General features: G+C 57.2%; 40 protein-coding genes and 1 pseudogene. 30 read left to right on the plus strand and 11 right to left on the minus strand.

The features are described from left to right. The 4 genes from DOU50_RS23865 to DOU50_RS12510 all read left to right on the plus strand — a co-directional run. A partial coding sequence (locus DOU50_RS23865; protein ID WP_228117531.1) for a hypothetical protein occupies positions 1–97 on the plus strand: 97 nt, incomplete at its 5' end. Further along, on the plus strand, positions 97–1,437 hold the full coding sequence (locus DOU50_RS12500) for an enolase C-terminal domain-like protein (protein ID WP_148769495.1): 1,341 nt from the start codon (positions 97–99) through the stop codon (positions 1,435–1,437). The genes DOU50_RS23865 and DOU50_RS12500, both read left to right, overlap by 1 nt. Positions 1,438–1,452: 15 nt before the next feature. After that, positions 1,453–2,790 (plus strand): glucarate dehydratase, encoded by a 1,338-nt coding sequence (gene gudD / locus DOU50_RS12505; protein WP_032648104.1) that lies wholly within the window; start codon positions 1,453–1,455, stop codon positions 2,788–2,790. Positions 2,791–2,867: 77 nt separating this feature from the next. Beyond that, positions 2,868–4,007 carry a glycerate kinase gene (locus tag DOU50_RS12510; protein ID WP_148769496.1) on the plus strand — a complete coding sequence of 380 codons (1,140 nt, stop codon included), beginning with the start codon at positions 2,868–2,870 and terminating at the stop codon, positions 4,005–4,007. Between the two features lie 97 nt (positions 4,008–4,104). On the opposite strand, the gene barA is transcribed toward DOU50_RS12510, so the two are convergent. Continuing rightward, entirely contained in the window at positions 4,105–6,864 is a 2,760-nt protein-coding gene (barA, locus tag DOU50_RS12515) for a two-component sensor histidine kinase BarA (RefSeq protein WP_024909270.1), read from the minus strand. A 57-nt stretch (positions 6,865–6,921) separates the two neighbouring features. On the opposite strand from barA, the gene rlmD reads away from it, so the two are divergent. From rlmD to eno, 5 genes are all read left to right on the plus strand, one after another. Beyond that, positions 6,922–8,220, plus strand: coding sequence for a 23S rRNA (uracil(1939)-C(5))-methyltransferase RlmD (rlmD, locus tag DOU50_RS12520; protein WP_148769497.1), 1,299 nt, complete (start codon positions 6,922–6,924; stop codon positions 8,218–8,220). 51 nt (positions 8,221–8,271) lie between these two features. Further along, on the plus strand, positions 8,272–10,503 hold the full coding sequence (relA, locus tag DOU50_RS12525) for a GTP diphosphokinase (protein WP_148769498.1): 2,232 nt from the start codon (positions 8,272–8,274) through the stop codon (positions 10,501–10,503). Between the two features lie 66 nt (positions 10,504–10,569). Then, positions 10,570–11,361, plus strand: a complete 792-nt coding sequence (mazG, locus tag DOU50_RS12530; protein ID WP_148769499.1) for a nucleoside triphosphate pyrophosphohydrolase — start codon at positions 10,570–10,572, stop codon at positions 11,359–11,361. Between the two features lie 223 nt (positions 11,362–11,584). Further along, entirely contained in the window at positions 11,585–13,222 is a 1,638-nt protein-coding gene (gene pyrG / locus DOU50_RS12535) for a glutamine hydrolyzing CTP synthase (protein WP_023309013.1), read from the plus strand. An 82-nt stretch (positions 13,223–13,304) separates the two neighbouring features. Continuing rightward, positions 13,305–14,603, plus strand: coding sequence for a phosphopyruvate hydratase (gene eno / locus DOU50_RS12540; protein WP_024909267.1), 1,299 nt, complete (start codon positions 13,305–13,307; stop codon positions 14,601–14,603). 53 nt (positions 14,604–14,656) lie between these two features. On the opposite strand, the gene DOU50_RS12545 is transcribed toward eno, so the two are convergent. Both DOU50_RS12545 and DOU50_RS12550 read right to left on the minus strand, forming a co-directional pair. Then, complete coding sequence (locus tag DOU50_RS12545) at positions 14,657–15,766, minus strand: SDR family oxidoreductase (protein ID WP_024909266.1); 1,110 nt, start codon at positions 15,764–15,766, stop codon at positions 14,657–14,659. 358 nt (positions 15,767–16,124) lie between these two features. Further along, positions 16,125–16,949 carry a MurR/RpiR family transcriptional regulator gene (locus DOU50_RS12550; protein ID WP_024909265.1) on the minus strand — a complete coding sequence of 275 codons (825 nt, stop codon included), beginning with the start codon at positions 16,947–16,949 and terminating at the stop codon, positions 16,125–16,127. 165 nt (positions 16,950–17,114) lie between these two features. Here DOU50_RS12550 and DOU50_RS12555 point away from each other — a divergent pair, with 165 nt between their 5' ends. From DOU50_RS12555 to queE, 3 genes are all read left to right on the plus strand, one after another. After that, on the plus strand, positions 17,115–18,674 hold the full coding sequence (locus tag DOU50_RS12555; protein ID WP_148769500.1) for a PTS transporter subunit EIIC: 1,560 nt from the start codon (positions 17,115–17,117) through the stop codon (positions 18,672–18,674). Further along, positions 18,674–19,363 (plus strand): N-acetylmannosamine-6-phosphate 2-epimerase, encoded by a 690-nt coding sequence (locus tag DOU50_RS12560; RefSeq protein ID WP_148769501.1) that lies wholly within the window; start codon positions 18,674–18,676, stop codon positions 19,361–19,363. The genes DOU50_RS12555 and DOU50_RS12560 overlap by 1 nt, the downstream gene beginning before the upstream one ends. A 72-nt stretch (positions 19,364–19,435) precedes the next feature. After that, entirely contained in the window at positions 19,436–20,107 is a 672-nt protein-coding gene (queE, locus tag DOU50_RS12565) for a 7-carboxy-7-deazaguanine synthase QueE (RefSeq protein WP_023333236.1), read from the plus strand. An 86-nt stretch (positions 20,108–20,193) separates the two neighbouring features. Here the strand turns inward: queE and queD are convergent, their stop codons facing one another. Beyond that, entirely contained in the window at positions 20,194–20,556 is a 363-nt protein-coding gene (queD, locus tag DOU50_RS12570) for a 6-carboxytetrahydropterin synthase QueD (protein WP_014885039.1), read from the minus strand. Positions 20,557–20,862: 306 nt separating this feature from the next. On the opposite strand from queD, the gene cysJ reads away from it, so the two are divergent. The 3 genes from cysJ to cysH are packed head-to-tail and all read left to right on the plus strand — an operon-like array spanning position 20,863 to position 25,130. Continuing rightward, entirely contained in the window at positions 20,863–22,668 is a 1,806-nt protein-coding gene (cysJ, locus tag DOU50_RS12575) for an NADPH-dependent assimilatory sulfite reductase flavoprotein subunit (protein ID WP_148769502.1), read from the plus strand. Beyond that, entirely contained in the window at positions 22,668–24,380 is a 1,713-nt protein-coding gene (cysI, locus tag DOU50_RS12580; protein WP_032648087.1) for an assimilatory sulfite reductase (NADPH) hemoprotein subunit, read from the plus strand. Before cysJ ends, cysI begins: the two co-directional genes overlap by 1 nt. Positions 24,381–24,395: 15 nt before the next feature. Further along, positions 24,396–25,130 carry a phosphoadenosine phosphosulfate reductase gene (cysH, locus tag DOU50_RS12585; RefSeq protein WP_024909260.1) on the plus strand — a complete coding sequence of 245 codons (735 nt, stop codon included), beginning with the start codon at positions 24,396–24,398 and terminating at the stop codon, positions 25,128–25,130. Between the two features lie 116 nt (positions 25,131–25,246). Here cysH and DOU50_RS12590 read toward each other — a convergent pair whose 3' ends face one another. Further along, positions 25,247–26,290 carry an aminopeptidase gene (locus DOU50_RS12590; protein WP_148769503.1) on the minus strand — a complete coding sequence of 348 codons (1,044 nt, stop codon included), beginning with the start codon at positions 26,288–26,290 and terminating at the stop codon, positions 25,247–25,249. A gap of 237 nt (positions 26,291–26,527) precedes the next feature. Between DOU50_RS12590 and cysG the strand changes: the two genes are divergently transcribed. From cysG to surE, 10 genes and pseudogenes are all read left to right on the plus strand, one after another. After that, positions 26,528–27,886, plus strand: a complete 1,359-nt coding sequence (cysG, locus tag DOU50_RS12595; protein WP_148769504.1) for a siroheme synthase CysG — start codon at positions 26,528–26,530, stop codon at positions 27,884–27,886. Between the two features lie 9 nt (positions 27,887–27,895). Further along, entirely contained in the window at positions 27,896–28,804 is a 909-nt protein-coding gene (gene cysD / locus DOU50_RS12600; protein ID WP_006811770.1) for a sulfate adenylyltransferase subunit CysD, read from the plus strand. A 9-nt stretch (positions 28,805–28,813) separates the two neighbouring features. After that, a complete protein-coding gene (gene cysN, locus DOU50_RS12605) occupies positions 28,814–30,238 on the plus strand; it encodes a sulfate adenylyltransferase subunit CysN (RefSeq protein WP_061714541.1) in 1,425 nt (474 codons plus the stop codon). Continuing rightward, positions 30,238–30,843, plus strand: coding sequence for an adenylyl-sulfate kinase (gene cysC, locus DOU50_RS12610; RefSeq protein WP_148769505.1), 606 nt, complete (start codon positions 30,238–30,240; stop codon positions 30,841–30,843). The genes cysN and cysC overlap by 1 nt, the downstream gene beginning before the upstream one ends. 58 nt (positions 30,844–30,901) lie before the next feature. Then, the gene (locus DOU50_RS12615) at positions 30,902–31,228 is read left to right on the plus strand and encodes a DUF3561 family protein (protein WP_008499610.1); all 327 of its coding nucleotides are present in this window, start codon (positions 30,902–30,904) and stop codon (positions 31,226–31,228) included. A gap of 166 nt (positions 31,229–31,394) precedes the next feature. Continuing rightward, on the plus strand, positions 31,395–31,706 hold the full coding sequence (gene ftsB / locus DOU50_RS12620) for a cell division protein FtsB (RefSeq protein ID WP_008499609.1): 312 nt from the start codon (positions 31,395–31,397) through the stop codon (positions 31,704–31,706). 19 nt (positions 31,707–31,725) lie between these two features. After that, entirely contained in the window at positions 31,726–32,436 is a 711-nt protein-coding gene (ispD, locus tag DOU50_RS12625) for a 2-C-methyl-D-erythritol 4-phosphate cytidylyltransferase (protein ID WP_024909255.1), read from the plus strand. After that, positions 32,436–32,915: a 2-C-methyl-D-erythritol 2,4-cyclodiphosphate synthase gene (gene ispF, locus DOU50_RS12630; RefSeq protein WP_148769506.1), complete on the plus strand. Its 480-nt coding sequence runs from the start codon at positions 32,436–32,438 to the stop codon at positions 32,913–32,915. The genes ispD and ispF overlap by 1 nt, the downstream gene beginning before the upstream one ends. Then, positions 32,912–33,961: a tRNA pseudouridine(13) synthase TruD gene (gene truD, locus DOU50_RS12635; protein ID WP_148769507.1), complete on the plus strand. Its 1,050-nt coding sequence runs from the start codon at positions 32,912–32,914 to the stop codon at positions 33,959–33,961. Before ispF ends, truD begins: the two co-directional genes overlap by 4 nt. Next, positions 33,942–34,613, plus strand: a pseudogene (surE, locus tag DOU50_RS12640) (5'/3'-nucleotidase SurE); the annotation flags it as partial. The gene truD and the pseudogene surE, both read left to right, overlap by 20 nt. Here the strand turns inward: surE and DOU50_RS12645 are convergent. Both DOU50_RS12645 and DOU50_RS12650 read right to left on the minus strand, forming a co-directional pair. Next, positions 34,606–34,986, minus strand: coding sequence for a DUF4440 domain-containing protein (locus DOU50_RS12645; protein WP_061714544.1), 381 nt, complete (start codon positions 34,984–34,986; stop codon positions 34,606–34,608). The pseudogene surE and the gene DOU50_RS12645 overlap by 8 nt on opposite strands. Continuing rightward, positions 34,983–36,185, minus strand: a complete 1,203-nt coding sequence (locus tag DOU50_RS12650) for an MFS transporter (RefSeq protein ID WP_148769509.1) — start codon at positions 36,183–36,185, stop codon at positions 34,983–34,985. Before DOU50_RS12650 ends, DOU50_RS12645 begins: the two co-directional genes overlap by 4 nt. Positions 36,186–36,293: 108 nt before the next feature. On the opposite strand from DOU50_RS12650, the gene DOU50_RS12655 reads away from it, so the two are divergent. Further along, positions 36,294–37,181, plus strand: a complete 888-nt coding sequence (locus DOU50_RS12655) for a LysR family transcriptional regulator (RefSeq protein WP_061714614.1) — start codon at positions 36,294–36,296, stop codon at positions 37,179–37,181. Here the strand turns inward: DOU50_RS12655 and DOU50_RS12660 are convergent. Continuing rightward, a complete protein-coding gene (locus DOU50_RS12660; protein ID WP_024909249.1) occupies positions 37,178–37,585 on the minus strand; it encodes a MarR family winged helix-turn-helix transcriptional regulator in 408 nt (135 codons plus the stop codon). The two genes, DOU50_RS12655 and DOU50_RS12660, sit on opposite strands and share 4 nt — an antisense overlap. A 171-nt stretch (positions 37,586–37,756) precedes the next feature. Here DOU50_RS12660 and DOU50_RS12665 point away from each other — a divergent pair, with 171 nt between their 5' ends. Genes DOU50_RS12665 through DOU50_RS12675 form a run of 3 tightly spaced genes read left to right on the plus strand, consistent with a single transcriptional unit; the run spans position 37,757 to position 40,008 of the window. Further along, positions 37,757–38,359 (plus strand): non-oxidative hydroxyarylic acid decarboxylases subunit B, encoded by a 603-nt coding sequence (locus DOU50_RS12665; RefSeq protein WP_024909248.1) that lies wholly within the window; start codon positions 37,757–37,759, stop codon positions 38,357–38,359. Then, positions 38,349–39,776 carry a non-oxidative hydroxyarylic acid decarboxylases subunit C gene (locus DOU50_RS12670; RefSeq protein WP_024909247.1) on the plus strand — a complete coding sequence of 476 codons (1,428 nt, stop codon included), beginning with the start codon at positions 38,349–38,351 and terminating at the stop codon, positions 39,774–39,776. The genes DOU50_RS12665 and DOU50_RS12670 overlap by 11 nt, the downstream gene beginning before the upstream one ends. Before the next feature lie 10 nt (positions 39,777–39,786). Further along, a complete protein-coding gene (locus DOU50_RS12675) occupies positions 39,787–40,008 on the plus strand; it encodes a non-oxidative hydroxyarylic acid decarboxylases subunit D (protein WP_003862116.1) in 222 nt (73 codons plus the stop codon). Positions 40,009–40,148: 140 nt separating this feature from the next. On the opposite strand, the gene mutS is transcribed toward DOU50_RS12675, so the two are convergent. Beyond that, a complete protein-coding gene (mutS, locus tag DOU50_RS12685; protein ID WP_061714546.1) occupies positions 40,149–42,710 on the minus strand; it encodes a DNA mismatch repair protein MutS in 2,562 nt (853 codons plus the stop codon). A 113-nt stretch (positions 42,711–42,823) separates the two neighbouring features. Beyond that, entirely contained in the window at positions 42,824–43,054 is a 231-nt protein-coding gene (locus DOU50_RS12690) for a SymE family type I addiction module toxin (RefSeq protein ID WP_024909245.1), read from the minus strand. Between the two features lie 175 nt (positions 43,055–43,229). Here DOU50_RS12690 and DOU50_RS12695 point away from each other — a divergent pair, with 175 nt between their 5' ends. After that, on the plus strand, positions 43,230–43,574 hold the full coding sequence (locus tag DOU50_RS12695; RefSeq protein ID WP_024909244.1) for a nitrous oxide-stimulated promoter family protein: 345 nt from the start codon (positions 43,230–43,232) through the stop codon (positions 43,572–43,574). Positions 43,575–43,579: 5 nt separating this feature from the next. On the opposite strand, the gene DOU50_RS12700 is transcribed toward DOU50_RS12695, so the two are convergent. Continuing rightward, positions 43,580–44,301: MFS transporter (locus tag DOU50_RS12700; RefSeq protein WP_148769510.1), on the minus strand; the 722-nt coding region annotated here is incomplete at its 5' end.

A 44,301-nucleotide genomic window follows, 5' to 3' on the forward strand; every position in this document is an offset into this window, starting at 1 on the left:
CGTGGGTGTGCATGCGCTGGTGGCGGTACTGAGTTACCTGGTACTGGTGGGGGATATCAAACGCGTCGAACTTAAACCTGTTGCGGAGCGTGGCTGATGACAACGCAATCGAGCCCAACCATCACTGAGATGAAGGTCATCCCGGTGGCCGGGCAGGACAGCATGCTGCTCAATATTGGCGGTGCGCATAACGCCTGGTTTACCCGTAATATCGTCGTACTGAAAGACAGCGCAGGAAATACCGGCGTGGGCGAGGCCCCTGGCGGAGAGGTGATTTACCAGACGCTGGTCGATGCCATTCCGCAGGTCGTGGGCCAGGAAGTGGCCCGTCTGAACAAGGTGGTTCAGCGGGTGCATAAGGGTAATCAGTCGGCAGACTTTGAGACGTTCGGTAAAGGTGCCTGGACGTTTGAACTGCGCGTCAACGCGGTCGCCGCCCTGGAGGCCGCCCTGCTCGATTTACTGGGTAAGGCGCTCAATGTCCCGGTCTGCGAGCTGCTGGGGCCCGGTAAACAGCGCGATGCGGTCACCGTGCTGGGCTATCTGTTCTACGTTGGCGATCGCAATAAAACCGATCTCCCCTATCTGGCCCGAACCGCGGGCGACCACGACTGGTATCAGCTGCGCCATCAGGAAGCGCTCTCCAGCGACGCGGTGGTGCAGCTGGCCGAGGCGGCGCAGGATCGCTACGGCTTTAAGGATTTCAAGCTGAAGGGCGGCGTGCTGCCCGGCGAGCAGGAGATTGACACGGCCCGGGCGCTGAAAAAGCGCTTTTCAGATGCACGGATCACCGTCGATCCCAACGGCGCATGGCTGCTGGATGAAGCGATTAGCCTGTGCAAAGGGCTGGGGGATGTCCTGACCTATGCGGAAGATCCCTGCGGCGCGGAGCAGGGTTTTTCGGGCCGTGAAGTCATGGCTGAGTTCCGTCGCGCCACCGGGCTGCCTGTCGCGACCAATATGATTGCTACCAACTGGCGCGAAATGGGTCACGCGGTGATGCTAAACGCCGTCGACATACCGCTGGCGGACCCGCACTTCTGGACGCTTTCAGGCGCAGTGCGCGTGGCGCAGCTGTGCGACGACTGGGGGCTGACCTGGGGCTGTCACTCGAACAATCACTTTGATATTTCGCTGGCGATGTTTACCCACGTTGGCGCGGCGGCGCCGGGTAACCCGACCGCCATCGACACCCACTGGATTTGGCAGGAAGGGGAAGCCCGCCTGACGAAAAATCCGCTGGAAATCATCAATGGCAAGATTACCGTACCGGATGCGCCGGGCCTGGGCGTGGAGATTGACTGGGATCAGATCCATAAAGCCCATGAGGCGTATAAAAAATTGCCGGGCGGCGCGCGTAACGACGCGGGTCCGATGCAGTACCTTATTCCCGGTTGGACATTTGACCGTAAGCGCCCTGTTTTCGGACGTCACTGATAAAAGGATTGAACGATGAGTACTTTTTCTACCCCTGTAGTTACCGCCATGCAGATCGTTCCGGTTGCGGGCCATGACAGCATGTTGATGAACCTGAGCGGCGCGCATGCGCCATTCTTTACCCGCAACATTGTCATTATCAAAGACAATTCCGGCCATACGGGCGTGGGCGAAATTCCGGGCGGGGAGAAGATCCGCCAGACGCTGGAAGATGCCATTCCGCTGGTGGTGGGCAAAACGCTGGGTGAGTACAAAAATGTCCTCAACACCGTGCGCAACACCTTTGCCGATCGCGATGCCGGTGGGCGTGGCCTGCAGACCTTCGATCTGCGCACCACCATTCACGTGGTGACCGGGATTGAATCCGCCCTGTTGGATCTGCTGGGTCAGCATCTGGGCGTCAACGTTGCGTCGCTGCTGGGCGAGGGTCAGCAGCGCAGCGAAGTGGAAATGCTGGGCTATCTGTTCTTTGTTGGCGACCGCAAGCTGACGCCTTTGCCGTACCAGGGCCAGCCGGACGAACAATGCGATTGGTACCGGCTCCGCCACGACGAGGCGATGACTCCGGATGCGGTGGTGCGCCTGGCGGAAGCCGCTTATGAAAAATATGGCTTCAATGATTTCAAACTGAAGGGCGGCGTGCTGGCCGGTGAGGAAGAGGCGGAAGCCGTGACGGCGCTGGCAAAACGCTTCCCGCAGGCGCGCGTGACGCTGGATCCGAACGGCGCATGGTCGCTTAATGAGGCCATTGCGATCGGTAAACAGCTGAAAGGCGTGCTGGCGTATGCGGAAGATCCGTGTGGGGCAGAGCAAGGCTTCTCAGGACGTGAAGTGATGGCGGAATTCCGTCGCGCTACGGGGCTGCCGACCGCGACCAATATGATTGCGACCGACTGGCGTCAGATGGGACACACCCTGTCATTGCAGTCTGTTGATATTCCGCTGGCGGACCCGCACTTCTGGACGATGCAGGGGTCGGTGCGCGTGGCGCAGATGTGCCATGAGTTTGGCCTGACCTGGGGCTCGCACTCTAACAACCACTTCGATATCTCTCTGGCGATGTTCACTCACGTCGCCGCCGCCGCGCCGGGCACGATCACCGCTATCGACACCCACTGGATCTGGCAGGAAGGTAACCAGCGTCTGACTAAGCAGCCGTTTGAGATCAAAGGTGGCATGGTGCAAGTGCCTTCCACCCCGGGGCTGGGGGTTGAGCTGGATATGGATCAGGTCATGAAGGCCCACGAGCTGTATCAAAAACACGGTCTGGGCGCGCGCGACGACGCGATGGCGATGCAGTATTTGATCCCGGACTGGACATTCGACAATAAACGCCCGTGCATGGTACGATAAACGCATTGGGACCGCTCCCATGAGCGGTCTTTTACGTGGTGTATGCTTAACGTAACGACTATGCGTAAGGATGGCTTATGAAAATTGTTATCGCACCGGACTCGTATAAGGAAAGTTTGAGTGCGCTTGAGGTTGCGACAGCGATAGAACGTGGTTTTCGCGAGATCTTTCCCGAGGCGATTTACGTCAAACTGCCGGTCGCGGACGGTGGCGAAGGGACGGTTGAGGCGATGATCGCGGCAACGCAGGGACGCATTGTACATGTTCCGGTGACCGGCCCGCTGGGTGAGTGCGTGGAAGGGTTTTATGGCTTATCCGGTGACGAGCAGAGTGCCTTTATTGAAATGGCGGCGGCAAGCGGCCTGGAGCTGGTTGCGCCTTCGCAGCGTAATCCGCTGAAAACCACCTCCTGGGGCACGGGCGAACTGATTCGTCACGCGCTGGATGCGGGCGTTAAGCATATCATCATTGGCATTGGCGGCAGCGCCACCAATGACGGCGGCGCAGGGATGGTGCAGGCGCTGGGCGCTAAATTGCTCGACGCCAGCGAACAGCCTCTTGGGCAGGGCGGGGGCGAGCTGGGAAAACTCGCGCGTATCGACCTGAGCGGGCTGGACAGACGTCTGGCGGAGTGCCGGATAGAAGTCGCCTGTGATGTGACGAATCCGCTTACCGGAAAGGATGGCGCGTCAGCCGTATTTGGCCCGCAAAAGGGGGCCACTCCCGAGATGATCGTTACCCTGGACAACGCGCTGGCGCACTATGCGAGCGTGATTGCCCGGGATCTGGATATCGACGTGCTTAACCTTGCGGGCGGCGGCGCGGCGGGTGGCATGGGGGCCGCGCTGTACGCTTTTTGCGGCGCGCAGCTGCGCCAGGGCATCGAGATCGTGACCGATGCGCTACACCTGGCCGATCAGGTAGCCGATGCGGATCTGGTGATCACGGGGGAAGGTCGCATCGACAGCCAGACGATCCACGGCAAAGTCCCGGTGGGCGTGGCAAAAGTGGCGAAACGCTTTAACAAACCCGTCATCGGCATTGCAGGCAGCCTGACGGCGGACGTTGGTGTGGTTCACGATCACGGCATTGATGCCGTGTTTAGCGTGATCTACACCATCTGCTCGCTGGAAGACGCGCTGGAAAATGCCGGCGAGAACGTCAGGATGGCCGCAAGGAATATCGCGGCGGTGCTGAAAGTCGGGCAGGGGATGTAGTTCTCCCTCTCCCCGTGGGAGAGGGGCGGGATGAGGGCATCAGGCCGCACCCGCAATCGTAGGCCCGGTAAGGCGAAGCCGCCACCGGGCTTTTACCTCAGCTCCCCAACACCTTCATCGCTTCCCGCGTCACGTTATCCATTTCATCCAGCAGCTCCAGGAACTCCGGTTCAAGCTCCGATTCCGGCGTACCGGCACGCAGCTGCTGTTCCAGCAGCTGGCAGAGGTTTTTCAGCCGCGGTACGCCGCTGTACCCGCAGCTACCGTGCAGCTTGTGGATTGCTTCCAGCAGATCTTCCGGGTTTTCACCCACCAGCTGCTCTTCCACCTTATTGCGAATTTCCGGCAGAAACGCGACCAGCATTTGCAGCATCTCGCGGGCCAGATCGGGTTTACCTGCCGCCTGGCGCAGAGCAAGCTGCCAGTCAAGGGTCGCGTTCTGGTTGACGGTTATTTCAACCGGCTCGCTGGATACCGTGTACGTCCCGCCAATATGACCCGGCTTATAGCGTAACAGCAGGTTATGAAGTTTCTCTTCATCGATTGGCTTCGCCAGATAGTCATTCATTCCGGCGCTCAGCAGCTTCTCTTTTTGACCGGCCATCGCGTGCGCGGTGACTGCAATGACTGGCGTTTGTTGCTGATGCGGCAGCTGGTGGATCAGCTCGCAGGCCCGAATGCCATCCATGCCCGGCATCTGAATATCCATCAGGATTAAATCGAACTGCATCTGCTTAGCCTGTTCAACCGCCTGCGCGCCGCTGGTGCACAGCTCAACGTGCTGAACCTGGTCTTCAAGCAATGCGCCAATGAGCTTCAGGTTGGCCGGATTATCATCCACCGCCATCACGCTCATCGGCAATTTTTGCTCATCGTCAATCATCGGGAGGGCATGTTGGCTGAGACGGCAATACTCCGTGAGCGCGGGCAGCAGGCGGGTCGCGGTGAGCGGTTTCAGCAGACACGCGGCGGCCCCGTCATTTTTCAACTCTTCTGCATTGAGCTGCGCGTGGCAAGGCAGCGCCAGCAGCAGGTAGTCGGTCATCGACGCGGCTTTCGCCAGCCGCTCCTGCTGCATGGTCAGCTCGCCGGTGAAGGTGACCGGGATCCCCATCAGCAGGATGTCGTAATGCTCAACGGCCAGAGCGGAGAAGGTTGGGCTGTAGACCACCTCCAGCGGAGTGGTGCTTAAGATGTCGAGCGCACACTGCGCTGCCGCCGCGTTAGGTTCGACGTAGGCCAGACGCTTGCCTTTCAGGCAGTCCGTCACCGGGCCATCGGTCAATACGTTTGGATTGAGGTCCAGATTAATGTGGAACCAGAAGGTTGAACCGCGGTTCGGCTGGCTGTGGAAAGAGATATCGCCACCCATCTCGTTCACCAGACGCTGGGTGATCACCAGCCCCAGACCGGTGCCGCCATGACGACGGGAGATACTGGCATCCGCCTGACGGAACGCCTGGAACAGACGCGACTGATCCCGCTCCGGAATCCCGATGCCGGTATCGCGGATCTGGACTTCAATCTGCACTTTATTGCTGCTGATCGAGCGTTTTTCTACCAGAATGTCGATGTTACCGCTTTCGGTGAATTTAATGGCATTCCCGACAAGGTTGGTAATGACCTGCTGCAGGCGCAGCGGATCGCCAATGACGTTATCCGGCACGTCGTTTTTAATGTTGAGCGTCAGCTCAAGGCCTTTGTCGTGCGACGAGTGCGCGAGCAGCGTCACCACCTCATCGAGCGTACTGCGAAGCGGGAAGGGAATGCTCTCCAGGATCAGCTTGCCCGCCTCCAGCTTGGAGAAGTCCAGCACGTCGTTGATGATCGCCAGCAGGTTGTTGGCCGAGCGCTCAATGGTGTGCAGGTGATCGCGCTGGGTCGGGTTGAGCTCGCTTTTCAGGGTCAGGCGGGTGAAGCCGATCACGCCATTGAGCGGCGTACGCAGCTCGTGCGACATATTGGCCAGGAATTCCGACTTAATACGTGCCGCTTCCTGAGCGCGCTTTTTCGCCAGATCCAGCTCAACGTTCTGGATCTCCATCTGCTCCAGCGTTTCGCGCAGGTCGGACGTCGCCTGGTCAACGTTGTGCTGCATCTCTTCGTGGTACGCCGCCAGCGACATGGCCATCGAGTTGATGCCGTTTTTCAGCATATCCAGCTCGCCCAGCATAAACCCTTCCACCCGGCTGTCGAGCTGTCCCCGGCGGATGCGGTCAACGGTGTTAACCATGTTGCGGATGGGGCCCGTCACGTCGCGCATCAGGCGCCAGCCGAAGATCAGCGCAATGCCGATGCAGAACAGCATCATCACGCCAGAGATGAAGATTTCTTTGTACTGCTGTAGCCGGACCGACTTGAGATCCAGCTCCAGCGCCACATATCCCAGCATATTATTGCTGGATTTGGCGTCAGATTGCGCAGACTCATCGGGTGAATAGCTTTCCGACACGATCGGCGTGCGCAGGATCATGATATCGCCGCGCCGCAATACGGTGAGGTGGCGCGGGAACGGCGTACCGTCCGGGATCTTCAGGGCCGCCGGATCGAGATGAAAATTCGAGGTGACAAACAGGCGGTTATGTTCGTCGTAAACGGAAATGGCGCGTACGATGTCCGAGTGGCGCCGGTGGAGTACGCTGATTAACTGCCCAATGGATTCGCGGTTTTGCAGGTTCATGCCGTACTCGCTGGAAACGGCAAGCGGTTCGATAATGCTGGCGCCTGCATCCTCCAGCTGTCGCTGCAAATCGTTATAGCGGTGCACCACAAAGAAGATACTCAGCAGCAAACCGATGAGAACGGTGGGGGCGAGGATCAAAATCATCATGCGCGCGCGCAGGCTGTAGTTGGTCATGGCGTTCCGTTATGGGACAATTAAGATAATTATGTTTATGTGAGAAAAATCTCGGCGATGGCGCAATTCTACTCTGCAAAGCGACGCGTGACGACGCGTCAAATCATCACTGTTGAAGCCACGGACCTCGATCCGTTTGGTCAGGGAGTGGCACGTCACAATGGTAAGGCTCTGTTTATAACAGGTTTACTGCCAACAGAACGAGCAGAAATTACGCTGACGGAAGATAAACGCCAGTTCGCGCGCGGGCAGGTTAAGCGTCGCCTCAACGATAGTCCGGAGCGCGTGAATCCCCGCTGTTCACATTTTGGCGTTTGTGGGGGCTGCCAGCAACAGCACGCGAGCACAGAATTACAGCAAAAAAGCAAAAGCCGCGCGCTGGCGCGTCTGCTTAAACATGACGTTAATGAAATTCTCGCCGATGAGCCCTGGGGCTATCGTCGGCGCGCACGCCTGAGCCTCAGCTATCAGCCAAAAACGGATCGGCTGGAGATGGGGTTTCGCAAGGCCGGCTCCAGCGACATCGTTGACGTGAAGCAGTGCCCCATTTTGGTGCCCCATCTTGAGGCATTGCTTCCGGATGTGCGCACCTGCCTCTCCGGGCTGGACGGCATTCGCCATCTCGGGCATGTCGAACTGGTCATGGCCAACAATGGACCGCTGATGGTCCTGCGCCATACCGCGCCGCTGTCGAAAAAAGATCGCGAAAAACTGGAACGCTTTTCGCATTCACACGACCTGGCGCTTTTCCTTGCACCACAAAGCGAGATACTTGAGCAGGTTACCGGTGAGGTGCCCTGGTATGCGTCAAACGGACTACGCTTAACGTTCAGCCCGCGGGATTTCATTCAGGTGAATGACGGTGTTAACCAGCAGATGGTTGAGAAAGCGCTGGCGTGGCTGGATGTTCAGAAAAGCGATCGGGTGCTCGATCTGTTCTGCGGAATGGGCAACTTCACGCTGCCGCTGGCGCGAAAAGCGGCCAGCGTCGTCGGCGTGGAAGGCGTTGAGGCGCTGGTGGCGAAAGGGCAGGAGAACGCACAGCAGAACGGCTTGCAAAATGTGACATTCTTTCATCAAAATCTTGAGGAAGATGTCACCCAACAGCCGTGGGCAAAACAGGGCTTTGATAAAATCCTGCTCGACCCGGCGCGTGCCGGTGCCCCGGGCGTGATGGCACATATTATTAAACTCGCGCCAAAGCGTGTGGTCTATGTTTCCTGTAACCCGGCAACGCTTGCCCGGGACAGTGAGGCATTAATTAGCGCGGGTTACCAGATTCAGCGTCTGGCAATGCTGGACATGTTCCCGCACACTGGTCATCTGGAATCGATGGTGTTGTTCGAGCACATCTAATTTGTTTGGCTTGTCGACTTCGACAGGCCCTGGTCCCTAAAGGAGAGGACAATGGTTGCGGTAAGAAGTGCACATCTCAATAAAGCTGGGGAGTTTGACCCACAAAAATGGATCGCAAGTCTGGGAATTTCCAGCCAGCAGTCGTGTGAACGCTTAACCGAAACCTGGGCCTATTGTCTGCGCACCACGCAGGGGCATCCCGACGCCGATCTTCTCCTGTGGCGCGGCGTGGAGATGGTTGAAATCCTGTCCATGCTGAACATGGACATCGAAACGCTGCAGGCCGCGCTGCTGTTCCCTCTCGCGGATGCGGACGTGGTCAGCGAAGACGTGCTGCGCGACAGCGTCGGGAAATCCGTCGTCGCGCTGATCCACGGCGTGCGCGATATGGCGGCCATCCGCCAGCTCAAAGCCGCGCACACCGATTCCGTCTCCTCAGAACAGGTTGATAACGTTCGCCGGATGCTGCTGGCCATGGTGGATGATTTCCGCTGCGTGGTCATCAAGCTGGCCGAGCGTATTGCCCACCTGCGCGAGGTGAAGGATGCGCCGGAAGACGAGCGCGTGCTCGCCGCCAAAGAGTGTACAAACATCTATGCGCCGCTGGCGAACCGCTTAGGGATTGGTCAGCTGAAATGGGAGCTGGAAGATTACTGCTTCCGCTATCTGCACCCGGCGGAATATAAACGTATTGCCAAACTCCTGCACGAGCGCCGCATCGACCGCGAGCACTATATCGAGGAATTTGTCGGTGGCTTGCGCCAGGCGATGAAAGAAGAGAGCGTGCGCGCCGAAGTCTACGGTCGACCAAAACACATCTACAGCATCTGGCGCAAAATGCAGAAGAAACACCTCGCCTTTGACGAGCTGTTTGACGTGCGCGCCGTGCGTATCGTGGCGGAGCGTCTGCAGGACTGCTACGCCGCGCTGGGGATAGTGCACACTCACTTCCGTCATCTGCCCGATGAGTTCGATGACTATGTCGCCAACCCCAAACCGAACGGCTATCAGTCTATCCATACCGTGGTGCTTGGCCCAGGCGGCAAAACGGTCGAGATTCAGATCCGCACCAAACAGATGCACGAGGACGCCGAGCTGGGCGTCGCCGCGCACTGGAAATACAAAGAAGGCACGTCCGGCGGGGCGCGTTCAGGCCACGAAGACCGCATTGCCTGGCTGCGCAAGCTGATTGCGTGGCAGGAAGAGATGGCCGACTCCGGCGAGATGCTCGACGAAGTGCGCAGCCAGGTCTTTGATGACCGGGTCTATGTCTTTACCCCGAAAGGGGACGTTGTCGACCTGCCTGCGGGCTCTACGCCGCTCGATTTTGCCTACCACATCCACAGCGATGTGGGGCACCGCTGCATCGGGGCGAAAATCGGCGGACGAATCGTACCGTTCACCTATCAGCTGCAGATGGGTGACCAGATTGAAATCATTACCCAGAAGCAGCCCAACCCGAGCCGGGACTGGCTTAACCCGAACCTGGGATATGTCACCACCAGCCGCGGACGCTCGAAAATTCACGCCTGGTTCCGTAAACAGGATCGTGACAAGAACATCCTTGCTGGTCGTCAGATCCTCGACGACGAGCTGGAGCATATCGGGATAAGCCTGAAAGAGGCGGAGAAATTCCTGCTGCCGCGCTACAACTTCAACGAGCTTGACGAGCTGTTAGCGGCGATTGGCGGCGGTGATATCCGTCTGAATCAGATGGTGAACTTCCTGCAGGCGCAGTTCAATAAGCCAAGCGCGGCAGAGCAGGACGCGGCGGCGCTGAAGCAGCTGCAGCAGAAAACCTACGCACCGCAGCAGCGCAGCAAAGACAATGGCCGCGTGGTGGTCGAGGGCGTGGGCAATCTGATGCACCACATTGCCCGCTGCTGCCAGCCTATTCCGGGCGACGATATCGTCGGCTTTATCACCCAGGGGAGAGGGATTTCGATTCACCGTTCCGACTGCGACCAGCTTGCCGAGCTTCAGTCGCATGCGCCGGAGCGCATCGTGGAAGCAGTCTGGGGTGAGAGCTATTCCGCCGGCTATTCGCTGGTGGTGCGCGTTACCGCCAACGACCGCAGCGGCCTGCTGCGCGACATCACGACTATTCTCGCCAACGAGAAGGTCAACGTGCTGGGTGTCGCCAGCCGCAGCGATACCCGCGAGCAGCTTGCCACCATCGATATGACCATCGAAATCTACAACCTGCAGGTGCTGGGCCGCGTGCTCGGCAAGCTGAACCAGGTGCCGGATGTGATTGACGCGCGTCGTCTGCACGGCGGCTAAACATCCTCTTACGTAGGCCGGGTAAGGCAACGCCGCCACCCGGCATTTTTTCATCAGGACAGTACTATGACTCAAATCGACCGCCTGCTCGGCATCATGAAACGCCTGCGCGACCCGGAAAACGGCTGCCCGTGGGACAAAGAGCAGACTTTCGCCACCATCGCCCCGTACACCCTTGAAGAGACCTACGAGGTGCTGGACGCCATTTCCCGTGAAGATTTTGACGACCTGCGCGGCGAGCTGGGCGATCTGCTGTTCCAGGTGGTGTTCTACGCGCAGATGGCGCAGGAAGAAGGACGCTTTAACTTTGACGATATCTGCGCTGCCATCAGCGACAAGCTTGAGCGCCGTCATCCCCATATTTTTGGCGATGCCACCGCAGGGAACAGCGCCGAGGTGCTGGCCCGCTGGGAGCAGATCAAAAGCGCCGAGCGGGCGGAAAAATCTCAGCACTCGGCGCTGGATGATATTCCGCTGAGCCTGCCCGCGCTGATGCGTGCGCATAAAATCCAGAAACGCTGCTCCGCCGTCGGTTTTGACTGGACCTCCCTCGGCCCGGTGCTGGATAAAGTGCACGAAGAGATTGACGAAGTCATGCACGAAGCGCAGCAGGTGGTGGTGGATGAAGCAAAGCTTGAGGAAGAGATGGGCGACCTGCTGTTTGCGACCGTCAACCTTTCTCGCCACCTGGGTGTAAAAGCGGAAACCGCCCTGCAAAAAGCCAACATAAAATTCGAACGACGCTTTCGCGAAGTTGAGCGGATTGTCGCCTCGCGCGGCCTGGAAATGAGCGGTATTGGCCTCGAAGCGATGGAAGAAGTCTGGCAGGAAGTAAAGCGCCAGGAATCTGATCTCTAACGAAATTTTGCGATCAAGCGCAATTTGTGTGATTTTTTAAATGACAAGCGCTTGATTTGCGTCAAAAACATTTACCCAAAAGGGGCTATTTTCTCACTCCTTATGTTTGTCATGGCCTGGAATGGAGACGGAGAATGAAAGTTTGTGGCGCTCGCCGTGTTCGGGTATACTACTTTCCCGTCCTGGTTATTCCATCGTTTCACCCTAACTTCTCAGGTTCAGCATGACAACGAACTATATTTTTGTGACCGGCGGGGTCGTATCCTCTCTGGGTAAAGGCATTGCCGCAGCCTCCCTCGCAGCCATTCTTGAAGCCCGTGGCCTCAATGTGACCATGATGAAACTGGATCCGTACATCAACGTCGATCCGGGCACCATGAGCCCAATCCAACACGGGGAAGTGTTCGTTACTGAAGACGGCGCTGAAACCGATCTGGATCTTGGCCACTACGAGCGTTTCATCCGCACCAAAATGACCCGTCGTAACAACTTCACGACTGGCCGTATCTACTCCGACGTTCTGCGTAAAGAGCGTCGTGGTGATTATCTGGGTGCCACCGTTCAGGTTATCCCGCACATCACTAACGCCATCAAAGAACGCATTGTTGCGGGTGGCGAAGGCCACGACGTGGTGCTGGTTGAAATCGGCGGTACCGTGGGTGATATCGAATCTCTGCCATTCCTGGAAGCGATTCGTCAGCTGGCGGTAGATATTGGCCGTGAACACGCGCTGTTCATGCACCTGACCCTGGTGCCGTACATGGCCGCTGCAGGTGAAGTGAAAACCAAACCGACTCAGCACTCTGTTAAAGAACTGCTCTCCATTGGTATTCAGCCAGACATCCTGGTTTGCCGCTCCGATCGCGCGGTTCCGGCGAACGAACGTGCGAAAATTGCATTGTTCTGTAACGTGCCTGAAAAAGCCGTTATTTCAATGAAAGATGTCGATTCCATTTATAAAATCCCGGGCCTGTTGAAATCGCAGGGCCTGGACGATTATATTTGTAAACGATTCAGCTTGAACTGTCCGGAAGCTAACCTGTCTGAATGGGAACAGGTTATTTATGAAGAAGCCAACCCGGCAGGCGAAGTGACTATCGGTATGGTCGGCAAGTACATTGAACTGCCGGATGCCTATAAGTCAGTGATCGAAGCGCTGAAACACGGTGGTCTGAAGAACCGTGTCTCCGTGAACATCAAGCTGATTGATTCTCAGGATGTTGAAACGCGTGGCGTTGAAATCCTGAAAGATCTGGATGCTATCCTTATCCCTGGCGGCTTCGGCTACCGTGGTGTAGAAGGCAAGATCGCCACCGCGCGCTATGCGCGTGAAAACAATATTCCATACCTCGGCATCTGCCTGGGTATGCAGGTTGCGCTGATCGAATTTGCGCGCAACGTAGCGGGAATGGAAAACGCGAACTCTACGGAATTTGTGCCAGACTGTAAGTACCCTGTGGTGGCGCTTATCACTGAATGGCGTGACGAAGAAGGTAACGTCGAAGTCCGTACCGAGAAGAGCGATCTGGGTGGCACCATGCGTCTTGGCGCACAGGCCTGCCAGCTGTCTGACGATAGCGTGGTTCGCAAGCTGTATGGCGAGCCGGTCATCACCGAGCGCCATCGTCACCGCTATGAAGTCAACAACATGTTGTTGAAACCTATTGAAGCCGCGGGCCTGCGTGTTGCGGGACGCTCCGGGGATGATCAGTTAGTCGAGATCATTGAAGTGCCAAACCATCCGTGGTTTGTCGCCTGCCAGTTCCACCCGGAATTTACTTCAACGCCACGCGACGGGCATCCGCTGTTTGCAGGCTTCGTGAAGGCCGCCAGCGACTACCAGAAGCGTCAGGCGAAGTAAAAAAAGTTAGAACGGCAACGCGTACCTTTGGTACGCGTTGTTTGTCTGGAGTTTTAGTTTAACTTGTACTGAGGAAAATCTAATGTCCAAAATCGTTAAAGTCATCGGTCGTGAAATCATCGACTCCCGTGGTAACCCGACCGTTGAAGCCGAAGTTCACCTGGAAGGTGGTTTCGTTGGTATGGCTGCTGCTCCATCAGGTGCTTCTACCGGTTCCCGCGAAGCGCTGGAACTGCGCGATGGCGACAAATCTCGCTTCCTGGGTAAAGGCGTACTGAAAGCGGTTGGCGCTGTAAACGGTCCTATTGCTCAGGCAATCATTGGCAAAGACGCCAAAGACCAGGCTGGCATCGACAAGATCATGATCGATCTGGACGGTACTGAAAACAAATCTAACTTCGGTGCGAACGCAATCCTGGCAGTTTCCCTGGCGAACGCCAAAGCGGCTGCGGCTGCTAAAGGTATGCCACTGTTCGAGCACATCGCTGAACTGAACGGCACCCCAGGCAAATACTCCATGCCTGTACCAATGATGAACATCATCAACGGTGGTGAGCACGCAGACAACAACGTTGATATTCAGGAATTCATGATTCAGCCAGTTGGCGCGAAATCCCTGAAAGAAGCGGTACGTATGGGTTCTGAAGTGTTCCACAACCTGGCTAAAGTTCTGAAAGCCAAAGGTATGAACACGGCTGTTGGTGACGAAGGTGGCTATGCGCCAAACCTGGGTTCTAACGCAGAAGCACTGGCTGTTATCGCAGAAGCAGTAAAAGCTGCAGGCTACGAGCTGGGCAAAGACATCACCCTGGCGATGGACTGCGCAGCATCTGAATTCTACAAAGACGGTAAATACGTTCTGGCTGGCGAAGGCAACAAAGCGTTCACCTCCGAAGAGTTCACTCACTTCCTGGAAGACCTGACCAAACAGTACCCAATCGTGTCTATCGAAGACGGTCTGGACGAGTCTGACTGGGCTGGCTTCGCATACCAGACTAAAGTACTGGGCGACAAAATCCAGCTGGTTGGTGACGACCTGTTCGTAACCAACACCAAGATCCTGAAAGAAGGCATCGAGAAAGGCATCGTTAACTCCATCCTGATCAAATTCAACCAGATCGGTTCCCTGACCGAAACTCTGGCTGCGATCAAAATGGCGAAAGACGCTGGCTACACCGCTGTTATCTCTCACCGTTCTGGCGAAACTGAAGACGCTACCATTGCCGACCTGGCTGTGGGTACCGCTGCAGGCCAGATCAAAACTGGTTCTATGAGCCGTTCTGACCGTGTTGCTAAATACAACCAGCTGATTCGTATCGAAGAAGCGCTGGGCGAAAAAGCACCATACAACGGTCGTAAAGAGATCAAAGGCCAGGCATAATCGCCTAAGCCTTAAAACGAAAATGCCAGTCGAATGACTGGCATTTTTTTTGGCTATTTAAAATCAACCGCCATTTGCTCCGGAATGGTCAGCCCCTGAGTGGTTTGCACGCAGCGGGCGATATAATCCGTAAACCGGGGTGGCTTCGGCATCCCCATGCTCAGCAGCTTATCGTTGCTGAAGCGCACGTTAAGCGTGGCAAACGCACCGTATAACCGCATGGCTTTCAGCATCAGACGTTCGTTGCACGGCCCAAAAATATGTTTCAGCTCGCGACGCATTCTGACCAGCGTTTCGTAGCTGACCTGCGCATACTTATCACCGACGGGGGCTTTCTCCAGCGCCTGCGCCATCGCCTGATCGATATCCGCAAAGCGAACGCTGTTCTCTTCTCCCGCAGAAATGTGTACCACTTCTCCCGGACGCGCGTTGCTGTTGAGCAGCATTAACATCGCGTCGGCGCAATAATCCACCGGAACAACGTCGATCCGGTCTTCCATTGAGCACATAAATTTTTGCAGCATCAGGCCCATGCTAAAGACCCAGAAAATGCTGCTCGACGGTGTGCAACCGTGACGGGTATGGCCGACGACGATGGATGGACGGGCGATGAGCAGCGGCAGGTTCGGACACTCCTGGCGCATCAGCTGTTCGATGGTTGACTTCGAAAACGTGTATTCCACCAGGTGTTCAGCATTCTCTCTGAATTCAGCGCTTTCGGCTACCAGGGAATCCTGCTCCGGCGTGCATGACATCGCGGTGCCAACATGGAGGAAACGCTGCAGTCCTGTGACCTGCTCCATACGGCGCGCCAGCGCGAGCGTACCTTCAACGTTGACCTTCCAGATCAGCGGGTTGTTACCAAATGAGGCGACGGCCGCACAGTTCACGACATGCGTGACCCGATCCAGACGGGGATCGCTGAGAAAGGCTTCAGGCTGGCTGAGGTCGCCAATCAGGATATTATCCACCGTCAGGGAGGCCAGTTTGTCCTCAGGAACGTTGAACTTGCGCATATTCTCCAGCACGCGCTCCAGCCCGCTCTGCGGATCGCCGGCACGCGCGAGCAAAAGGAGTTCTACGGATTGATCGTTGGTCAGGATTTTTTCAAGAACTGCACCGCCCAGAAATCCGGTCACGCCTGTAATCAATAACATCTTCATTAATACCGTCTCATTATGATTGATGAGGCGGATTGTAGGCGCGCAAAAGTAAACGGCATTTAAATAATAAATCGCCGAAACCGACAGCATCTTAAGCTTATTTTAAGGAAAGGAAATCGGGCGGATATTTTGGACATTAGCGGAAGGGTAAAAATTCACTCTAATAAAATTTAAATTTTAACTTATTGAATTTAATGTTTTTTATAGAGGTGCTTCCGAACGGTAAACTTAATTCAAAATGTAATAAATATAATAATTTGTTACACCAAACATTTATCAAATAAATGATTTAAACGCCACTTAACTAAAATCAGACGGCATAAATCGCAGGCTATTTTATTTAGCCTGCGAAGGATTTTTAGAGTAACAGAGGAAGCGTAGCGCTGGCTGTTTGTTGGCTAACGTCGCCGTAATGACCATCCAGCGCAATCATGGACGTGGTCAGCAGCTCGACCAGCAGCATCACCCCAACCTTAGCATTGAGTGCGCCAGCGCTAAGGGGTCCCTCTGGTTTGGCAGCCACCAGCAGCATGTCGCTCAGGGACGCCAGAGGGCTGCGGGGCGTATTGCTGAGTGCCAGAACCTTAACGCCGCGCTTGCGGGCAAGCTTCACCACGTGGAGTAAATCCCGCGTTGAACCCGAACTGGAGATGGCCACAACCAGCGTCTCTTTCGAAAGCGTTGTCGCATTCATGGCCGCGCGGTGCATATCGCTAAACAGCTGTGCGGGTTTGCCCAGACGCAACAGCTTGTAGTGCAGATACTCCCCAAGGATCGCGCTGGCCGCGACGCCATAAATTTGCACGGATTGTGCCTGGTGCAGCGCCAGCGCCGCCTTTTCAAGCAGCGTGCGGTCGAGGAGTCTGGCGGTATCCTGCAAAGCCTGCACCGACTCATCCACGACGTTATCAATCTCATCTCCCGCCTGACGCGCGGGCTGGCCCTGCTGAATATCCAGCGCAAGCGCCATTTTAAATTCGTTATAGCCTTTGCAGCCCAGCGTGCGGCAAAGACGCGTGACGCTGGCCTCGCTGGTGTGGCTCTCGCGCGCCAGCTCGGTGATCGTCAGGTAGAGCACCCGGGCAGGATCGCTGAGGACAAATTCACCGAGTTTTTGTTGTGTTGGGCTGTACCCGGAAGCCTCCTGGCGTAGCTTCAGCAGCAGGTTTTCATGGTCTGACATGCTCGATCCTTAATGCGTTTCTCTGCGACTAGTGTGGCGGAAAGCGGGGGAAAGATGCCAGTCATTTTGAAAAAGTATGATCGTCGTCCTGGTTTTTGATGATAATTTTCACTATTAAATATTTATATGGTAAAAATTTTCATCGTTTAATGGGGGGATGAAAAAATGATGCAAATATTCAGTGGGGCTTCTTCAGGGGGATGGTTTGAAAAAGCGCAGCGCTTTGGCAAATCCTTTATGTTGCCGATTGCCGTGTTGCCTGCGGCGGGTCTGCTGCTGGGGATAGGCGGCGCGTTATCGAATCCCAATACGCTGGCGGCTTATCCGTTTTTAGATGTGGGCTGGCTTCAGGCCATTTTCACCATCATGAGCAGCGCAGGATCCATCGTGTTTGCGAACCTCTCGGTGCTGTTTGCCGTTGGGGTGGCCGTAGGGCTGGCAAAAAGCGATAAGGGTACGGCCGGGCTGGCGGCATTACTCGCGTTTCTGGTGATGAATGCCACCATTAACGCGCTGCTGATCCTCACCGGCAAACTGGCGCACGACAACCCGGGCGCCGTGGGGCAGGGCATGACGCTGGGCATTCAGACGCTGGAAACCGGTGTGTTTGGCGGCGTGGTGATTGGTCTGGTGACCTGCACGCTCCATCATCGGTTTAATAAAATAGCGCTTCCGCAGTTCCTCGGATTCTTTGGCGGCTCGCGCTTTGTTCCTATTATCAGCTCGCTGGCGGCGATCCTCGTCGGTGCACTCATGACCGTGGTCTGGCCGCATTTCCAGAAGCTGATTTTTGGTCTGGGCGGGCTGGTGGATGCCACCGGCTATCTGGGCACCCTGCTGTACGGCTTTATTCTCCGCATGCTGGGCCCGTTTGGTTTGCACCACATCTTCTATCTGCCGTTCTGGACCACCGCGCTTGGCGGCAGTGAAATCGTCAACGGTCATCTGGTGGAAGGCACGCAGCGGATCTTCTTCGCCCAACTGGCCGATCCTACCACGCGTCAGTTTTACGAAGGCACGTCACGCTTCATGTCCGGGCGCTTTATTACGATGATGTTTGGCCTGCTCGGCGCGTGCCTGGCGATGTACCACACGGCAAAACCCGTGAACAAAAAGCGCGTTGCCGGACTGCTGCTTTCTGCGGCGTTAACCTCGTTCCTGACGGGGATTACCGAGCCTATCGAATTCTCGTTCCTGTTTATTGCGCCGGTGCTCTACGTCATCCATGCGCTGTTTGACGGGCTGGCATTCATGCTCGCGCACATGCTGCATATCACCATCGGGCAAACCTTCTCCGGCGGTTTCATCGACTTCGTGCTGTTCGGCATTTTGCAGGGAGAGGCCAAAACCAACTGGATGTTCGTTCCGCTGGTCGGCGTACCGTGGTTCTTCCTGTACTACTTTACCTTCCGCTATCTGATTAACCGCTTTGATTTCGCGACGCCGGGTCGGGAAAAGGAGGCGATGGCTGACGAAGTCAGTCTGCCGCAAAACGAACGCGCTGCTGCGGTGATCGCCGGATTAGGCGGAAAAGACAATCTGGACGAGGTGGACTGCTGCGCCACGCGTCTTCGCGTGACGGTTAAAGACGGCAGCAAAGTGAATGACGCGGCGCTGAAAGCCACTGGGGCGCGCGGCGTTATCGTGCGCGGCAACGGCGTTCAGGTCATCTATGGCCCGCACGTCACGATTATCAAAAACGAAGTGGAAGAGATCTTATCGTAATGAAAACTGTACTGGATACCCTGAAGGGAAAACTGGTCGTCTCCTGTCAGGCGCTGGAAAATGAACCGCTGCACAGCCCGTTTATTATGTCGAGAATGGCGCTGGCGGCGGCACAGGGCGGGGCCGCGGCTATTCGCGCCAACAGCGTGGCGGATATTGAGGCCATTAAGCAGCAGGTCTCTTTGCCGGTCATCGGCATCATCAAACGGGATTATCCCGAAAGTGAGGTGTTTATCACCGCGACAATGAAAGAGGTGGATGAGCTCATGAGCGTCTCGCCGGACATCATTGCGCTTGATGCGACGGCGCGGGAACGTCCCGGCGGAGAATCCCTGGAAACGCTGGTCTCGCGCATCCGCTCACGCTATCCCGCGGTGCTGCTGATGGCGGATATCGCCTCCGTGGACGAAGCCGTGACGGCACAGGCGCTGGGCTTCGACTGCGTCGGCACCACGCTTTACGGCTACACGGCGGAAACCGCGGGCCATACATTGCCTGACAACGACTGCGCGTTCCTGAAAGCGGTGCTGGCGGCCGTGACGGTGCCCGTGGTTGCCGAAGGCAACGTGGATACGCCTGAACGTGCGGCCAGGTGTCTGGCGCTGGGCGCGCATACGGTGGTGGTCGGCGGCGCGATCACCCGTCCACAGCAAATCACGGAACGGTTTATGGCGGCGATTGGCGCGTAAAGCACCGATGGAGCATGACCATCCGGCGGGGATCTGCGATACTTATCGTTTATCCCCTTTACTGAGATGACTATGCAGTACCCGATTAACGAGATGTTCCAGACCCTGCAAGGCGAGGGTTACTTTACCGGCGTTCCCGCTATTTTCATTCGTTTACAGGGATGCCCGGTTGGCTGTGCCTGGTGTGATACCAAACATACGTGGGATAAGCTCGCAGATCGGGAAGTGTCGCTGTTTAGCATTCTGGCGAAAACCAAAGAGAGCGATAAGTGGGGCGCGGGCAGTTCCGAAGATCTGCTGGCCATTATTGGTCGTCAGGGCTGGACGGCGCGCCACGTTGTGATCACCGGCGGTGAACCCTGCATCCACGATCTGACGCCGCTGACCGAGCTGCTCGAAAAGAACGGCTACAGCTGCCAGATTGAAACCAGCGGCACCCATGAAGTGCGCTGTTCACACACGACCTGGGTGACGGTATCGCCAAAAGTGAATATGCGCGGCGGGTATGACGTGCTGTCTCAGGCGCTGGAACGCGCGGATGAGATTAAGCACCCGGTAGGGCGCGTGCGTGATATCGAAGCGCTGGATGAACTGCTGGCCACGCTGACGGATGAAAAGCAGCGCGTCATTGCGCTTCAGCCGATCAGCCAGAAAGATGACGCGACGCGCCTGTGCATTGAAACCTGTATTGCGCGCAACTGGCGCCTGTCGATGCAGACGCACAAGTATCTGAATATTGCATAAAAAAAGCCCGGTGGCGCGAGCGCTTACCGGGCCTATGGTTCGATGCTCTTATAGGCCGGGCAGGCGTCAGCGCCACCCGGCAAGCATCACTCTCCGCGATACACGCAGCCTGCCGTGCAGGTCTCTTTGATCATCACCGCGCTCAGCAGCGGTACCAGCGGCTTCATCTGATCCCATATCCATTTTGCCAGCACTTCACTGGTCGGGTTTTCAAGGCCCGGGATCTCATTCAGGTAGTAGTGATCCAGACGATCGTAGGTCGGCTTAAACGCCGCCTTCAGCTCGGCAAAATCCATGATCCAACCGGTATGCGGATCAACTTCACCGGTGATCTCAAGACGCACCATGAACGAATGCCCGTGCAGACGGCCGCATTTATGTCCTTCTGGGACATGCGGAAGGTGGTGGGCGGCTTCGAAGGTGAAATCTTTAAACAGTGTGGTGGACATGATCGCTCTCAGTAATGCGGAAAAAACCGCCGCATAGTACCGGAAAGCACAATTTTTAGCATTAACTAAAACGGCTCTGAGCGGCAACCGCCTCGTATTCAGGGTGTTTATCGCTATTTGTTCTTTTATTTCATAATGTTATTTAATCGGTTTTATCGCTAAGCATGACAACCAAAACAGGTTAGTCCATTTGGTTATTTATTATTTCCATCCCTTCTTTAATTGTTATTATCCTCGCCGTTAACCTTATCTTCAGTTTGGATTTATTCGCTTAAAGTCCGCTTGGCTACTGGAACATAACGACGCATGACAACACAGGCCCCACCTTCAAATTTGCTTCCCCTGAACCCGGAGCAACTGGCGCGCCTTCAGGCTGCCACCTCTGATTTTTCTCCCACTCAGCTTGCCTGGGTCTCCGGTTATTTCTGGGGAATGCTCAATCAGCAGCCTGGCGCTGTGGCGGGTGCACCGGTAACGGCCGTTGAAATTCCGGCCATTACCCTGATTTCCGCCTCGCAGACGGGCAATGCCCGCCGCGTGGCCGAGGCGCTGCGTGACGACCTGCTGGCCGCCAAACTGAACGTGAACCTGGTCAACGCCGGGGATTATAAATTTAAACAAATCGCGTCAGAAAAACTGCTGGTGGTGGTTGCCTCTACGCAGGGTGAAGGTGAACCCGCTGAAGAAGCGGTGGCCCTGCACAAGTTCCTGTTCTCGAAAAAAGCGCCGAAGCTGGATGGCACGGCGTTTGCCGTGTTTGGCCTGGGCGATACCTCCTATGAATTCTTCTGCCAGTCCGGTAAAGACTTCGACAGCAGGCTGGCGGAGCTGGGCGCGGAGCGCCTGCTGGACCGCGTTGACGCGGATGTCGAATACCAGGCCGCCGCCGCCGAATGGCGTGCACGCATCGTTGAGGTGTTAAAAGCGCGTGTGCCGAAAGAGACGTCGACGCAGGCCGCGTTCACCGCGACGGGTGCTGTTAACGACATCCACACCAGCCCGTACACCAAAGAGGCTCCACTGACGGCGAGCCTGTCGGTGAACCAGAAAATTACCGGCCGCGATTCAGAAAAAGATGTCCGCCATATCGAAATCGATCTGGGCGACTCGGGCCTGCGCTATCAGCCGGGCGATGCGCTGGGTATCTGGTATCAGAACGATCCGGCGCTGGTGAAAGAACTGGTTGAGCTGCTGTGGCTGAAAGGCGACGAGCCTGTCACCGTTGACGGCAAAACCCAGCCGCTTTCAGAGGCGCTGCAGTGGCATTTCGAACTGACGGTGAACACCCCGAATATCGTCGAAAACTATGCCACCTTGACGCGCAGCGAATCCCTGCTGCCGCTGGTGGGCGATAAAGCGAAGCTTCAGCATTACGCCGCGACGACGCCGATTGTCGATATGGTGCGCTTCTCTCCGGCTCAGCTGGATGCCGATGCGCTGATCGGTCTGCTGCGCCCGCTCACCCCGCGCCTGTACTCTATCGCCTCTTCCCAGGCTGAAGTGGAGAGTGAAGTGCATGTTACCGTCGGCGTGGTGCGCTACGATATCGAAGGCCGCGCCCGCACGGGTGGGGCATCAGGCTTCCTGGCGGATCGCGTGGAAGAAGAGGGCGAAGTGCGCGTCTTTATCGAGCACAACGACAACTTCCGCCTGCCGGCAAACCCGGAAACCCCGGTCATCATGATTGGCCCTGGCACCGGCATTGCGCCGTTCCGCGCCTTCATGCAGCAGCGCGCGGCAGATGAAGCGCCGGGTAAAAACTGGCTCTTCTTCGGCAACCCGCACTTTACCGAAGATTTCCTCTACCAGGTTGAGTGGCAGCGCTATGTGAAAGAAGGCGTTCTGACCCGCATCGACCTGGCCTGGTCCCGCGACCAGAAAGAAAAAGTATACGTACAAGACAAGCTGCGCGAACAGGGCGCAGAGCTGTGGCGCTGGATCAATGACGGTGCCCACATTTATGTCTGCGGCGACGCCAATCGTATGGCGAAAGACGTTGAGCAGACTTTGCTGGAAGTGATTGCCGAATTCGGCGGTATGGATGCCGAAGCGGCAGACGAATTTTTAAGTGAGCTGCGCGTTGAGCGCCGTTATCAGCGAGATGTCTACTAATGAGCGAAAAACATCCAGGGCCACTGGTGGTCGAAGGTAAACTGACAGACGCCGAGCGCATGAAGCTGGAAAGCAACTATCTGCGCGGCACCATTGCTGAAGATCTGAATGACGGTCTCACCGGCGGTTTCAAAGGCGACAACTTCCTGCTGATCCGTTTTCACGGCATGTACCAGCAGGACGACCGCGACATCCGCGCCGAGCGTGCAGAACAGAAGCTGGAGCCGCGTCACGCGATGCTGCTGCGCTGCCGTCTGCCGGGCGGGGTGATTACCACCAAACAGTGGCAGGCGATCGACAAGTTTGCCGGTGAAAACACGATCTATGGCAGCATCCGTCTGACTAACCGTCAGACCTTCCAGTTCCACGGTATTCTGAAGAAGAACGTCAAGCCGGTGCACCAGATGCTGCACTCCGTTGGGCTGGACGCGCTGGCGACCGCCAACGACATGAACCGTAACGTGCTCTGCACCTCGAATCCGTATGAATCCGAGCTGCATGCCGAAGCGTACGAGTGGGCGAAGAAGATCTCCGAGCACCTGCTGCCGCGCACGCGCGCCTACGCAGAGATTTGGCTCGATCAGGAAAAAGTCGCCACCACCGACGAAGAGCCGATCCTTGGCCAGACCTACCTGCCGCGTAAGTTTAAAACCACGGTCGTTATTCCACCGCAGAACGATATCGACCTGCACGCCAACGACATGAACTTCGTGGCGATTGCCGAAAACGGCAAGCTGATTGGCTTTAACCTGCTGGTGGGCGGCGGCCTGTCCATTGAGCACGGTAACAAGAAAACCTACGCCCGCACCGCAAGCGAGTTCGGCTTCCTGCCGCTGGAGCACACGCTGGCCGTGGCGGAAGCGGTAGTGACCACCCAGCGCGACTGGGGCAACCGTACAGACCGTAAAAACGCGAAAACCAAATACACCCTGGAGCGCGTGGGCGTTGAGACGTTCAAAGCGGAAGTGGAGCGTCGTGCGGGCATCAAATTCGAGCCGATCCGCCCTTACGAATTCACCGGTCGCGGCGATCGCATTGGCTGGGTGAAGGGTATCGACAATAAATGGCACCTGACGCTGTTTATCGAAAACGGCCGTATTCTGGATTATCCGGGCCGTCCGCTGAAAACCGGCCTGCTGGAAATTGCTAAGATCCATAAAGGCGAGTTCCGCATTACCGCTAACCAGAATCTCATTATTGCCGGCGTGCCGGAGAGCCAGAAGGCGAAGATCGAGAAGCTGGCGCGCGATCACGGGTTAATGGATGCGGTGAAGCCGCAGCGTGAAAACTCAATGGCCTGCGTGTCGTTCCCGACCTGTCCGCTGGCGATGGCCGAAGCGGAGCGTTTCCTGCCGTCATTTACTGACAAGGTAGAAGCGATTCTGGAAAAACACGGTATTCCGGACGAGCATATTGTTATGCGCGTCACCGGCTGCCCGAACGGCTGCGGCCGCGCGATGCTGGCCGAGCTGGGTCTGGTGGGGAAAGCGCCGGGGCGTTATAACCTGCACCTGGGCGGTAACCGAATCGGTACGCGCATCCCGCGTATGTTCCGCGAGAACATCACCGAGCCGGAAATTCTTGATTCCATCGACGAGCTTGTCGGGCGCTGGGCGAAAGAGCGCGAAGCGGGTGAAGGCTTCGGCGACTTTACGGTGCGTGCGGGCATCATTCGCCCGGTGCTCGATCCCGCAAGGGATTTCTGGGAGTAACCACGAGAGGTAATTATGTCCGTACTCGATCTAAACGCGCTTAACGCATTGCCAAAAGTCGAACGCATTCTGGCACTCGCAGAAACCAATGCCCACCTTGAAAAGCTGGACGCCGAAGGGCGCGTGGCGTGGGCGCTGGAAAACCTGCCGGGAGACTATGTGCTGTCGTCGAGCTTTGGTATTCAGGCGGCGGTCAGCCTGCATCTGGTGAATCAGATCCGTCCGGACATTCCGGTGATCCTCACCGATACCGGCTACCTGTTCCCGGAAACCTACCAGTTTATTGACGAGCTGACGGACAAGCTCAAGCTGAACCTCAAAGTTTACCGCGCGACGGAAAGCGCGGCCTGGCAGGAGGCGCGCTACGGTAAGCTGTGGGAACAGGGCGTTGAGGGCATTGAGAAATACAATGAGATCAACAAAGTTGAGCCGATGAACCGGGCGCTGAAAGAGCTCAATGCGCAGACGTGGTTTGCTGGCCTGCGCCGCGAGCAGTCCGGCAGCCGGGCAACCTTGCCGGTGCTGGCGGTCCAGCGCGGGGTGTTTAAAGTGCTGCCGATTATCGACTGGGATAACCGGACGGTGTATCAGTATCTGCAAAAGCACGGGCTGAAATACCATCCGCTGTGGGACCAGGGCTATCTGTCGGTGGGTGACACCCACACCACGCGCAAATGGGAACCGGGAATGGCGGAAGAAGAGACGCGATTCTTTGGGCTGAAGCGCGAGTGCGGGCTGCACGAAGGGTGATCCTTATCCTCCCCCTCACCCTAACCCTCTCCCCAAAGGGGAGAGGGGATTGCCCGGAGCCGTCTTTTCTCCCTCGCCCCTTTGGTGAGAGGGCAGGGGTGAGGGGAAAATAAGCACTAGGCTTTCCCCGCTTTCGCCAGCTCCTTCACCAGCGGCAGCATCACCTTCACCACATCACGACTGCGGTGCTCAATCCGCTGCGGCAGCGCGCGATCGATGTGCTGCTGATTATCCAGCATCACGTTGTGCCAGCTTGTCCCGTCCGGGAAGGCTTTCGATTTAGCCCGCTGCTGATAGCCATCTTTCTTGCCCAATGCCCAGTTTGTCGCTTCGACATACAGCACCGGAATGCCCGCCTTATCGAACACTTCCCCGTCGTTGCAGCAGCCCGTTCCTCGCGGGTAATCCGGGTTACCGCCGGGGTTGCTGGTGGCATAAACCCCGTGGCTGCGGGCAATCGCCAGCGCCCGGTCGCGCGTCAGTTTCCGCACGGTACCCGGCGTACTTTGCCCGCTGTTGAAATAGAGCTTGTCGCCGACGATCAGGTTATCGAGGTTGATCACCAGCAGCGTATTTTTCTTCTCCTCAGCGCTCATGCGTTTAAGGAGATTCTCAGCGCCGAGTTTGCCCTCTTCTTCACCGCTGGTGGCTACGAAACGGATACCATACTGGGTTGGAATATCTTTCATTCGCTCGGCCAGTTCGAGCATCACGCCCAGGCCTGCTGCGTTGTCGTCCATGCCCTGCAGCGTCAGCCCGCCGAGGTTGTTATCCGTATCGGCGTCACTCATCGGGGCGTAGGTATCAAGGTGCGCCATAATAATAATTTGCTCTTTTGCGCTACCTTCATGCGCCGCGATAACCGTACTGCCGGTCACGTTATGCCAGTTTTTCGTTTTGTTTCGTGAGGTATAGACGTAGCGACTGTGAAACGGCCGGATGTCGCTCTGGTAGCCCATCCCGGCAAACTGCTGACGAAGATAGTCCGCGGAGAGCATTTCCGCAGGCGAACCGGTCATACGGCCAGGAAAGACGGTGGCAATATGCCGCGCCTGCATAGTGGCGATTTCACCATAAGGTTGGTTTTTTGCCTGGGCAGGAAGAATAAAGCAAACGCCGAGCGCCAGGGCAGCAATACGGTGGCGCGTTGCGGAGAACATAGTGAGTCCTTAAAAACTGAGCAAAATAATAACCCGCTTAGTATGAAACTGTGATCGTCCATACACAATTTGAATTGCTCTTAAATGCCCGAAATTTCGCGTGTTAAGCACTTTTTGGTATTAGCTTTTTCACGGCGTTATTCCATTGAGTAACTACTCATTCCAATTCGTAATTTCATTCGGTCTAAGCCGCCCCCTATAGTCCCTCTATTCCTCGTTGTTAGTGAGTTGTTGCTTGTGGACTATCTGCCCTTATTTGCCGCGATAAAAGAGAAGCCGGTGCTGGTTGTTGGCACGGGTGAAATTGCCGATCGCAAAATTGCGTTTCTGCAGCGCGCAGGGGCGAAGGTGCGGGTAGTAGCAGAAGCGGATTTCGACGAATCCCAAATCGACAGCGTCGTGCTGGTGATTGCGGCGACCGAAGATCGCGACCTGAACCGGCGGATTTCCGAGGCCGCTCAGGCCCGCTACCGCCTGGTGAACGTGGTGGACGACCAGCCTTTATGCTCGTTTATCTTCCCGTCGATCGTTGACCGTTCGCCGCTGCTGGTGGCGATCTCCTCCGGCGGTACCGCACCGGTGCTGGCGCGCGTGCTGCGGGAAAAAATCGAAGCGCTGCTGCCGACCAGCCTCGGGCGCATGGCGGAAAAAGCCAGCTACTGGCGCAACCATCTGAAAACCCGCCTGACCAGCGTGACGGAACGCCGTCGCTTCTGGGAACGCGTGTTTCGCGGCCGCTTTGCCAGCCTGATGCATGCCGGCAATGAGACGGAGGCGCAGAAAATTCTTGAAGACGAACTGGATAACCCCGGCAGCACCGGCGGGGAAATCATTCTGGTCGGCGCAGGACCGGGCGATGCCGGGCTCCTGACGCTGCGCGGACTGCAGGTGCTGCAGGACGCGGACGTGGTGTTTTACGACCATCTGGTTACCGACGGCGTGCGCGAGCTGATCCGTCGCGACGCGGAGCAAATCTGCGTCGGCAAACGGGCTGGCGAGCACTCTGTGCCGCAGCACGACACCAACCAGATGCTGATTGACGCCGCCAAAGCCGGTAAAACCGTGGTGCGCCTGAAAGGGGGAGACCCGTTTATCTTCGGTCGCGGCGGCGAGGAGCTGCAGGCGGCAGCCGAAGCGGGCGTACCGTTCCAGGTGGTGCCCGGCATTACGGCGGCCTCTGCGGTAACGGCCTACGCCGGTATCCCGCTGACCCACCGCGATTACGCCCAGAGCGTGACCTTTGTGACCGGCCACTACAAGGCCGACAGCACACCGTTCGACTGGTCCCATCTCGCCCAGAGCCGCCAGACGCTGGCGATCTACATGGGCACGATGAAGGCGGCGGATATCAGCGAACAGCTTATTCAGCACGGTCGCGAGGCGACGACGTCCGTTGCCGTCATTTCTCGCGGCACGCGCGTCGATCAGCACGTTGCGACGGGCACCCTGGAACAACTTGCAACCCTGGCGAAAGACGCCCCGATGCCCGCCCTGATCGTGGTGGGAGAAGTGGTGCAGCTGCACAGCACGCTCGCCTGGTTCCAACACACAACCGATACAGAAGGCTTTGGTTCTTCTGTCGTAAATTTGGCTTAAGGAACGGTTATGGACCAAAAACGTCTTACACACCTGCGGCAGCTCGAAGCGGAGAGTATCCATATCATCCGCGAAGTGGCCGCCGAGTTTTCTAACCCGGTGATGATGTACTCCATCGGTAAAGATTCCAGCGTCATGCTGCATCTGGCGCGTAAAGCGTTTTATCCAGGTACGCTGCCGTTCCCGCTGCTGCACGTGGATACCGGCTGGAAATTCCGCGAGATGTATGAGTTTCGCGACCGTACCGCCAAAGCCTACGGCTGCGAGCTGCTGGTGCATAAAAATCCGGAAGGGGTGGCGATGGGCATTAACCCGTTCGTGCACGGCAGCGCCAAGCATACCGATATCATGAAAACCGAAGGGCTGAAGCAGGCGCTGAATAAATACGGTTTTGACGCTGCTTTTGGCGGCGCGCGCCGTGACGAAGAGAAATCCCGCGCCAAAGAGCGTATCTACTCCTTCCGCGACCGCTTCCACCGCTGGGACCCCAAAAACCAGCGCCCGGAGCTGTGGCACAACTACAATGGTCAGATCAACAAAGGCGAAAGCATTCGCGTCTTCCCGCTCTCTAACTGGACCGAGCTGGATATCTGGCAGTACATCTATCTGGAAAACATCGAGATCGTTCCGCTGTATCTGGCCGCCGAGCGCCCGGTACTGGAGCGCGACGGCATGCTGATGATGATCGACGACGATCGCATCGACCTGCAGCCGGGTGAAGTGATCAAGAAACAGATGGTCCGTTTCCGCACCCTCGGCTGCTGGCCGCTGACCGGCGCGGTGGAATCCAGCGCGCAGACGCTGCCGGAGATCATTGAAGAGATGCTGGTGTCCACCACCAGTGAGCGACAGGGGCGCGTGATTGACCGCGACCAGGCAGGCTCCATGGAGCTGAAGAAACGTCAGGGTTATTTCTAAGGAGCCGCCATGAACACCACTATTGCTCAACAAATTGCCAACGAAGGCGGCGTGGAAGCCTATCTGCACGCGCAGCAACATAAAAGCCTGCTGCGTTTTCTGACCTGCGGCAGCGTGGATGACGGGAAAAGTACCCTGATTGGCCGTCTGCTGCACGATACGCGCCAGATTTACGAAGATCAGCTCTCTTCCCTGCATAACGACAGTAAACGTCACGGTACCCAGGGGGAAAAACTCGATCTGGCCCTGCTGGTGGACGGCCTGCAGGCGGAGCGCGAGCAGGGCATCACCATCGACGTGGCCTACCGCTATTTCTCTACCGAGAAACGCAAATTTATTATCGCCGACACCCCGGGGCACGAACAGTACACCCGCAATATGGCGACCGGCGCGTCGACCTGCGACCTGGCGATCCTGCTGATGGACGCGCGTAAAGGCGTGCTGGATCAGACCCGTCGTCACAGCTTTATCTCCACGCTGCTGGGGATCAAACATCTGGTGGTGGCGGTCAACAAGATGGATCTGGTGAACTTCAGCGAAGAGAAGTTCGAGGAGATCCGCCAGAGCTACCTGACCTTTGCCGAGCAGCTGCCGGGCAACCTGGATATCCGCTTTGTGCCGCTCTCGGCGCTGGAAGGGGATAACGTCGCGTCCCAGAGCGCGAACATGCCGTGGTACAGCGGCCCGACGCTGCTGGAAGTGCTGGAAACGGTTGAAATCCAGCGCGTGGTCGACACCCAGCCGATGCGCTTCCCGGTACAGTACGTGAACCGTCCAAACCTCGATTTCCGCGGTTTCTCAGGCACCCTCGCGTCAGGCTCCGTGAAGGTCGGCCAGCGCGTTAAGGTGCTGCCATCCGGCGTGGAATCTACCATCGCCCGCATCGTCACCTTCGACGGTGACCTGCAGGACGCGGGCGCCGGTGAAGCCGTAACGCTGGTGCTGAAAGACGAGATTGATATCAGCCGGGGCGATCTGCTGGTGGATGCCCAGGAAACGCTGGCGGCCGTACAGGGGGCTTCCGTGGATGTGGTGTGGATGGCGGAGCAACCGCTGACGCCGGGCCAGAGCTACGACATCAAAATTGCCGGCAAGAAAACCCGCGCCCGCGTGGACGGTATTCAGTTCCAGGTGGACATCAACAATCTCACCCAGCGCGAGGTTACCGAACTGCCGCTGAACGGCATTGGTCTGGTCGATCTGACCTTCGACGAACCGCTGGTGCTGGATCCGTATCAGCAGAACCCGGTGACGGGGGGGCTTATCTTTATCGACAGGCTGACCAACGTTACCGTCGGGGCCGGAATGGTCCGCGAACCGATTAAACAGTCTGTCGTGGCGTCTGAATTCAGTGCCTTCGAGCTGGAACTGAACGCGCTGGTGCGTAAACACTTCCCGCACTGGGGCGCACGCGATCTGCTGGGAGGCAAGTAATGGCTGCCCATGATGAGAACGTCGTCTGGCATCCTCATCCGGTCACCGTCGCCCAGCGCGAACAGCTCCACGGTCACCGTGGGGTTGTGCTGTGGTTTACCGGGCTGTCCGGCTCGGGTAAATCGACGGTGGCGGGCGCGCTGGAAGAGGCGCTGTATCAGCAGGGCGTAAGCACGTACCTGCTGGATGGTGACAACGTGCGTCACGGCCTGTGCAGCGATTTAGGGTTTAGCGACGACGACCGTAAAGAGAACATCCGCCGGGTAGGCGAAGTGGCCAGCCTGATGGCGGACGCCGGGCTGGTGGTACTGACCGCGTTTATCTCTCCGCACCGCGCCGAGCGCCAGATGGTGCGTGAACGCGTGGGCCAGGATCGCTTTATCGAGGTGTTTGTTGATACGCCGCTGGAGATTTGCGAAGCGCGCGACCCGAAAGGGCTGTACAAAAAAGCGCGTGCCGGAGTACTGCGAAACTTCACCGGAATTGACGCGGTATACGAAGCGCCTGAATCGCCTGAAATTCACCTGGAGGGTCAACAATTGGTAACAAATTTAGTAAGCCAATTATTAGACCTGCTCAGACGGGACGATATTATCAGATCCTGAGACGGTATCGTTCGGGAGCTGTCTTCCCGAACGATGAGTCACGGTCACAGGATTAGCTATGCGCAACAGTGAACATTACATCACCACCACCGGGTCGGAGCCGCTCGCGACCGACGACGAAACGACCTGGTCATTTCCTGGGGCCATCATCGGCTTCGTCTCATGGTTGCTGGCGCTGGGTATCCCGTTTCTCATCTACGGCGGTAACACGCTGTTCTTCTTTCTCTACACCTGGCCTTTCTTTCTGGCGCTGATGCCCGTGGCGGTTGTCGTCGGCATTGCGCTGCACTCGTTGCTCAACGGTAAGCTCCTGTACAGCACCGTGGTCACGATTGTGACGGTGGTTCTGATGTTTGGTCTGTTATTTTTGTGGCTCATGGGCTAACTTCAGCCATAATTCAAACCGTAACCAACTGTGTAACGATATTGTGCAGGACGATTCTGCGGAAAAAATGTGGTACATTTGCCCGCGATGTTGCGGCATCTCTGTTACCCCGGCGTAGTGCTCTGGGGAAGTCTTGGGATGATGATGCCGTTTTTCAGGGGGCAGGATGGGTAAACTAACGCTGCTGTTGCTGGCTTTGCTAATCTGGCTGCAATATTCGCTGTGGTTCGGTAAGAACGGACTGCACGACTATAGCCGGGTAAGCGATGACGTCGCGGCTCAGCAGGCAACAAACGCCAAACTTAAGGCGCGAAACGATCAACTCTTTGCTGAAATTGATGACCTCAATGGCGGGCAAGAGGCGATTGAGGAACGCGCACGCAATGAACTCAGTATGACTAAGCCGGGCGAAACCTTTTATCGTCTGGTTCCGGATGCGTCTAAACGCAATCAGGGCTCAGCACAAAACAATCGATAATCAGGCCCAGGATTACGACATGGCAGTAACTTTTTCGGACGTATGCGCCGTGGTGCCGGCCGCAGGTTTTGGCCGGCGCATGCAGACAGAATGTCCCAAGCAGTACCTCTCTATTGGCGATAAAACGATCCTCGAGCACGCCGTGGCGGCGCTGCTGGCGCACCCACGGGTGACGCGGGTGATTATCGCTATCAGCCCTGGCGATGCGCGCTTTGCGCAGCTGCCGCTGGCAAATCATCCACAGATTACCGTCGTTGACGGTGGCGCCGAGCGCGCCGATTCCGTGCTGGCGGGCATTCAGGCCGCCGGTAACGCGCCGTGGGTGCTGGTGCATGACGCGGCGCGTCCGTGCCTCCATCAGGACGACCTTGCGCGTCTGCTGGCCCTGAGCGAAACAAGCAAGGTTGGCGGGATTCTGGCCGCACCGGTGCGCGACACCATGAAGCGCGCCGAGCCGGGTAAACAGGCTATTGCCCACACCGTCGATCGCGTCGATTTATGGCACGCGCTGACGCCACAATTTTTCCCCCGCGAATTACTCCACGACTGCTTAACGCGTGCGCTTAGAGAAGGTGCAACCATCACGGACGAAGCCTCTGCGCTGGAATATTGCGGTTTCCACCCTGAGCTTGTTGAAGGACGCGCTGATAATATTAAAGTGACGCGTCCGGAAGATTTACAGCTCGCGGAATTCTATCTTACCCGTTCGACCCATCAGGAGAAGGCATAATGCGAATTGGACACGGTTTTGATGTACACGCCTTTGGCGGAGAAGGCCCAATTATCATTGGCGGCGTGCGCATTCCTTATGAAAAAGGACTGCTGGCGCATTCTGATGGCGACGTGGCGCTGCATGCGCTGACCGACGCGCTGTTGGGCGCGGCCGCGCTGGGTGATATCGGCAAGCTGTTCCCGGACACCGACCCGGCGTTTAAAAGGGCAGACAGCCGTGAACTGCTGCGCGAAGCGTGGCGCCGCATCCAGGCGAAAGGCTACACCCTTGGCAACGTCGATGTGACGATTATCGCCCAGGCCCCGAAAATGCTGCCGCACATTCCGCAGATGCGCGTGTTTATCGCAGAAGATCTGGGTTGCCATATGGACGACGTGAACGTCAAAGCGACGACGACCGAGAAGCTGGGCTTCACCGGGCGTGGCGAAGGGATTGCCTGTGAAGCCGTGGCGCTGCTGGTGAAGGCGAGCAAATGACAGACTTCGACAACCTGACATATCTGCATGGCAAACCGCAGGGGAACGGGGGGCTGAAAGCCAGCCCTGAAGATTTCCTCGTGGTCGAGGATCTGGGCTTTGAGCCGGATGGCGAAGGCGAACATATCCTGGTGCGAATTCTGAAAAATGGCTGCAATACCCGCTTTGTGGCCGACGCGCTGGCAAAATTTCTCAAAATTCATGCTCGCGAGGTGAGCTTTGCCGGGCAGAAAGATAAACACGCCGTCACCGAACAGTGGCTCTGCGCGCGCGTTCCCGGCAATACGATGCCTGATTTAAGCAAATTTGAGCTTGAGGGCTGTAAGGTACTGGAATATGCCCGCCACAAGCGCAAACTGCGTCTGGGGGCGTTGAAAGGCAACGCGTTTACGCTGGTGCTGCGCGAAGTGACTGACCGTGAAGACGTTGAAAAACGTCTGAACGCCATCAGCGACCGCGGCGTACCGAACTACTTTGGCGCGCAACGTTTCGGCATTGGCGGCAGCAACCTGCAGGGCGCACTGCGCTGGGCGCAAAGCGACGCGCCGGTGCGGGACAGGAATAAACGCAGTTTTTGGTTGTCGGCGGCCCGCAGTGCGTTGTTTAATCAGATTGTGAGCGAAAGGCTGAGAAAACCGGACGCGAATCAAGTTGTTGTTGGCGATGCGCTACAATTAGCGGGACGCGGAAGCTGGTTTGTGGCAACGGCCGAAGAGATGGCCGATGTCCAGTCGCGCGTGGACGCAAAAGGGCTGCTGATCACCGCCGCGTTGCCCGGTACGGGCGACTGGGGAACACAGGGTGACGCGCTGGCCGCCGAGCAGTCAGCCGTGGCGGATGCGCCAGAATTGCAGTCCTTGCTGGTGCGGGAAAAAGTCGATGCGGCACGCCGCGCGATGCTGCTCTATCCGCAGCAGTTAAGCTGGAACTGGTGGGATGACGTGACCGTCGAGTTACGCTTCTGGCTGCCGGCAGGCAGCTTTGCCACCAGTGTTGTCAGGGAACTTATCAACACCTCGGGTGATTATGCGAATATTGCTGAGTAACGATGACGGGATCCACGCGCCAGGCATTCAGACCCTGGCGAAACACCTCCGCGAGTTTGCGGATGTGCAGGTTGTGGCACCCGATCGTAACCGCAGTGGAGCGTCTAACTCGCTGACGCTGGAGTCGTCGCTTCGCACCTTTACCTTTGAAAATGGCGATATTGCCGTGCAGATGGGCACGCCAACCGACTGCGTTTTTCTGGGCGTGAACGCGCTGATGCGTCCGCGTCCGGATATCGTCGTCTCCGGCATTAACGCCGGGCCTAACCTCGGCGATGACGTGATTTACTCCGGTACCGTGGCGGCCGCAATGGAAGGGCGCCATCTGGGGTTCCCGGCGCTGGCGGTCTCGTTGAACGGCTACACGCACTACGACACCGCCGCTGCGGTGACCTGTTCGATCCTGCGGGCGCTCGGCCGCGAGCCGTTGCGTACCGGGCGCATCCTCAACATCAACGTGCCGGATCTTCCTCTTGAAGAAATTAAAGGCATTCGCGTCACCCGTTGCGGAAGCCGACATCCTGCCGATCAGGTGATCCCGCAGCAGGATCCGCGCGGCAACACGCTTTACTGGATTGGCCCTCCTGGCGATAAGTGCGATGCGGGTCCGGATACCGACTTTGCCGCCGTAGAAGAAGGCTATGTTACGGTTGCGTCGCCGTCTCGTGCAGCAGACGCCACACTATCCCATCGCCTTCCTGATTGAGCACCGCGGTTGACCAGCGCACGTTAACGGGCTGGTCCGGCCGGGTTTGCGTCTCCCGGTAATGGAGTACCGCGCCGTGAGGCCACGCCTGGCGCGTAGTTAATTCATCAATGACGATCTTCAGTCCGGGACGGCTTCCGCGCTGTTTTTCCAGAAAGCTGACAAGGCCGTCATAGTCGATATGAACGCCGCCCGGCGGGATCATCAGAAAATCGGGACGAAAACGGGCGTGCAGGGCGTCGGAATCACCTTCACCTTTGCCTAACCAGTCTTCAAGCGCAATGTGGAGGTCGATAATGTCGTGTTCGAAAGGCGTCATGAATTCTCCTGTCGCAGCTGGGTGAGCACCTGCGAATTGTTAAGACGAAAAACATACAGTACAGGCAGCAAGGTCATGCCTGCGGCAAAAATAAACATCCCGTGCCAGGCGGCGAGCGGTGGCAGCCACGCCTGAGCCAGGTTCAGCACTTGGGCAAGCAGCAGGGCACCGGCAAAAAAGCTCAGCTGACGATTGAGATTCCACAGCGCGCTGGCATCGGGCATCTCTTCCCGGCGCGTTGTCAGAAACGCGCTGCTCTGAGCCGTACTGCTGCACAGGCTTCCTCCCGCGCCCATCAGGGTAAACGCAACGGCAGGCAGCAGCGTAGCCGAACTGATGTTAATCAATAGCAGGATACCCGTGGCCTGCAACAGGCAGCCGATGACGATCAGCGGCCGGGGACCGATACGGTTAAAATAACGTCCCGTTGCCGTGATGGCGATAAACGATGCCACGGACCACGGCAGCATGAGCATCCCCGTTGTGGCTGGGCTCATGTTCGCCACGTGCTGAAGATAAAACATGCCCGTGACGCTCACCCCAATAAATACGCCAGGAACGCATAAATAGACAAGCATGGAAAAACGCAAAAGCGGGTCCGCGAGCAAGGGCAGGTTTAGCAGTCTGGCCGCTTTCATCGTGGGTTTTTCGTGTTTAAGCCACAGGTACGCCAGAGCAAAGGTCACGATAGCGACCGGTAGCGTAGCGAAAAAGATCCATCGCCAGCCCAGCGTCTGCACCAGCACGCCGCCGACAGCCGGGGAGCAGGCCGGGGCAAGCAGCGCGACCAGCATCACCGCCGAGGAGAGTCTGGCACGCTCGTGAGGCTTATACTGTTGCCAGGTCAGCGCCTGTCCAACGGGGATCAGTAAGCCTCCTCCCACGCCCTGGATCATTCGCCAGGCGATCAGACTTTCAAGCGTTGCAGACAGGCCCGCCGCTGCGGAGGCTGCGCTGAACAGAAAAAGTGAGAGCAGAATGACGCGCTTGGGCCCGATGCGGCGCGTGAGCACGCTGCTAAACGGGATCACCAGCGTCAGGCCGGCAATGTACCCGTTACTAACCCAGGTAAGGGCCGAAGGCGTGGCGTTAAAGGCGTGAGCCATTGCCGGGAACGCGACGCTGGCAATGAACATGTTGATCAAATCAAGAAAAAAGCCCAGCAGATAAACAACGGCGACTTTGCTGCGATACGTCATGGTGGATCCTCCGGTGAGGTGGCGTATCGTATCGACTCGGTAATCACGGATAAACCTGACAAAGCGCGATATACTGTCAAAAATATTTTGACAGTAAAGGGCGTGATGATGATTAACCTGCAGCGGACGCAGATGTTTGTCGCGGTGGCCGACACCGGCAGTTTTACGGCGGCCGCCGAGGCGATGGGGCTGACAAAAGCGGTCGTCAGCTTCAATATTCGCCAGCTTGAAGATGAGCTGGGCGTTACGCTGCTGCTGCGCTCCACCCGTCGACTGACGTTAACCGAGGCGGGCGCGCTTTTTCATCAGCGCAGCGTGGCGCTTCTGAAGGATGCCGAACGGCTGCAGGATGATGTCCGTGCGAATCATGCGGGGCTTACTGGCGAACTGCGGATCACCACTACGCCCGAGTATGGCTCACAGGTGGTGGTGCCGCTGCTGGCCAGGTTTAGCCAGCAGCACCCGGATCTTCGCGTACGACATGCTTCGTCGTCCCTGCACGCCGACCTTATCTCGGAGCGCTTTGACGTGGCCATCCGGCTGGGAACGCTTGCCGATTCGCGCAACCACGCCGCGCTGATTTCGCACTTTTCTATTCTCCCTGTGGCGACGCCCGGGTGGCTCGTTAACCATCCGATAGAAACGCTTGCGCAGCTGGCGCAAGCCGACTGGATCATCCACGAGCGCCTGGCCTCGCCGCTGCGCTGGCAGGTGAGAGATGCCAGCGGTGCGCCTGAAATACTGGAGATAAAACAAGCGCCGCGCCTGTTTGCCGACAGCGCTCAGGCCCTTATGGCTTTTGCGCTCGCAGGCGGTGGGGTGGCGTTACTGCCGGAATGGCTGGTACGCGGTGCGCTTGATGCTGGGAGACTGGCCCCGGTATTACCGGAATATACCTTTGCGCGGCAGGGTATCTATGCGGTGTATCCTGATGCCCGGCATGTGTCAGCGAAAGTGCGCACCTTTATCGATTTTATGCGCACCAGCGTGAATTAATCGTGCATCATCTTTTTGATGAGCGCCGAGAACTGCTCCCGTTCGGCCTTGCTTAGACGGCCTAAAAAGGCCTCATCAACTTCATTGCCTACCGGCTTGCAGTCTGCAAGCAGGGCTTCCCCTTCTGGCGTCAGGAAGACAAAGCGACGGCGCTTATCCGCAGGGTCGTGCTCGCGTTTGACCAGACCGCGCGCCTCCATGCGGCTGAGCATCTCCGCCAGGGTCGCTTTCGTGCTGACCGCGACTTCAGTCAATGCCACCTGTTCAATGCCCGGATGCTCGGCAATGGAGCGCATCACCGCATACTGTGGCTTGGTCAGTTCCGGCAAGGCATGTTGCCACTGCGCGGTATGCTGTTGAAAAAGCTGACGTAACAGGTGGAACGCCTCTTGTCTTAGTTCCATGAACACTCCGACGGAAAAAATCTCCCCCTATGATAGCCGCTATTGCTCTCAATTTTAACGCGGCATTTTTTAGCCATTCGTGTGATCGTATGCGAACGATCTTGTCAGAAAAACAATCCTGGAGTAGCTTATTTATAATGTTCGTGTACGAACAAATTATTGAGGTGATGAATGAGATTGATAGTAGGAATGACGGGAGCAACGGGGGCGCCGCTGGGTGTGGCTTTATTGCAGGCACTGCGTGACATGCCGGAGGTGGAAACCCATCTGGTGATGTCTAAGTGGGCAAAAACCACCATTGAGCTGGAAACGCCTTACACCGCGCAGGACGTCGCTGCGCTGGCTGACGTTGTCCACAGCCCGGCTGACCAGGCCGCCACTATCTCTTCCGGCTCGTTTCGCACCGACGGCATGATCGTCATTCCCTGCAGCATGAAAACGCTGGCGGGTATCCGCGCGGGTTACGCCGAAGGGCTGGTGGGACGTGCGGCGGATGTGGTGTTGAAAGAAGGGCGCAAGCTGGTGCTGGTTCCCCGTGAAACGCCGCTCAGCACCATTCATCTTGAGAACATGCTTGCGCTCTCCCGCATGGGCGTGGCGATGGTGCCGCCTATGCCTGCGTATTACAACCACCCTCAGACCGCAGATGACATTACCCAGCATATTGTGACCCGCGTGCTCGACCAGTTCGGTCTGGAGCATAAAAAGGCGCGACGCTGGAACGGGCTGCGGGAGGCGAAACATTTTTCACAGGAGAATAAAGATGGCATTTGATGATTTGAGAAGCTTCCTCCAGGCGCTCGATGAGCAAGGGCAACTGCTGAAAATTGAGGAAGAGGTAAACGCTGAGCCCGATCTGGCAGCGGCAGCCAACGCGACCGGCCGCATTGGCGACGGCGCGCCCGCGCTGTGGTTCGACAACATTCGTGGCTTTACCGATGCCCGCGTGGTGATGAACACCATCGGCTCCTGGCAGAACCACGCCATTTCGATGGGGCTGCCGGCGAACACTCCGGTAAAAAAACAGATCGACGAGTTTATCCGCCGCTGGGATAAATTCCCCGTCACACCGGAGCGCCGCGCTAACCCGGCCTGGGCGCAGAATACGGTGGACGGTGAAGACATCAACCTGTTCGATATTCTGCCGCTGTTCCGTCTGAACGACGGTGACGGGGGCTTTTATCTCGATAAAGCGTGCGTTGTCTCGCGCGATCCGCTCGACCCGGATCACTTCGGCAAGCAAAACGTCGGGATCTACCGTATGGAAGTGAAGGGCAAGCGCAAGCTCGGCCTGCAGCCGGTACCGATGCACGATATCGCTCTGCATCTGCACAAAGCGGAAGAGCGCGGCGAAGACCTGCCGATTGCGATTACCCTCGGCAACGACCCGATCATCACCCTGATGGGCGCCACGCCGCTGAAATACGATCAGTCCGAGTATGAAATGGCCGGTGCGCTGCGTGAAAGCCCGTATCCTATTGCCACCGCACCGCTGACCGGCTTCGACGTGCCGTGGGGTTCTGAAGTGATCCTGGAAGGGGTGATTGAGGGCCGCAAGCGTGAAATCGAAGGGCCTTTCGGCGAGTTTACCGGGCACTACTCCGGTGGCCGTAACATGACGGTTGTCCGTATCGACAAAGTCTCTTACCGCACCAAACCGATTTTCGAATCCCTTTACCTTGGCATGCCGTGGACCGAGATCGATTATCTGATGGGACCGGCTACCTGCGTGCCGCTCTACCAGCAGCTAAAAGCAGAATTCCCGGAAGTGCAGGCGGTTAACGCGATGTACACCCACGGTCTGCTGGCGATTATCTCCACCAAAAAACGTTACGGCGGTTTTGCCCGCGCGGTCGGTTTACGTGCAATGACCACGCCGCACGGTCTGGGCTACGTGAAGATGGTGATCGTGGTGGATGAGGATGTCGATCCGTTCAACCTCCCGCAGGTGATGTGGGCGCTGTCATCGAAGGTCAACCCGGCAGGCGATCTGGTGCAGTTGCCGAATATGTCGGTGCTGGAACTCGATCCTGGATCCAGCCCGGCGGGCATTACCGACAAACTGATTATCGATGCCACTACGCCTGTCGCACCGGACACCCGTGGCCACTATAGCCAGCCGGTACAGGATCTGCCTGAAACCAAAGCCTGGGCCGAAAAACTGACCGCGATGCTGGCAGCACGCCAATAAGGAGGAAAAGATGATTTGTCCACGTTGTGCCGATGAGCATATTGAAGTGATGGCGACGTCGCCGGTGAAAGGGGTCTGGACCGTTTATCAGTGCCAGCATTGTTTGTATACCTGGCGCGACACTGAACCGTTGCGTCGTACCAGCCGTGAGCATTATCCGGAAGCGTTCCGCATGACGCAGAAGGATATCGATGAGGCGCCGCAGGTGCCGACAATCCCGCCGCTGTTGTAAAAAAAAGCCCGGTGGCGCTGCGCTTACCGGGCGATAACATCGTGCGGTCTGTTTTGCCGGGTGGCGGCTTCGCCTTACCCGGCCTACAAAACCCGTAGGCCCGGTAAGCGCAGCGCCACCGGGCAAAAGACCGCAGAGAACTAAACCAGACTCTTCAAACGATAAATCCACTCCAGCGCCTGACGTGGCGTCAGTGAATCCGGATCGAGGTTTTCCAGCGCTTCCACGGCAGGCGATGTCTCTTCCGCCGGTACCAGCAGCGACATCTGCGTACCATCAATCTGCGTCGCCGCCGCATTCGGTGAGAGGCTTTCCAGTTCACGCAGTTTCTGACGCGCGCGCTTGATCACCTCTTTCGGTACACCAGCCAGCGCCGCGACGGCCAGGCCATAGCTCTTGCTTGCCGCGCCATCCTGCACCGTGTGCATGAAGGCAATGGTATCGCCGTGCTCCAGCGCATCCAGATGAACGTTCGCAACCCCTTCCATTTTCTCCGGTAGTTGCGTCAGCTCGAAGTAGTGGGTGGCGAACAGCGTCATGGCCTTGATTTTATTCGCGAGGCTTTCCGCACAGGCCCATGCCAGTGACAAACCGTCATAGGTTGACGTTCCGCGTCCGACTTCGTCCATCAGCACCAGGCTGTGCTCCGTCGCGTTATGCAGAATGTTTGCCGTTTCGGTCATCTCGACCATGAAGGTTGAGCGACCGCTCGCCAGATCGTCCGCAGCTCCGACACGGGTAAATATGCGGTCGATGGGGCCAATCTCCACGTTTTGCGCCGGAACGTAGCTGCCGATATAGGCAAGCAGGGCAATCAGCGCCGTCTGACGCATATAGGTACTCTTACCGCCCATGTTCGGACCGGTAATGATCAGCATTCTTCTCTGCGGTGACAGGCTCAGCGGGTTGGCGATGAACGGTTCATTCAGCACCTGCTCTACTACCGGATGACGACCTTCAGTGATACGAATGCCAGGCTTGTCGGTAAAGGTCGGGCAGGTGTAGTTCAGCGTTTCCGCGCGTTCTGCCAGGTTCACCAGCACGTCCAGTTCCGCCAGCGCGCTGGCGCTCAGCTGCAGGTCGGCCAGGTGCGGCATCAGCATGTCAAACAGCTCATCGTAGAGCTGTTTTTCCAGCGCCAGCGCTTTACCTTTCGAGGTGAGGACTTTGTCTTCGTACTCTTTCAGTTCAGGAATGATGTAGCGTTCGGCGTTTTTCAACGTCTGGCGGCGCACGTAGTGAATCGGCGCCAGATGGCTCTGCCCGCGGCTGATCTGAATATAGTAGCCGTGTACCGCGTTATAACCCACTTTCAGGGTGTCGAGCCCGAGACGTTCGCGTTCGCGGATTTCCAGCTTGTCGAGGTAGTCCGTCGCACCGTCGGCCAGCGCGCGCCATTCGTCCAGTTCCTCGTTGTAGCCAGGGGCAATCACGCCGCCATCACGCACCAGAACCGGAGGCGCATCGATAATGGCGCGCTCCAGCAGTTCGCGTAGCTCGGTAAATTCACCCATGGTTTCGCGGAGTTTCTGTACCGGCGCGCTGTCAACGTCGCTCAGCTGTGCACGGAGTTCCGGTAACTGCTGGAAAGCATGACGCATCCGCGCGAGGTCGCGCGGTCGTGCCGTGCGCAGCGCCAGACGAGCCAGGATACGCTCCAGATCGCCCACCTGGCGCAGGACAGGCTGCAGCTCGGTATAGCGATCCTGCAGGGCGGCAATCGTCTGCTGACGGCAAACCAGCGTAGCGGTATCGCGAATCGGCATATGAAGCCAGCGTTTCAGCATGCGGCTGCCCATTGGCGTTACCGTACTGTCGAGGACCGACGCGAGCGTGTTTTCTACGCCGCCCGCCAGGTTCTGCGTGATCTCCAGATTACGGCGCGTGGCGGCATCCATGATGATGCTGTCCTGCTGGCGCTCCATGGTGATAGAGCGGATATGCGGCAGGGAGGTGCGCTGGGTATCTTTCACGTATTGCAGGAGACACCCTGCCGCACACAGCCCGCGCGGGGCATTTTCAACGCCAAAGCCAATCAGATCGCGGGTGCCAAACTGCAGATTCAGCTGCTGGCGCGCGGTATCAATTTCGAATTCCCACAGCGGACGACGACGCAACCCACGACGACCTTCAATCAGCGCCATTTCGGCGAAATCTTCGGCATAGAGCAATTCTGCCGGGTTGGTGCGCTGCAGTTCGGCTGCCATCGTTTCACGGTCAGCCGGTTCACTCAGACGAAAACGTCCGGAGCTGATATCCAGCGTCGCGTAGCCAAAGCCTTTACCGTCCTGCCACAGCGCTGCCAGCAGGTTATCCTGGCGCTCCTGTAACAGGGCTTCATCACTGATGGTGCCAGGCGTGACGATGCGCACGACTTTGCGTTCCACCGGGCCTTTTGAGGTCGCCGGATCGCCGATCTGTTCGCAGATGGCGACGGATTCACCCTGATTCACCAGTTTCGCCAGGTAGTTTTCTACCGCGTGGTGCGGGATACCTGCCATCGGGATAGGTTCACCTGCCGATGCGCCACGTTTGGTCAACGAGATGTCGAGCAGCTGCGATGCACGCTTAGCATCGTCATAAAACAGCTCGTAAAAATCACCCATACGGTAAAACAGCAGGATTTCCGGATGCTGTGCCTTCAGCTTCAGATACTGCTGCATCATCGGCGTATGTGCGTCGAAATTGTCGATTGTGCTCATGGAGTTATGATGTCCATTTCTTTGAATATAAACCGTTTTGATCGGCTCAGTGGCCGTTTGTTCCTTCTATTGTCGCATGAAAAAAAGGTCCGGCGCAGAAAAATGTCGTGGCTTTACGAGCCGTCTTCCGACATTAATTCAATGATAATTTTTCCATGCTCCACGCCCACTCTGACTCTGGAATGGGTCGTAAACCCCGCCTTTTCAAGCCAGTCACCTTTTAAGCTCAGCGCTGCATGTACGCTGTAACGCTTTGGTATCTTGGTATTGCGGTCTTCATGGCGCTTTCTAAAATATCCCACTTTTAAATGGCGATAGGGTTTGCCGATCGCGAGCTCTTGCATAGGGTCTCCAGACAACACGGACAAAGGTCATTTCTGATGCCTGTATAAAATACCAGTAATTATCGGTCGGTGCAGGGTGAAAACTGGAATCAGGCTTCAGGAAACGAAATGCAACCGCTGAAATACAGTGCTTAAAAGTGTATTATTAATGCACTTTATTATTCGGTAGGCCGTTATGTCCGGTAAACGCATCTCACGAGAAAAAGAGACCATCGCGAAAATGATCGCGTTGTATGAAAAGCAGTGTCCGCAGGCATCTCAGGAGGAAGGGCATTATCAGGCGCTCAACGCGTATGCCGATAAGCGCCTGGATAAGTGCGTTTTCGGTGAGGACAAGCCTGCCTGCAAGCAGTGTCCGGTACACTGCTACCAGCCTGCCAGACGTGAAGAGATGAAGCAGGTTATGCGCTGGGCAGGTCCGCGTATGTTATGGCGTCATCCTATCCTGACCGTTCGTCATCTGATTGATGATCGTCGTCCCGTACCGGAACTGCCGGAGAAGTACCGTCCGAAAAAGTGATCGGTTCAGCGTCTCAGCGGGCGGCAAATCACGTTCAGGGCCAGCGCGCTGCAGAGTGGGAAAAGGGCCAGCAGCAGCCAGGGATACATTGCCTGCGTTGAGGGCACCAGCGCGCGATCCAGCAGGCTGCCAAACAACAGATTTCCTGCCAGTACCGCAATGCCTCCTGCGGTGGCGAGAGCGCCGTAGTGCGCGCCAAGCGTGGACTCCTCCGCAAACCGAGGGATCAGATCTTTAGCCGATGGCACCAGCAGCATCTGTCCCAGCGTCAACAGCGTCACAAAGCAGACTGAGGGCAGTAAGCGCAGCCAGCCTTCCGGCGGCGTCATCGGGGCAAATATCGCCACGCTCGCAAAGGCGGAGGAGAGCAGCAAAAAACCTACCGGCAGGAGCCTCACCGCGCCCACGCGCCGGGCGAAACGCGCCAGCGGCAGCTGTAATGCAACGATCAGCAACGAGGCCAGCATAAAAAGCGGGCCGAGATCTTTCTCGTTACCGCCAGAGCGTTGGATCTCCACCGGCAGCGCCAGATAGAGCTGGTTATAGCTTAACAGCCACGAGCTGTAGGCAATGATAAAGGCGACAAAGCGCGGCTGGCGGAACGTCGTCCACCAGGGAACGAGCTTCAGCGTCCGGGGGGCGTGGCGTGACGCGGGCAGGCAAAAGTAGAGAACCACCAGCGCAACGATAAAGACCCCTGCGCCCGCCAGCGCCACCTGGCGAAAGC

Origin of the sequence: Enterobacter sp. C6 (assembly GCF_008122455.1) — a bacterium.
Lineage (GTDB): Bacteria > Pseudomonadota > Gammaproteobacteria > Enterobacterales > Enterobacteriaceae > Enterobacter > Enterobacter pseudoroggenkampii.

Coding starts and splice junctions, on each gene's coding strand:
- DOU50_RS12500 (WP_148769495.1), top strand. CDS start 97: ATGACAACGCAATCGAGCCCAACCATCACTGAGATGAAGGTCATCCCG.
- gudD (WP_032648104.1), top strand. CDS start 1,453: ATGAGTACTTTTTCTACCCCTGTAGTTACCGCCATGCAGATCGTTCCG.
- DOU50_RS12510 (WP_148769496.1), top strand. CDS start 2,868: ATGAAAATTGTTATCGCACCGGACTCGTATAAGGAAAGTTTGAGTGCG.
- barA (WP_024909270.1), bottom strand. CDS start 6,864: ATGACCAACTACAGCCTGCGCGCGCGCATGATGATTTTGATCCTCGCC.
- rlmD (WP_148769497.1), top strand. CDS start 6,922: ATGGCGCAATTCTACTCTGCAAAGCGACGCGTGACGACGCGTCAAATC.
- relA (WP_148769498.1), top strand. CDS start 8,272: ATGGTTGCGGTAAGAAGTGCACATCTCAATAAAGCTGGGGAGTTTGAC.
- mazG (WP_148769499.1), top strand. CDS start 10,570: ATGACTCAAATCGACCGCCTGCTCGGCATCATGAAACGCCTGCGCGAC.
- pyrG (WP_023309013.1), top strand. CDS start 11,585: ATGACAACGAACTATATTTTTGTGACCGGCGGGGTCGTATCCTCTCTG.
- eno (WP_024909267.1), top strand. CDS start 13,305: ATGTCCAAAATCGTTAAAGTCATCGGTCGTGAAATCATCGACTCCCGT.
- DOU50_RS12545 (WP_024909266.1), bottom strand. CDS start 15,766: ATGAAGATGTTATTGATTACAGGCGTGACCGGATTTCTGGGCGGTGCA.
- DOU50_RS12550 (WP_024909265.1), bottom strand. CDS start 16,949: ATGTCAGACCATGAAAACCTGCTGCTGAAGCTACGCCAGGAGGCTTCC.
- DOU50_RS12555 (WP_148769500.1), top strand. CDS start 17,115: ATGATGCAAATATTCAGTGGGGCTTCTTCAGGGGGATGGTTTGAAAAA.
- DOU50_RS12560 (WP_148769501.1), top strand. CDS start 18,674: ATGAAAACTGTACTGGATACCCTGAAGGGAAAACTGGTCGTCTCCTGT.
- queE (WP_023333236.1), top strand. CDS start 19,436: ATGCAGTACCCGATTAACGAGATGTTCCAGACCCTGCAAGGCGAGGGT.
- queD (WP_014885039.1), bottom strand. CDS start 20,556: ATGTCCACCACACTGTTTAAAGATTTCACCTTCGAAGCCGCCCACCAC.
- cysJ (WP_148769502.1), top strand. CDS start 20,863: ATGACAACACAGGCCCCACCTTCAAATTTGCTTCCCCTGAACCCGGAG.
- cysI (WP_032648087.1), top strand. CDS start 22,668: ATGAGCGAAAAACATCCAGGGCCACTGGTGGTCGAAGGTAAACTGACA.
- cysH (WP_024909260.1), top strand. CDS start 24,396: ATGTCCGTACTCGATCTAAACGCGCTTAACGCATTGCCAAAAGTCGAA.
- DOU50_RS12590 (WP_148769503.1), bottom strand. CDS start 26,290: ATGTTCTCCGCAACGCGCCACCGTATTGCTGCCCTGGCGCTCGGCGTT.
- cysD (WP_006811770.1), top strand. CDS start 27,896: ATGGACCAAAAACGTCTTACACACCTGCGGCAGCTCGAAGCGGAGAGT.
- cysN (WP_061714541.1), top strand. CDS start 28,814: ATGAACACCACTATTGCTCAACAAATTGCCAACGAAGGCGGCGTGGAA.
- cysC (WP_148769505.1), top strand. CDS start 30,238: ATGGCTGCCCATGATGAGAACGTCGTCTGGCATCCTCATCCGGTCACC.
- DOU50_RS12615 (WP_008499610.1), top strand. CDS start 30,902: ATGCGCAACAGTGAACATTACATCACCACCACCGGGTCGGAGCCGCTC.
- ftsB (WP_008499609.1), top strand. CDS start 31,395: ATGGGTAAACTAACGCTGCTGTTGCTGGCTTTGCTAATCTGGCTGCAA.
- ispD (WP_024909255.1), top strand. CDS start 31,726: ATGGCAGTAACTTTTTCGGACGTATGCGCCGTGGTGCCGGCCGCAGGT.
- ispF (WP_148769506.1), top strand. CDS start 32,436: ATGCGAATTGGACACGGTTTTGATGTACACGCCTTTGGCGGAGAAGGC.
- truD (WP_148769507.1), top strand. CDS start 32,912: ATGACAGACTTCGACAACCTGACATATCTGCATGGCAAACCGCAGGGG.
- DOU50_RS12645 (WP_061714544.1), bottom strand. CDS start 34,986: ATGACGCCTTTCGAACACGACATTATCGACCTCCACATTGCGCTTGAA.
- DOU50_RS12650 (WP_148769509.1), bottom strand. CDS start 36,185: ATGACGTATCGCAGCAAAGTCGCCGTTGTTTATCTGCTGGGCTTTTTT.
- DOU50_RS12655 (WP_061714614.1), top strand. CDS start 36,294: ATGATTAACCTGCAGCGGACGCAGATGTTTGTCGCGGTGGCCGACACC.
- DOU50_RS12660 (WP_024909249.1), bottom strand. CDS start 37,585: ATGGAACTAAGACAAGAGGCGTTCCACCTGTTACGTCAGCTTTTTCAA.
- DOU50_RS12665 (WP_024909248.1), top strand. CDS start 37,757: ATGAGATTGATAGTAGGAATGACGGGAGCAACGGGGGCGCCGCTGGGT.
- DOU50_RS12670 (WP_024909247.1), top strand. CDS start 38,349: ATGGCATTTGATGATTTGAGAAGCTTCCTCCAGGCGCTCGATGAGCAA.
- DOU50_RS12675 (WP_003862116.1), top strand. CDS start 39,787: ATGATTTGTCCACGTTGTGCCGATGAGCATATTGAAGTGATGGCGACG.
- mutS (WP_061714546.1), bottom strand. CDS start 42,710: ATGAGCACAATCGACAATTTCGACGCACATACGCCGATGATGCAGCAG.
- DOU50_RS12690 (WP_024909245.1), bottom strand. CDS start 43,054: ATGCAAGAGCTCGCGATCGGCAAACCCTATCGCCATTTAAAAGTGGGA.
- DOU50_RS12695 (WP_024909244.1), top strand. CDS start 43,230: ATGTCCGGTAAACGCATCTCACGAGAAAAAGAGACCATCGCGAAAATG.